The organism is Neobacillus niacini NBRC 15566 (assembly GCF_001591505.1).
GTDB lineage: Bacteria > Bacillota > Bacilli > Bacillales > Cytobacillaceae > Neobacillus > Neobacillus niacini.
This window is the reverse complement of record NZ_BCVA01000005.1, coordinates 115,343-173,013: the sequence shown is the minus strand read 5'-3', so window position 1 is coordinate 173,013 and position 57,671 is coordinate 115,343. Positions and strand designations below refer to the sequence as shown.

Sequence of the window (57,671 nt, the reverse complement as noted above, 5' to 3'; positions counted from 1 at the left end):
CAGGTTAGAAACCCGCTCACTATATGTTTGGTTGATTATTTTTTTGCTAATGCGACAGGTACGTATAATACTTGACCCTCATAAACATCCTGGTTGAGCTCAAGATTATTGTAACGCAGCAGATTAGGAACGGATACGTCATAACGGTCGGCAAGACTATCCAGTGTATCACCCTTTTGAACGATACAAACTTTTAATCTAGCTTGGTCGGAGCTGTCTTCCTTACGGGCAAAGAACTCCGTTAAGGTCATTGTTTTCTTTTTTTGTGCCTTCTTTTTTGCTTGTTTCGGTGGCGCTTCTGGGGATGAAGAACTCTCCTCCATCACTGGTTCTTTTGCTTCTGCTGGTTCTTTTGCCTTTTCTTCTGCAATTGGCTGTACTGGTGCTTTCTCGACGATTTCTTCTATCTCTTGCACCGGCTCAACTGCTTCACTTCTTGCATGTTCAAAAACAACAGGCTGTTGTGGCTGTTGTAGTTCTTCCTCTTCTTCAGGCTCTTCATAGGTAAAGGTTGGGAATTTCGGAAAAGCTTCCACTTTCTCTTCTTCTGGCTGTTTCCTTGCTTCTGCCTCAAATAAGAAAGTATCCGCAAAGTGATTCTCTTCTTCAGCTTCTTCTTGTTCTTCCATTTTAGGAACTTCTACCTGATAGCGATGGAGAACTTCAAACTCTTCTTCTTCTACAACTTCTTCCTCTTCTTGTGTTGAATCGTACAGGCCGCTGATGGTTAATTCTGCGGACAATTTAAGACAGCTGCGTTCCGGTATGGAATAATCAAATGACTCCACAATGACATCAATATCATAAATGCTTTGAATCCGATTGTTGGGGATGGTAATATCGACAGGAAAACGGTGTGAGAACTCACAAATGCCTTCCTCCTGTGGATCCACTCTTTCTACATATTTTTGGCTAGGTACATTTTCTTCCTCTTCCCCTGTACTATCTTGGTCATTTCTATATTCGCCTGTTAATTCCAGCGAACCACGTATGGTTACGTATTGATCATTTTCCTGGATGGTAATATCCGGGTCTAGAGAAATCGACACAAGTTCAGCTACTTCCTGTCCTTTTCTAAACCACAAAGACTCCTCCAAGGAAAATCGCAGGCACGATTGATTCTCCTGAGACAAAGCGACTCCTCCTTTCGTTTCCTTTTAAGCAAAATCACTATGTCACTTACACTTTATGAACAAGTGATTTTAAATATGATAAAAAAGGCTTTTTATGTAAAAAAGATTAGTGGGAGTACTCTATTTGACCGAAATCGTTATCTTCTTTTATTTGGGGCAAGTGGGAGCACTCCACTTGACCGAATTCGTAATCTTCGTTCATTTGGGGCAAGTGGGAGCACTCCACTTGACCGAATTCGTAATCCTCTTTTATTTGGGGCAAGTGGGAGCACTCCACTTGACCGAATTCGTAATCCTCGTTCATTTGGGGCGAGTAGGAGTACCCCACTTGACCGAATTCGTAATCCTCGTTCATTTGGGGCAAGTAGGAGCACCCCACTTGACCGAAACACGAATCCTCGTTCATTTAGGGAAGTGGGAGAAAAGGATTTCCCCAAAACAAAAGACACTCATCAAGTTGATAAGTGTCTAAAAGGTATTATTTTAGTTTTGAAAATGCAACTTCAACTGCTTTAATTGTCTTCTCAATATCTTCTTCGGTATGTGCAGTAGACAAGAACAATCCTTCAAATTGAGATGGCGGCAGGAATACTCCTTGTTCAGCCATTTCACGATAGTAGGCAGCAAAATAATCTAGGTTAGAAGTTTTTGCTGTTTCATAGTTGATGACAGGTTCTTTTGTAAAGAAGAATCCAATCATTGAACCTGCACGGTTAAACGTAACAGGAATATCATATTTTTCAGCCGCAGCGGTAATTCCTTTTTCAAGTAAATCCCCTAAGCGCTTGAACTCTTCGTAATGCTCTGGTGTTAATTGTGTTAATGTCTCGTAACCAGCAGTCATGGCAAGCGGATTTCCGGAGAGGGTTCCTGCTTGATAGATTGGTCCCGCAGGAGCAATTTGCTGCATGATTTCAGCCTTACCGCCGTAAGCACCAACTGGCAGACCGCCGCCAATTACTTTACCAAGACATGTGATATCAGGCGTGATATTGAAATAGCCTTGCGCACAATTATAGCCCACACGGAAGCCGGTCATAACTTCATCAAAAATCAACAATGCCCCGTTTTCGGAAGTGATTTCACGAAGACCTTCTAAGAATCCTGGAAGCGGCGGTACTAGACCCATATTTCCAGCAACCGGTTCAACGATAATACAAGCAATATCATCACCGAATTGTTCGAACGCATATTTAACGCCTTCAAGGTCATTGTATGCAACAGTAATCGTGTTCTTAGCCACTCCTTCAGGTACACCAGGGCTGTCTGGTAAACCGAGTGTAGCAACCCCAGAACCAGCTTTAATTAAGAGGGAATCACCATGGCCATGGTAGCAGCCTTCAAATTTTAAAATCTTGTTACGGCCTGTATAGCCGCGTGCTAAGCGAAGCGCACTCATAGTCGCTTCTGTTCCAGATGAAACCATCCTTACTACTTCAATTGATGGTACACGTTCAATAACAAGTTTAGCCAGTTCATTTTCCATTAAAGTCGGTGCGCCATAGCTTGTACCAAGCTCAGCAACCTTTTTAATTCCTTCAACCACTCTGTCATTTGTATGACCAAGGATTAGCGGTCCCCATGATAATACGTAATCGATATATTCATTGCCATCGATATCATAGATTTTTGAACCTTTTCCTCTTTCCATGAAAATCGGATCCATATTTACAGATTTAAAAGCACGTACCGGGCTGTTAACACCGCCAGGCATCAAGTTTTTAGCTTCTTTAAAGGCTTCTTGCGATTTTGTATATGAGCGCATTATCTGTTCCTCTTTTCAGAATAAAATTATTAATCTTCTTTCAACCAGCGGCACGCGTCTTTGGCAGCATATGTAATAATAAGGTCTGCGCCTGCACGTTTAAAGGCAATTAGCATTTCCATCACCGTTTGTTTCTCGTCAACCCAGCCGTTTGCAGCAGCAGCTTTGATCATCGAATATTCACCACTGACGTTATACGCTACAACAGGAAGATTAAAGTTATTTTTAACATCACGAACGATGTCAAGATACGGCATACCTGGCTTCACGATTAAGAAATCGGCACCTTCGGCCACATCGGATTCTGCTTCCCTGAAGGCCTCCATTCGGTTTGCTGGATCCATTTGATACGTTTTACGGTCACCGAACTGCGGTGCGCCCTCTGCTGCCTCACGGAAAGGTCCATAAAAGGCTGAAGCATATTTAACGGCATAAGACATGATGGGAATATCTTTAAATCCGGCTTCGTCTAAACCAGCACGAATCGCTGCAACAAAACCATCCATCATGTTTGAAGGGGCAATAATATCTGCACCTGCTTCGGCTTGAGCGATAGCTGTTTTTACAAGTAAATCAAGAGATTCGTCATTTAAGATTTTATCGCCTTCGACCATTCCACAGTGTCCGTGGCTGGTATATTCGCACAAGCATGTATCCGCAACAATGATGATTTCTGGATAATGTTTTTTAATCCATCGGGTTGCCACTTGGATAATGCCATGGTCATGGAAGGCTTGTGTTCCGCACTCGTCTTTTGTAGTCGGAATGCCAAATAATAGAACGGACTTAATTCCATGTGCAACGATATCATCCATTTCCGCTTTAAGGTTATCCATCGATACTTGGAAAACCCCAGGCATGGAAGATACTTCTCTGCGGATGTTTTCACCTTCATAGATGAATAACGGATAGATGAAGTCGTCTGGTGTTAAGTGATTTTCTCTAACGAGTGCACGCATATTAGCACTTGTACGTAATCGGCGATGACGTGAAAATTGAAGTTCCATTTAATATTTACCCCCAAATTCTATTTTCAAATATCATTTTTCTAAAAATTGGATCGTGCTTTTAATCATATCGTTTACGGTATACTCCTCTGGGGAGACGTGAACCGGCAACCCATAGGCAAGTAATCTTTTTTCAGTAACGGGTCCGATGCAGCTAATCACACATCTTTCGATATGCTTCTCTAGTTTATACTTCTTTACCACACTCATAAAGTGATTAACTGTTGAAGGACTTGTGAACATTAAGATATCCAGTTCATCATTAGAAAGCATTTTAGCTAATTTATTGGTACTGTCTTCGGGCATATATGTCTCATAGATCACGATTTCATCTACAAGCACACCTCGGTTACTAAGAGATGTAGAAATATATTCCCTTGCCAGATTTCCTTTTGGAATCAACACTTTCGAACCACTCGGCACTATTGGCAAGAACTCGTCGGTAAATACCTCCGTTACATAGGCAGAAGGTACAAACTCTGCTTTCAATCCTCTTTCCAGCAATACCTCTTCTGTTTTCTTACCGATCACAGCAATTTTAGGAAATGAGTTATGATTTTTATTTTTATAAAAAGAAAAGAACGTTTCGACTGTGACATTGCTTGTAAAAACAATCCAGTCATATGTATCAATCTTATTCATAGCATGTTGCAGCTGAGCTGTGAGCTCAATTGGCCGAAATGCAATAAGAGGGATTTCGATTGAAATCCCTCCATACTTTTCGACAAGTTGTGAAAAGGATTTTGCCTGACCCGCTCCACGAGGCACCAGGACCTTTTTGTCTTTCAAACCTAATGGTTTTAGCATTGACCTTCAAGCTCCCGTTTAACCTTCTCAATCAGGTCTTTAGCTCCTTTTTCAATTAATAGGTCCGCAGCTTGAATGCCAAGCTCTTCTGGGTTCGTTCCTCGTAGTTCCTCTTTAAAGATTTCTTGGCCTTCAGGAGAAGCGACTAATACAGTCAAAACGATTTCATCATTATCCGCTATATAGGCAAAGCCTGCAATTGGCACTTGGCAGCCGCCTTCCATTTTTTGAAGGAAAGCACGTTCCGCACGAACTGCTCTTTCTGTTTTCTTGCAAGTGAATTTCTCAAAAAGTTCAAGAAGTTCCTTATCATCTTCACGGCACTCGATGGATAACGCACCTTGACCAACGGCAGGTACGCACACATCGGCATCAATAAACTCGGTGATGGTTTCTTTTGCCCATCCAAGGCGGGAAAGACCTGCTGCTGCTAGGATAATAGCGTCATATTCTTCATCTTTAAGCTTTTGTAATCGTGTATCAACATTTCCACGGATCCATTTAATTTCTAAATCTGGACGCTGTGCTAAAATTTGGGCGCTGCGGCGAAGGCTGCTTGTGCCAATAATCGCTCCTGGCTTTAAATCTTTTAGCTTAATATGATCTCTTGAAATTAATGCATCACGGTGATCCTCACGGAAAGGAATGCAGCCGATTGTCAGCCCCTCAGGCAGAACAGCTGGCATGTCCTTCATACTATGAACAGCCATGTCAATTTCTTTATCCATCATAGCCTGTTCGATTTCCTTAACAAATAATCCTTTACCGCCTACTTTTGAAAGTGTAACGTCAAGGATTTTATCCCCTTTTGTGACAATTTCCTTTACTTCAAATTCAAAGTTGCCGCCAAGCTTTTTAAGCTGTTCTATCACCCAGTTTGTTTGAGTAAGAGCCAATTTACTGCGTCTAGAACCTACGATAATTTTTCTCATGACTGCCTCCTATGTTATGAATACCAAAAATGAAATGATGATAATTGACCAAATAAGAAAAAGTTGATTAATACAATTAAAAAAGAACCGACATTCCAAAGAGCTAGTTGTCTGCCTGACATATTTTTTACGATACGCAGGTACAAATAGATACTGTATCCGGTTAATAGAATAAATGATCCAATAATTTTCATATCGTACCACGGCATTCCAGGAACCTTTAAGAAGGCCCATTGTAAACCTAAGATGAGACTTAATAACAGCATTGGAACCGCAATTACAACTAATATGTAAGAGGATCGTTCCAGCTTACTTAAATCTGCAATTCTCAATAGTCTAGTCCCCCATTTTTTCCTTTTCAATAAATCATATTGAATCAGATAGAGAAGAGAAAGAACAAAAGATAAAGAGAAGGCTCCATAAGATAGAATCGCCATTGTAATATGTATAAGCAAGAGCTCAGACATTAGCTGATTGCCGATGACATGGGAATCATATGTAATCGGAGCAAACGTGTGAATAGCCATGACAATAAAACCAAGAATATTGGTAAAAAATACGATGAAATCGACCTTTAGAAGACGGTTGATTCCAAGCGATAGCGTTATCAAAATCCAAGCATAAAAATATAAACCTTCAAAGATTGTTAAGACTGGAAATCGTCCTGTTTTAATCATATAAGAAGTAAGAAAGACTGTTTGTAATACCCATACAAACGCAAGTAACCAGAAGGCGATACGGTTTGCCCTCCGGTTATGATGTAGAAAGTCGAAAAAATATAACAACACACTGAAGGCATATAGGACAACTGTCAATTCGTGCAGCCGCGTCATATGGAAGTCAAACATATTCAGTACCTCTTATGACTGAAAGGAAGCCTGCGGTACTTTAACCACTGCATTATTCGTTTCGGCTGCTTTCGTTTGTTTTTCTACAAGCTCTTCAATATTAAATATTTTCATGAATAAATCCAATGCCTGATCAGCGTCTGGACGAGCAGCCAATTCTTTTGCTTGTAAGATAGGGTCTTTTAATAGCTGGTTGATAATACTCTTTGTATGTTTATTTAAAACCTTTCTATCTCTGTCCGATAAATGAGGCAGCTTGCGTTCAATGCTGACCATGGTTTCGGTTTGAATAGCAAGAGCCTTATCCCTTAAAGCCGAGATAACCGGAACCACCCCTAACAATCCGAGCCATTGTTTGAACTCAACAATTTCCTTTTCAATCATCAACATGATCACTTGAGCTGCTTTCTTCCGCTCCTGAAGGTTCGCCTCTACAATTCCTTCTAAATCATCGATATCATATAAGAATACACTTTCAAGCTCCGCAATTTTTGGATCCAAGTCGCGAGGAACAGCGATATCAACCATAAATAATGGCTTGCCCTTACGCTTTTTCTCCACTTTTTCCATCATTGACTTTGTAATAACAAAATCCTTTGCTCCAGTAGAGCTAATCAAAATATCTGCGTCAACCAAAGAACTTTGGAGTTCATTAACTGTTTTAGCCTCACCGGCGAATCGGTTAGCAAGAACTTCAGCCTTTTCAAATGTACGATTGATTACCGTAACCTTTCTTACACCATTGCCATGCAGATTTTGCGCGGCCAGCTCACCCATTTTACCCGCACCAAAAATAAGAACATGCTTATTCTCAAGTGAACCGAAGATTTTCTTCGCTAGTTCAACAGCAGCATAGCTGACCGAAACCGCATTGGCGCCAATTTCTGTTTCAGCATGTCCACGCTTCGCAAGGGTAATGGCCTGCTTAAATAGTTGGTTAAAAACTGTGCCTGTTGTTCCCAGTTCTTGAGCTAGTATAAAGCTGGTACGAACCTGCCCTAGTATTTGCGTTTCCCCTAAAACCATTGAGTGAAGCCCGCATGCCACCTGGAATAAATGCTCCATCGCACCGTCTTCCTCGTAAACAAATAGAAAAGGTGAAAACTCAGATTGTTCAATTCCGAACCATTCAGATAAAAACTCTTTAATATAATAGCGTCCAGTGTGCAGCTGATCGACAACCGCATAAATCTCTGTACGATTACATGTAGATACAATGATATTTTCTAGGATGCTTTTTTTCGTATTTAATTTTTTTATTGCATCCCCAAGCTCGGCTTCATTGAATGTCAACCGCTCACGGATTTCCACAGGGGCAGTTTTATAGTTTAGACCGATCACTACAATATGCATTTTTTAAGAACACCCCCAATAAGTAATACAAAACTACTAGTACATTATTAACTAGTCTGATTATAACACGGGCTTTTTCAACTTTTACCCGGTAAATGTGAACAGAATACGAAAGAATATGGTACTATATAAATCGGAAGCGCCTCTAGGCGCCGAAGCTAGCCTAATATAGTAAAAAAGTAAGTAGTAAATAAATATATCATCCTTATGTACAGTACCAAAAAAATAGACTAGATTCAAGTAAACCTTTCTGGAAGTGGTGTTAAAATGAAGAATCAGCGCATTTTCCCTGGAATTATACTCGTAGGCTTTGGAGCCTTTCTATTCCTGCAGCAATCTGGATTTACCGTTCTACAGACATTGTATTCGTGGCCGACACTCCTTATTATTATTGGGCTCGCTTTTCTAGGACAGGGATATTCTGCAAACGATCATGAATCCATTTTACCAGGAGTCATCATCGCAGGATTTGGTCTGCACTACCATTTAGCCGGCAAGATTTTAATCTGGCCAAACAACACCATTGGCATGCTTGTATTGTTTATATCCATCGGCTACTTTCTACGTTTTCAAAAAACAAACAATGGACTGTTTCAGGCGTTTCTCTTTTTAGTATTGGCATTACTGCTATTATTTTACGATAAAGTTGCAGAATATCTTGGATTTCTTCAGAATGGGCTAAGTATTGTTTGGAAGTTCTGGCCTGCAATTATCATTCTGATCGGCCTCTTCTTACTTTTTAAGAGAAAAAAATAAACGTCAGGCAAATTGCCTGACGTTTTTCTTACATATAGACTGTTCTACTAATGATAGGTGTTAAAATCCTAAGGCCGATTTTAACGCGAAAAAAACTATTTTGTGCTCGAAATTAAGTTTGCAGGCTCTTTTCTTAAGGAAAAGAGCTCACATATAACTCTGTAAAATCGACCACGCTTTATCTTTTCCTTCACCCGTTTCGGACGAGAAAAGAACGATTTGATCATTTTCTTCCAAATCGAGCGTTTCTTTCGTTACTTTTAAATATTTTTGCCATTTCCCTCTTGGGATTTTATCCGCCTTTGTCGCGATAATGACACACGGAATACCATAATGCTTTAAGAAATCATACATCATGATATCATCCTGTGTAGGCGGATGGCGCAGGTCAACAATCAAAACTGCCGCTCTTAATTGCTCACGGGAGGTAAAATACGTTTCAATCATTCTTCCCCATGCAGCACGCTCAGACTTCGATACTTTTGCGTATCCATAACCCGGTACATCGACAAAGTGAAGGATTTCATTTATTAAATAAAAGTTCAACGTTTGTGTTTTCCCGGGCTTTGACGAAATTCTCGCGAGTCCTTTTCGGTTTAGCATTTTATTGATAAAAGATGACTTACCAACATTCGAACGGCCTGCTAATGCAAACTCAGGCAAATCTGTTTCTGGGTACTGCTCTGGCCTTACGGCACTGATGACGATATCGGAACTAACTACTTTCATTGCAATCCACCTTCTACTAGTGCATGCCGAAGAACTTCATCGACATGTGAAACAAGCACAAACTCTATTTCATTTCTTACACTTTCTGGAATATCTTCAATATCCATTTCATTATCCTTAGGGAGAATGACTTTTGTTAATCCTGCTCGATGAGCACTCAAAGTTTTTTCTTTTAATCCGCCAATCGGAAGTACACGGCCTCTTAGTGTAATCTCCCCTGTCATTCCTACTTCACGGCGAATGGCTCTGCCGGTGAGTGCGGAAACAAGAGCAGTGGCCATTGTAATACCTGCAGACGGACCATCTTTTGGAACAGCGCCTTCTGGAACATGGATGTGAACATCATATTTTTCATGAAAGTTCTCTTCTATTCCCAGTTCACCTGCTTTAGAACGAATATAGCTAAAGGCAGCCTGCGCTGATTCTTTCATAACGTCTCCTAGTTTTCCAGTTAACACGAGTCTTCCTTTACCAGGCGATAGAGAAACTTCAATTTGTAATGTATCCCCGCCAACAGTGGTGTAAGCTAGACCAGTCGCAACTCCGACTTGATCCTCTGTTTCAGCTTGCCCGTAGCGGAATCTTGGCTTGCCTAGGAACTCTTCTACGTTCTTTTCCGTAACGACGACTCTCTTTTTCTCACCTGAAACAACGATTTTTGCTGTCTTACGGCAGATGGTTGCCATTTGTCGTTCGAGACTCCGCACTCCTGCTTCACGGGTATAATAGCGAACAACCTTAAGAATCGCGTCATCACGTACCTGGAGGATCCCTTTTGTAAGACCATTTTCTTTAATCTGTTTCGGCAGAAGATGGTCTCTAGTGATATGAACTTTTTCAATTTCTGTATAACCGGCAATCGTAATAATTTCCATTCTATCTAAAAGTGGACCTGGAATGGTTGACAAGTTATTGGCAGTCGCAATGAACATGACTTTTGATAGGTCATAAGTCTCTTCGATATAATGATCACTAAAATTATGGTTTTGTTCCGGATCTAATACCTCTAACATCGCAGAAGAAGGATCACCACGGAAGTCACTGGACATTTTATCAATTTCATCTAGTAAGAACACTGGATTAATTGTTCCTGCCTTTTTCATTCCTTGGATAATACGTCCTGGCATTGCACCAACATAGGTTCTGCGATGACCGCGAATTTCAGATTCGTCACGTACACCGCCAAGTGAAATACGGACAAAGTTCCGATTTAATGAATTAGCAATGGAACGTGCTAAGCTTGTTTTACCTACCCCTGGAGGTCCAGCAAGACATAAAATAGGGCCTTTTAAGGAATTGGTTAGTTTTTGAACGGATAAAAACTCTAAGACACGCTCTTTTACTTTTTCAAGTCCAAAATGATCCTGATTTAAAGTCTTTTCCGCACGAAGAATATCAATGTCATCATTTGTTTTCTTTGACCATGGAATTGTAATCAGCCATTCAATATAGTTACGAATAACCGCACTTTCTGCTGAGCTTGATGGCACTTTTTCATAGCGGTCAAGTTCTTTTAATGCGGTTTGCTGGACATGATCAGGCATACCTGCGTTCTTAATTTTCTCAGTTAAATCTGCAATTTCACCAGTTTTGCCTTCTTTATCGCCTAATTCCTTTTGGATGGCCTTCATTTGTTCACGAAGGTAATATTCCTTTTGTGTTCTTTCCATAGAACGCTTAACACGCTGGCCAATCTTCTTCTCAAGATTTAGCACTTCTTTTTCATTTTGAATCGTAGAAATAACCGTATTCATTCGTTGTTTGATATCCAGTGTCTCAAGAATTTCTTGTTTTTCCTTCAGTTTGATTGGCAAATGAGAAGCAATAATATCTGCCATTCGTCCTGGTTCCTCAATATCAACAACAGAAGCATAGGTTTCCGCAGAGATTTTTTTAGATAACTTTATGTATTGCTCGAAATACTCAAGCATTGTTCTCATTAATGCCTGATCCTCTACATCCTTTGTTGTAGATTCTTCATATGTCACAATACTGACAGAATAATATTCGTCCTCATCATGAAATGATTGTATCTTTGCTCTATTTAGTCCCTCTACCAATACTCTAATGGTTCCATTCGGAAGCTTAAGCATTTGTTTAACCTTCGTTAATGTACCAATCTGGTATAAATCATCTTCTGATGGATCGTCTATCGCAATATCCTTTTGTGTCGTTAAAAAAATTAAATGGTCATCTACCATCGCTTTTTCAAGGGCTTCAACCGATCTTTCGCGGCCAACATCTAAATGCAGGACCATTGTCGGATATACAAGCAACCCTCGAAGCGGCAGGAGGGGGACGATCAATTCTCTCTCTTTCGCCATTAAATTGCACCTCCACATGCATGAATCATTATTTCTAGCTGTTAAAAGCAGAAATCGTCTTTGTACAATTCTATCTCATTTGCAAATATGTGTCTAATAATACGAAAGGCACACTATCTGCTTGTCAATATATATTTTAATTTTCCCCAACTAGCACGATTTCTTTCATAAAAAACACTTCGGTCAAACAACCGAAGTGTTTTCGTTAAATGGATTCTTTTTTAGATAGCTCGATAGATGCAGGAATGACTAGATCTTGGGCAAGTTTATTGACGAGAGCGATGTCAAAAACTTCACTCAAATGGGTAACCGGAACAATCCGGATTCCCTTGATCTCATTTAATATCGATTGCATATTTTCTTCAGGGATGATAACCGTTGTAGCACCTGCTTTTTGTGCAGCCTTTACCTTAGGATATACACCGCCAATTGGCTTCACATTTCCATGAATGCTGATTTCTCCCGTCATGGCCACCTTGTTATCAATTGGTACTTTGTAAATGGCTGAATAAATTCCCGTTGCCATTGCAATTCCTGCGGACGGACCATCAATCGGAACCCCGCCAGGGAAATTAACATGAATATCGAAATCACCAGCTGGGACACCCATTGACCGAAGGACGGTAATCACATTTTCAATTGAACCCCGTGCCATACTTTTTCTGCGAATGGATTTTCCTTGTCCGCCAATACTCTCTTCATCGACAATTCCTGTAATGTTAATGGTTCCCTTATCCTCGGCAGGGATAACAGTTACTTCAATTTCTAGCAGTGCCCCCGTATTCGGACCATACACCGCTAGTCCATTTACAAGACCAACCCGGGAGTCATCATTAATCTTTCTTTCCATTCTTGGTGACAGTTGACTAGAGTGTGCAACCCATTCTAAATCTTCGTCTTTTATAAACTTGCGGTCATCGGTTATGGCAAGCCCTGCAGAAATTTGAATCATGTTAACGGCTTCGCGCCCATTTCTCGCATATGTAGATAAAATATCTAATCCAGCTTCACTAATGTCTAATTTCACTTTTTCAGCTGCTTTTTGCCCTACTTGAATGATTTCTTCTTGCGTTAAGTCTCTGAAAAAAACTTCCATACAGCGCGAACGAATGGCAGGCGGTATTTCACTCGGAGTTCTAGTTGTGGCACCAATTAAGCGAAAATCTGCCGGCAGTCCATTTTTAAAAATATCATGAATATGCGTCGGAATTTGTGTGTTTTCTTCATGGTAGTAGGCACTCTCAAGAAAAACTTTACGGTCCTCAAGAACCTTTAAAAGTTTATTCATTTGAATCGGATGCAGCTCGCCGATTTCATCAATAAATAATACACCGCCATGAGCATTGGTAACCGCACCTTGCTTAGGCTGTGGTATTCCCGCTTGTCCCATTGCTCCCGCACCTTGATAAATTGGATCATGAACAGATCCAATTAGTGGATCTGCAATGCCTCTTTCATCAAATCGGGCAGTTGTTGCGTCTAATTCAATGAATACAGAGTTTTGTTTAAATGGAGATTTTTGGTTTTTTTTGGCTTCTTCCAAAACTAATCGAGCAGCAGCTGTTTTCCCAACCCCTGGCGGTCCATAAATAATGACATGTTGAGGATTTGGTCCGCATAATGCTGCTTTTAATGACTTTATTCCATCTTCTTGTCCAACAATATCTTGAAAGCTTGTTGGGCGTACTTTTTCCGCTAATGGTTCGGTTAATGATATGGATCTCATCTTTCGAAGCTGTTCCATTTCCTTACGGGATTCCCGATCAATGGAAACCTTTTGTGTCCGTTGGTTTCTTAGCAAATTCCAAAAATACAGCCCGATAATAATTCCAAAAAATAGCTGTATAAATAAGGCAATCCCCGTCCAACTCATAATTTTCCCTCCTGCTACAGTAAACTTAAGTAGTTATCTATAAGTATTTCCTGCATATAGAGGGAATAAACCACAAATTGTAAGAAACTGTTTTTGTTGGTATGAATAATCCGCAGAAAAAAGAACCCAGTGATTAACTGGGTTCTTTAGGATAGCAAATATTAGGCAGATTTTTCTTCTGCTACAACGGTTCCATCTTCTAAAACAAGTTTCGGAACACTATTGTCGATGACCGTTTCTTTCGTAATGATACACTTCTGAATATCATCACGAGAAGGAAGATCAAACATGACATCGAGCATGATTCCTTCAATAATAGAACGTAATCCACGTGCACCAGTTTTACGTTCAATCGCTTTCTTCGCAATTTCACTAAGTGCGCCTTCTTCGAATTCCAATTCTACTTCGTCGATTTCCAGCATTTTTTGATATTGCTTTACTAAAGCATTTTTTGGCTTCGTAAGAATTTCAATTAATGCTGCCTCATCTAACTGCTCAAGACTCGCTATAACAGGTAGACGACCGATAAATTCAGGAATTAATCCGAAGCGGAGTAAGTCCTCAGGCAATACTTTAGAAAGAAGTTCTTTCTGTGTAATTTCCTGTTGCTGCTTAACATCAGAACCAAATCCAATAACCTTTTGACCTAAGCGGCGCTTAATGATTGGTTCAATGCCATCAAACGCACCACCGCAAATAAATAGAATATTCGTTGTATCGATTTGAATGAATTCTTGATGTGGGTGTTTACGTCCGCCTTGAGGTGGAACGCTCGCAACCGTACCTTCTAGAATTTTTAATAATGCTTGCTGTACACCTTCACCAGATACATCTCTTGTGATCGAAGGATTTTCTGATTTACGGGCAATTTTATCAATTTCATCGATATAAATAATACCCTTCTCAGCTTTTTCCACATCGTAATCAGCAGCCTGAATCAATTTTAAAAGAATATTTTCTACGTCTTCCCCAACATAACCTGCTTCAGTTAAAGACGTTGCATCAGCGATCGCAAATGGAACATTTAGAATTCTCGCTAATGTTTGAGCTAATAACGTTTTTCCACTTCCAGTTGGCCCAATCATAGCGATGTTGCTCTTAGAAAGTTCAACGTCATCAATCTTACTGTTAGAATTGATGCGCTTGTAATGATTGTAAACTGCAACTGACAGCGATTTTTTAGCTTGATCTTGACCAATGACGTACTCATCAAGAATTTCACAGATTTCTCTCGGCTTTGGAACGTCTTTGAATTCTACTTCCTCTTCTGTTCCAAGCTCTTCTTCAACGATTTCTGTGCAAAGTTCGATACACTCGTCACATATATATACACCTGGTCCGGCAACCAATTTACGTACTTGGTCTTGTGTCTTTCCACAGAAGGAACACTTTAATTGGCCTTTTTCATCATTAAATTTAAACAATTCTTTCACCCCTTGAAAACGTGTTATAACACTATTTAAAGTTGCGTAACACAAACAAAAATCCGTTTCTTTTTCGATACGATTCAGTGGTATGTATTGCATTGTATCACATGGACCCAGCGGACTGGTAATAAAAAGTCTTCTTCCATTATGTTTTTCTTGCGTCGGATTTTTGTTTGGAGCACCTTTAAATGATTCCTATGTACTCATTAAGCATAACCACTTTTCATCAAATTAAATCTTTGATAAGGCCGGTTTTACTTAATTCGCTATGTAATTGTCTTTTTCCTGCTATAGAAACCTTGCTTGTTAAAAGAAAAGCGGAAGCGCCTTGACCAGGAGCGACAGGCATAAGACGAGCCGGCAGAAAGGTTGCTTTTTAACCTTTTTGACGGATTGGCTTATGACCCCGAGCTCCTAGGCGCTGTAGCTGGATATTAAAAAGGTTTCCCTGTACTTATTATAATATGTAATTGAAAAAATGTATAAAAACAGGCACGATAAAATCGTGCCATGTTTTAACATTTCGTTATTATTTTTTATTTTCGATTAAGAATTCAACCGCTTTTTGCTTTTGAAGGTCACCCTTGATCCCATCAACGCCGCCAAGTGCTGCTTTAATGTTATCAACAGTCATGTTGTACATGCCAGCCATTTTTTCAAGTTCAGCATTAACATCTTCGTCAGTTACTTCAATGTTTTCAGCTTTAACAATTGCTTCAAGTGTTAAAGCAACGCGAACACGGTTTACAGCTTCTTCTTTCATTTGCTCACGTAAAGCATTTTCATCTTGACCTGAGAATTGGAAGTAAAGCTCAAGGTTCATACCTTGCATTTGCAGGCGTTGTTCGAATTCTTGAAGCATACGGTTTACTTCGTTTGTTACCATTACTTCTGGAATTTCAACTTGTGCATTTTCAGCAGCTTTTTCAACTAAAGAATCACGTAGGTGGTGCTCAGCTTCGTGCTTCTTGTTGTCTTCTAAACGAGTTTTGATTTTTTCTTTTAAAGCGTCTAATGTTTCAACTTCGTCATCAACATCTTTCGCAAACTCATCATCTAATGCAGGTAGTTCTTTTCCTTTGATTTCATGAACAGTTACTTTAAATACCGCTGGCTTACCAGCAAGTTCAGCTGCATGGTATTCTTCAGGGAAAGACACTTCAACGTCTTTAGATTCGCCAGTAGCTACTCCTACTAACTGCTCTTCAAATCCTGGGATGAATGAACCAGAACCTAATTCAAGTGAATGATTTTCAGCTTTTCCGCCTTCAAATGCTTCACCATCAACGAAACCTTCAAAATCAAGAACAACAGTATCGCCAAGTTCAGCAGTACCTTCTTCTTTTACAACAAGCTCAGCTTGACGGTTTTGAAGAGTTTCTAATTCTTTAGCTACATCTTCATCCGTTACAGTAGTATCGAACTCTTCTACTTCTAATCCTTTGTACTCGCCTAATGTTACTTCAGGCTTAACTTGTACAGTCGCTTTGAAGATAAGTTCTTTACCTTTTTCCATTTGCTCGATGTCGATATCAGGACGATCGATTGGTTCAATTCCAGCTTCGTCAATTGCATTTCCGTATGCTTCTGGAAGAAGAATATCTAACGCATCTTGATAAAGAGATTCTACGCCAAAACGCTTTTCGAACATTTGACGTGGCATTTTTCCTTTACGGAAACCAGGTACATTTACTGTCTTAACAACTTTATTAAAAGCTGCAGTTAAGCCTTCATTTACTTTTTCAGCACTTACTTCAACAGTAAGGACACCAGTGTTTCCTTCTTGCTTTTCCCATTTTACTGACATACTATTTCCCTCCAACAATCTATTATCATTTCATTCGTAACGAATTTGTCAGGATAATGAATTACCCTCTTTTTTTATGTAAAAGATAGTTTTTACACAATGCAACCCTTACATTATAACACAGGATTTTTTACTTTCAACAGAGTTACCTATATATTGGGATAAGAAATTTCTTCTAATTCTCTGATTTTTGTGAGTGCCTGTTCTATTTTTTTAGTAGAAATCTCGTAGTCATCTGAAATCTCCTCGACATTTGGATCTCCACCAAGATAATTAAGAACCAGCAGGTGAAAAGCAGCAGCCCATGCTGATACCTCTTCAGGATCTAAATCAAAAGGATAAGTGATGAAGAACGTTCTTTCTACCATCCCTTTAATATTTTCAAATAAAACAGGGTCACTATTTTCTAATTTTTCTTCTAAGATTTTTTCTATTTCCTTCAACCTCTGCTGCGTTTTGATGTCTGGCAGTTCTGTCGGCACAATACTTACACCCTCATTAAACTTTTTCACCACTATTCTCTTATCGTATTCCTGCTCTTTTAATAGGGTCAGGAGCATAGTTTTTAAGAAAGGGTGGCCCGACTCTGAGTCGAGATATTCTTTGATTTCATCCATATAGGGACGGATATTCTTTTCTGCCAAACTTGAAATTACTAGCAATTGCTCATTTATATTATTTAGTGAAGATAGTTTAAGTTCTTTGAAAGGAGTCTCTACTTTTACTTCTTCAATTGGTTCCTGCTGACTATTGTCAGCCATCCGTTTACTAAATTGCAGGATGGTAAGGAAATGGTCATGTCTGTCTGGCGGAATCTCTTTTTCATCAAATAGAGCTTCAATCGTTGAGACGATTTCTTGATATTCATGGAGTTGAATTAAGATGGTTAGATACAGATCTACCATATGAAAATAATCACCGATGCCTTTTAACAACATCTCATTAGCCAGTTCTCGCGCCTTTGTATAGGCTCCTGCTTCAAAGTAAGCCAGGACGAGACCTATTAATATGTCACTATTTTCTGAGTCATGGTCCCTCGCTTCCTCAAGCAGGGTAATGGCCTCTTGGTATCTTTTGTTATGAAGGCTCTCAAGGCCCTTATCCGTCAATCTTTTTTCGAGTCCGGGAAGGAATATAATATTATCTTTCCGTTTCGCTCGTTCCCGTTTATTCATACTTGGTACCGTCCTCTGCTACTTTATGGAAAATAGTGTAGCATGAATTTTAAGAAAATCAAAAAAACTTACCTTATCAATGGAGATGTTGGTTTGTTACCGTAATTTTGTTAGTTCCGATTTATCGGCACAATTACTTCGGATTGTTACCGTAATTTTGTTGGTTCCAATTTATCAGCACAATTGAGCTCCGATTGTTACCGTAATTCTGCTGCCTCCAATTTATCGGTACAATTCACTCTGGATGTCGTAGAAATCCTATAAAAACAAAAAAACTCACCTTCTAAGGTGAGTAATATCTATTGGTATGTAGTTAAATGGCGTCCCAGGAGAGATTCGAACTCCCGACCGTACGCTTAGAAGGCGTATGCTCTATCCGGCTGAGCTACTGGGACATTATAGTACTTTCAACGACAAGATTTATTATATAAAGGATATAGATAAAAGTCAACACTCTTTTAAAACTTTTTTAAAAAATAAAATCGGGGGGAAGAAAAACTCTTCCCTCACCTTTTTGGCAATTCAAATTCACAGGCTAAATCTTTGAGTTCACGTCCACTGCTATCATAGACAAAAAACTTTATTTTTTCATCTACTAACTCTAGAATCACGTAGGTTTTTTCATTGCGTGCCCTTGGCATTCGTATGCTGCCAGGGTTCAAGAACAATGTATTCCCAATAATTTCGGCCCCCAGTACATGGGAGTGTCCGAAACAGACAATATCTGCCCCCATCTCTGCTGCCTTATATTGTAAGTTCATTAACGACGTCTTTACTGAATACCTGTGACCATGAGTTACAAAGAACTTACGTCCAGCAATTTCCGTTGTGGTTTCCAGTGGATAGCCGCCAAAGTCGCAATTTCCCTTCACCGTCAAATAACCATTCATCACTTTATCGTCCGGCATCATTTCAGAATCACCGCAATGAATCATCAAATCAACTTCATTCATGTGCCGCTCTCTTAAAATTTCGAGCTCATTCGTTAAACCATGACTATCACTAACAACTAAAACTTTGCTCATGATTATTCCGCACTTTCCACAATAGAATCTAACATACCTTCAAGCTTTTTCAAAGCATTGGCTCGATGACTTATTTTATTCTTTTCTTCTGAAGATAGTTCTGCCATCGCTCGGCCTTTCTCAGGCACATAAAAAACTGGATCATACCCAAACCCATTGTTACCCTTTGGTTGTTCGAGAATACGTCCTTCACACGTCCCAGCTACGGTGATGGTTGCTTTACCAGGCAAAGCAACCGCAAGGGCACAATAAAATCGAGCGGTACGATTTTCTTCAGGCACACCTTTCAGTTCCTCCAGTACCTTTTCTAGATTCTTCTGATCATTTTTAGATTCACCGGCATACCGTGCGGAATAAATTCCTGGCCTTCCCTCTAGCGCGTCTACAATTAAACCAGAATCATCACCAATCACCATCTTATTCAACTGCTGTGCAACTGCTTCCGCTTTTAAAGCGGCATTTTCCTCAAACGTTGTACCGGTCTCTTCTACATCTTTAATTTCAGGGTAATCAAGCAGCGTCCGGACGGCCATCCCTCTCGGTGCAAAAATATGTTCAAATTCCCTTGCCTTACCAGGATTTTTGGTTGCAATGATAACTTCTTTCATCTCCGTATCTCCTTATTTCTTTCGTCTTGCTTCAATTTTTGTTGTAATTTCTTCTCCTAACGCATTTTTTTGATGTTCAAACAACTCCATAAGCCCCTCCTGAGCCGCACCTAAAAGGTCCTGTAGCTGTTGATAAGAGAAAGTTGATTCTTCGCCAGTTCCCTGTAATTCAACGAATTCACCAGTTCCCGTCATCACGATATTCATATCAACAAGTGCTTTAGAATCTTCAGCATAATTTAAATCTAGAACTGTTTCATTATTTTTTAAAATACCAACACTGGTAGCAGCCAAATAATCTGTAATAGGAAACTTTGTCCCCTTTTTTTCACCAAGTCGATGAAGGGCAATCGCCATCGCAACAAAGGCTCCTGTAATGGAAGCAGTTCTGGTTCCGCCATCCGCTTGAATGACATCACAGTCAATCCATACGGTTCTTTCTCCTAGTGAAGATAAGTCGACAACAGCTCTTAATGCTCGTCCAATTAAACGCTGAATCTCCATCGTTCTTCCGGTAACCTTACCCTTTGAAGATTCACGAATGTTTCTTGTTTCCGTTGCCCGTGGCAGCATCGAATATTCTGCTGTTATCCATCCTTTGCCTTCACCTCTCATAAAAGGAGGTACTCTCTCCTCGATACTCGCGGTACAAATTACTTTTGTATTCCCCACTGAAATAAGGACAGATCCTTCAGGGTGCATTAAATAGCCTGTTTCAATATGTATTGGTCTTAATTGTAGTCTTTCTCTACCATCAACACGCACTAGCATTTCCTCCTTAATGATGAGAATCCTCATCATAAAAAAATCAAATAAAGAAGAGGAAGCCTAAAGGCAACCTCTTGATTGTCACTATATAGTATATCAAAAATACATTTTTAGAAACTACCTGTATTGACTTTTTCTGGACGAGTGACTGGCTCAGATAATTTTTCACCCTTATCGTTGACCAATTCCGCCTTGCCATCTACTGTAACGGCAACACTTTCAATTCCCTTTTGTTCCGTTAATGAAAGTACCAGGGCGTTTAATAAATGTTCAGAAACAATTTTTTCTTCAAAGCTTCCATAGATGGATTCATTAAAATTTAATGTGACCTTTCCATTTTCAATTTTCGGAGCCTCTAGAAGTTCTACGTCAGGCATAAACTCTGAAGCCAAATTAGATTTTACATTTGGTCCTTTTACCAGCTCATTCACAACTGCGACGACATTATTCTTTTCACTAGTGCTAACCCGTTTGGTAACAGGTACATAATAATAAGCACCTTCTTCACCGCCGATGTAGTAAACGGTCACTGGCTTTGTGTTTGTAATATCGGTAACACCGGCTGTATCATGATTGATACCGGTAGCTCGGGATAGGTTCTCACTGATTGGTGTACCGTTTACAGGCATTTCAGTTAAATCATGTCCGTTCATCTGAAGCTTTACCTTATTTACTGTATCAAATTGAGTGAGTGTCCAGGTTACCGCTTCTAGGATTTTTCTTTCATCTTCAGGCTGGTAGTTCTTAAACTCCTTCGAGAAGTCCACCACTGCTACACCGTCTTTAATGTTAACGGAAATTTGAGTTTCTTCTGGCAGCACTGCACGGAAATCATTTGGCAGCATATCGGTAACTGGGCCGTTTGCAACTAAGTATTCTAAAGCTTGCTTTGCTACTGAAGTTGTCTTTGGCAGTGTTAGTGTTTGCGGCACCACTAACCCATCTTTATTAATTAAGTATAACTCTGTTTTTACTGTTCCTTCGACTTCTTCACTCTTGCCGGTGGTTTCCTTAGTCGGGTTAGTATCTTTTACAGTAACCTGCTTTGGCGGATCCACTCTCTTCTGCTCTTCACTTCCGAACAAACCGCACCCCGATAAAAGTAGTGTTGAAGCAAAAACGGCTGTAACAAGTGGTTTTACTTTATTTTTGGACATATTTTTTCCCTCCTAAGACAGTTTGTACTATCATGTATACGAGCCTATGAAACTAATTAGACCGCCTTTAGTAAGAAAAATAGGACATTCTTTCATTTTTTTCAAAAAAAAATAAGCTCCTTTAATAGGAACTTAATTATAATTTAATCTTTTTAACATTATTTATAGGTACTCCGAGCCATTGAGAAGCAATTTTTGAAAAGAGATACCTTGAACCCGTCGTATAAAATTCGTGCTCCGGTTCATTTTCATCAGCCTCTAGTATATTATTATACTGAAGAATAGCACTTATTTCCCTTGCGGTTTCATCGCCTGAGGAGATAACATTCACACCTTCACCCATCACTTTTTGAATTACTGGTTCAAGCAATGGATAATGGGTACAGCCAAGGATAAGCGTATCTAAATTTTGATTTTGCAAGGGTTTTAATGCTTCAATAACAATTCTTTCTGCAATCTCCCCGTTGTACTCACCACTTTCAACAAGTGGCACGAATTTCGGACAGGCTTGTCCCGTAACATATAACCGGCTGTTTAATGCTTTTAATGCTTTTTCATAGGCGCCGCTTTTGATTGTACCTACTGTACCAATAATCCCTACCCGGTAGTTCTTTGTCCGCTTGATAGCAGTTCGTGCTCCTGGGTAGATAACCCCAATCACGGGTATGCTCAGCTCATTTCTAATTTCATCCAAGACAGCTGCCGTTGCTGTATTACAGGCTATGACAAGCATCTTTATATTTTTTTCTAATAAAAATTTAGTTAGTTCCCAGGTGAATCTTTTTACTTCCTTAAGAGGTCTAGGTCCGTATGGGCACCTTGCAGTATCTCCTAAGTAAATAATTTTTTCATTCGGAAGCTGTCTCATAATCTCTTTTGCTACCGTTAATCCACCCACACCTGAATCTATGACACCAATTGGTTGTTTCAAAATTTTCGCCTCTTTTTTAAGGCTCTTTTCTTAAACTTTATTGCTTTTAAGTTTAAAAGCGCATATATAAGCTATAACTTGTGCCAAACTAGCCATCTATTGTAAGAAAAGAGCTTGCAAACTTAATTTCAAGCACAAAATAGTTGTTCCACGTTAAAATCGGCTTTAGGATTTTAACAACAATTATTAGAAAACAGCACTTTTTAACGCATATCTTGATGCAGTTTCATCAAATTGGTTTGAAGTTGTTGAATTTCTTCTAAAGAAAAGTTGGTTAAAACTTCCTCTAAGTAAACTTGACGTTTCTTTATAACTTCATCTATTATTCTTTCGCCTTCTTCAAGTAAGTGAATTCTGACGACACGGCGATCCTTAGGATCCTTTACCCTAACAACCAGTTGGTTTTTTTCCATCCGGTCTACAAGGTCGGTTGTCGTACTAAATGCCAAATACATTTTAGTAGACAGTTCTCCAATGGTCATATCCCCATCTTCAAAAAGCCACTGCAGGGCCACAAACTGCGGCGGAGTAATTTTATAATGGCTAAGCATTTCTCTGCCTTTTTGCTTAATAATACCTGAAATATAACGCATATCTTTTTCTATACTAGCAACAATTTCCGCGCTGACCTTTTTTGTTTTTTCAACAGTCATCTCTATAACACTCCTATAATGGCATCCCTTTGCCTTGTTTTCGTAAACTTTAACCGTTCTTTCGTCTTGCTCTATTTTCTACTTTTTTCGATAAAATTTCAAGTTGAAACATAACCCTCTGCAAACTCATATGTATAGAGCCAAATTTTTTAGCAAAAAACCCCTTATAAAAACATGAACCGGCCTCCCGCAGGAAGCCGGTCATGATTAAAGTTCTAGCTCTCCCATACGAAGGAGCTCTACAACTGCTTGTGAACGCCCCTTAACACCAAGCTTTTGCATAGCATTGGAAATATGATTTCGAACCGTCTTTTCGCTTATAAATAATTCACCAGCGATTTCCTTAGTAGTTTTATCCTGTACTAAGAGTTCGAATACTTCTCTTTCACGTTTGGTGAGTAACGGCTTGTGAGTATATTCATTCTCCTTCAAGTATTGTGACCCTCCTTGCCTTCGCCAGTTATGAACCGTGGGGTGGGTATATATTTAGTCACGATATCTTATGTAAATGCCCTATCTAGAGTGACTAGAAATGCTTTAAGGAGAATAATTTTATGAAAAAAATTTTAATAAAAAAAGTCCCTGCTCGAAGGACTATATTGGTTTTGCATAAATAATGTATCGTTGAGGTGCGTTTCCAACATATCGGAATGGATAACAGGTGATAACGATTAATTCTTCCTTTGTGTTTTGCAGGGTAATGATTGTCCGATCGTCTGCATCTACAATTTTGGTATTCGTTAATTCATATTTGAATTTCCCGTTTGCCATTTGCATTTCAAAAATATCTCCAGGCTTAAGTTCCCCTAGACGCCGAAAGACGGTATCTCGATGACCGGATAAAATAATCTGTCCATTTTCACGTGGAAAGTAAGATCCTTTATAATGCCCGACCCCTTTTTTTAAATCATTTGGATCCGTACCTTCCACAATCGCTAATTCAGATTTAATCTTCGGTATCGACAGCAAACCTATCGTATCTCCGAATTTAGGAGGATCGACTTTTTTAGGGTTCTTGAACGGTTCTTCTTCATCATAGTTAGACTCTGCCTTAGCAACTATCCTTTTAGCTTCTTTTAGTGAAGCATCGCTCATAAAATTAGTCTCAACAATTTGCCAAATTCCGATTCCTATTACAACCAGTCCTGCCAAAATTATAAGTACCGATAGCTTCTTCACCCTTATTTACCATCCTTTATCCAACTTTGAAAAGATCTTACTATTAGTATACCAAAGGGAGTTTAAAAGTCCTACCCATTAAATAAGAAAACCTTCTTTCCGTAATAGAAAAGAAGGTTTAAAGAATCTTGCATTATACCTGATCGCTTCCGAAGAAGTTTCTAAATGCTTGGAATGTTGTATCACGGTTTAATGCTGCAATTGATGTAGTTAATGGAATTCCTTTCGGACATGACTGTACACAGTTCTGTGAGTTACCACAGTTAGCTAGCCCGCCATCTCCCATAATTGCTTCTAAACGTTCAGCTTTATTCATCGCACCAGTTGGATGAGCGTTGAATAAACGCACCTGTGAAAGCGGCTGAGGTCCAATAAAGTTTGAATTGCTGTTTACGTTCGGACAAGCCTCAAGACAAACACCACAAGTCATACATTTTGAAAGCTCATAAGCCCATTGACGCTTCTTCTCTGGCATACGCGGACCAGGTCCTAAGTCGTATGTTCCATCGATTGGAATCCAAGCTTTTACTTTCTTTAAAGCATCAAACATTCTGCTGCGGTCAACCTGAAGGTCACGCACAACCGGGAATGTTCTCATCGGCTCTAGGCGGATTGGCTGCTCCAGTTGATCAACAAGTGCCGAACATGATTGGCGCGGCTTCCCGTTAATCACCATTGAACATGCTCCACAAACTTCTTCGAGGCAGTTACTATCCCAAGTAATAGGTGTAGTAGCTTGACCTTTTGTATTGACAGGGTTTCTGCGAATTTCCATTAATGCAGAAATTACGTTCATATTTGGACGATACGCTAGCTCAAACTCCTCTTCATAAGGAGCAGAATCAGGGCTATCTTGACGGGTAACAATAAATTTTACTGTTTTATTTTCAGACATGTGTTCCTACTCCCCTTTCTTTTTTGCGTAGTTGCGTTCACGAGGCTTGATCAAGGAAACATCAATATCCTCGTAATGGAAAGCTGGTGCAGATGTGCCATCAACAAATTTTGCCATTGTTGTTTTTAAGAAGTTTTCATCATCACGGTTCGGGAATTCAGGCTTATAATGCGCGCCTCGGCTTTCATTACGGTTGTAAGCACCGATTGTGATTACGCGTGCCAATTGAAGCATGTTTTGTAACTGACGCGTAAAGGTTGCACCTTGATTGCTCCATTTGCTTGTATCTTGAATGTTAATTTTTTTGTAACGTTCTAATAACTCTTGAATCTTTTCATCAGTCTTTAATAGTCTGTCATTGTGACGTACAACTGTCACATTATCCGTCATCCATTCACCAAGCTCTTTATGAAGAACGTACGCATTTTCCGTGCCATTTAAAGACATAATGGAAGACCATTTTTCTTCTTGTTCCTTTACGTGACGATCAAATACAGTAGATGATACGGCATCTGAACTCTTCTCAAGACCCTTGATATATCTAACCGCATTCGGTCCAACGACCATACCGCCATAAATAGCTGAAAGTAATGAATTCGCACCTAAACGATTGGCACCATGCTGTGAATAATCACACTCACCGGCAGCAAAAAGTCCTGGAATATTGGTCATTTGGTCATAATCAACCCATAGCCCGCCCATTGAATAGTGCACGGCAGGGAAAATTTTCATCGGAACTTTACGAGGATCGTCACCCATGAATTTTTCATAGATTTCAATGATTCCGCCAAGTTTAATGTCTAATTCTTTTGGATCCTTATGTGAAAGATCTAGGTAGACCATGTTTTCGCCATTAATACCCAACTTCTGATCTACACAGACAGAGAAAATTTCACGTGTTGCAATATCACGTGGTACTAAGTTTCCGTACGCTGGATATTTTTCTTCTAGGAAGTACCAAGGTTTTCCATCTTTATATGTCCAAACTCGTCCACCTTCACCACGTGCTGATTCACTCATTAAGCGGAGCTTATCATCACCAGGAATCGCAGTTGGATGAATTTGAATCATTTCACCATTCGCATAATATGCACCTTGTTGATATACGATAGATGCAGCAGAACCTGTATTAATAACAGAGTTCGTTGTTTTTCCGAAGATGATCCCAGGGCCGCCTGTTGCCATAATAACTGCATCACCAGAAAAGGATTTAATCTCCATTGATGTGAGGTTTTGAGCAACAATTCCTCGGCAAACGCCATCATCATCTACAACTGCGCCTAAAAATTCCCAGCCTTCGTACTTTGTTACTAATCCAGCTACTTCATGACGACGAACCTGCTCGTCCAATGCATAAAGCAGCTGCTGACCTGTAGTCGCACCAGCAAATGCAGTTCTTGAATGCTGTGTACCTCCGAAACGGCGGAAGTCCAAAAGTCCTTCTGGAGTCCGGTTAAACATAACACCCATCCGGTCCATTAAGTGAATGATTCCAGGTGCTGCTTCACACATCGCCTTAACTGGCGGCTGGTTAGCCAAGAAGTCCCCGCCATATACGGTATCATCAAAGTGAATCCATGGTGAATCTCCTTCACCTTTTGTATTTACTGCTCCATTCATACCGCCTTGGGCACAAACAGAGTGGGAACGTTTAACTGGAACAAGTGAAAATAATTCTACTGGTGTTCCTTCTTCTGCAACTTTGATGGTTGCCATTAAGCCGGCTAAGCCGCCACCAACTATGATCACCTTACCCTTACTCATTGTGACTCACTCCCTTAATCCAAAAATCCGATATTTTTCAACACAGAGTATGAAGTTAATTTTTTATACAAATGCTAGTAGTGTGCTAATTCCCACGATTGATAGAATAATGAAAACACCAATGGTGAAATATGTAGAAATTACTTGTGAACGTGGGGAAACAGTAATACCCCAGCTAACCAAGAATGACCACAAACCATTTGCAAAGTGAAAAATAGTTGAAATGATACCAACCACATAGAAACCAAACATGAATGGTGAAGAAAGGATATCCGCCATCATGTCATAGTTAACATGCGCACCGAATGCTGCTGCAACACGAGTTTCCCATACATGCCATGTAATAAAGATTAACGTGATGACACCAGAAACACGCTGTAATAGGAACATCCAGTTTCTGAAGTATCCATACTTTCCGGCATTATTTTTTGCAGTAAAAGCAATATAAAGGCCATAGATTGCATGAAATAAAATTGGTAAATAAATAATTACTGTTTCAAGGACAATTCTAAAAGGAAGGTTCCCCATAAAATTCGCCGCATTGTTAAAGGCCTCTGGTCCTCTTGTAGCAAAATTGTTGACTACTAGATGCTGCACAAGGAATAAACCTATTGGAATTACTCCTAGTAATGAATGCAATCTTCGATTCAAAAACTCACGATTCCCTGCCATAATTAACCCCCCTTAAATTTTTCCTGGATGATAAGCCTTCAACTATTTTTCTTGTAAATAAGAATTCTCAAACTTAGCACCACTGTGACAATTATGTGACATGTCCATTTTACTCCCAACAGGAAGGAGCGTCAAGAAAACGGATACACAAAAGTTATATAAAAATTTAATTTTTAAAATATATTGATATTATAATAAATTATTAGTTTTCTTCTTGCAAATGGAATTATCTTGTATTAAATCCAGTAGAATTACAATAAATAATTAAATTACATCCATAGACTGTTGCCATAAATGGGAAAGATAATTATGATGAAAGACACGCTATTATATTGCAAAATAACAATCCTTTACCACTCTAACGCTGTACACTATATTTCCTAAAAAGTGTTCTTAACTTAAAGCCGTAATTGTATATAATAGAATGGTAGAAAGAGGGGAAGCAAAATGAATGAAAGTACTGCCGTCGAACTTACTTTACAATCGAATGAACCAAGAAATATTTCACTGTTTGGTTATGAATTGATTCGTGAATTCATACTGCCAGAAATCTTAGGTAAAGACACACCAGAAATCCTTTACTGGGCTGGAAAACGATTAGCCCGCAGTCACCCTTTAAATAGCTTTGACGAAATCATCGATTTTTTCTCAAAAGCTTCTTGGGGACAGCTCGAATTAAAAAAAGAGCGTAAAGATGAAATAGAATTTGAACTTGTCAGCCCGCTGTTCGTTTCGAGAGTTAAATCAAAAGCAGAACACTACTTCCAAATTGAAGCTGGCTTTCTAGCTCAACAAATCGAACTCCAAAAACAAGCCATCGCCGAAACCTTCGAACACCCAGTAAAAAAAGCAAACAAAGTCCTATTCACCGTCAAATGGGATCGTAAAGACACACTTTAGCATACAGAAAAGCTTTCATCAGGATCTCCCGATGAAAGCTTTTTCTTGTTGCAACTGGTGCTATTTTGGTCCTTCAGTCGGTGCTTCAGTCGGTGCCTGTCACCACTCGTGGACACTGTCCACCTCAGGCGGACAGATTGGCAAAAAGTTTTCCTTGGAGTTATCTCCAAGGAAGGCTTTTTTAATCTTCTCTATTTAGTCCGAATGCATGGTGAAGTACTTCCACGGCTTTTAGCATGTGTTTTTCTTCGACTACTGCTGAGACTTTGATTTCTGAGGTGCTGACCATTTTTATTTGAATTTGGTTCTTGGCTAGAACTTCAAACATTTTTGCTGCTACACCAGGATTAGAAATCATCCCTGAGCCGACGATTGATACTTTTGCCAGTTGATTTTCTGCGTCAAGCTGTTCATAGTTTAGTACATCCTTGCTATTTTCAAGAACTTTCAATGTCTCCATCAGGTCTTGGGTTTTAATAGAGAAAGCAAGATTTGCTGTTTCTGCTTCTGTTGTACTTTGAACAATAATATCTACGTTCAAATGGTTCTCAGCCAGGGTTGTAAAAATGGTTGATAAACTTGTTAAAGAATTGGCAAGTCCTAATACACTTACCTTCGTAATTTCATCTTCAAATGCCACTCCACGGACTACAAGATTTTGTTCCATTGACGCTTCCTCCTCAATTACTGTTCCTTTTACTCTTTCCATACTTGAGCGAACCTCTAATTTGACTTGATAGTTTTTCGCAAATTCTACTGCCCTGGGATGGAGCACTCCAGCACCTAAATTGGCAAGCTCAAGCATTTCATCATAAGACACGGACTGTAATTTCCGAGCACTCTTCACATACCTAGGGTCAGTTGTGAATACACCCGTTACATCGGTATAAATATCACATTTATCAGCGTTTAGTGCAGCAGCAAGTGCCACGGCCGTCGTATCTGAACCTCCACGGCCAAGAGTAGTAATTTGACCATTTTCCGTAATCCCTTGGAAGCCTGCAACTATTACCACTTTACCGTCATCAAGCTGATTTTTTACCGCTTCTGTATTAATCGTTGTAATACGGGCATTTCCATGAACAGGCTCCGTGACAATTCCAGCCTGCCAGCCGGTAAACGAAATGGCAGGAAGATTCTGTTCATTTAGAGCCATTGACAATAAAGCGATTGTTACCTGTTCTCCCGTACTTAGGAGCATGTCCATGTCTCGTTTGTTAGGAGCCGCGGAAATTTCTTTTGCTAGATCCACCAACTGGTCAGTTGATTTCCCCATTGCCGAAACAACCACTACAACCTGATTCCCTTGATCGGTTTCATCTTTTACTCGTTGTGCTACATTTAGGATTTTTTCTACACTTCCAACCGAAGTACCGCCAAACTTTTGTACAATTAAACCCATCTTTTCCCCTGCTTTCAGTTATAGGTTAAGAATCACTATATGTTTCCCCGCAAAAAAAATAAAAAAGCAATGAGAGGGCATCTCATTGCTTGAATACACAAAAAAATTCTGCGTCTACAATGTAAGATAGCTCTCCAAGGCATTAAACCTTGACAATCCGGCATTTATTCAATACAGGACCAGCAAAGAAAGAAATGAGACTTTCTTCACTTCGGCGACCATCCCCTTTCATGATTCATCACAGAAGCCCATCCTTCTCCGAATCATTACTATTGAAGCTCGCACCTCTACCTTCACTTCATTATTAAAAAGTGATAGTAATATAATTTTCAATCATTATAGCATAGCAAGATTTTTCTGACAATCACTATGATTGAAGTTTTTTAATTAATTCCTCTGCTACGGGAGCTGGAATCCCGATGGCTCTAAACTCATCAAATGTAGCTTCCTTCATTTTCTTAACGGAACCAAATTCCTTTAGCAGCTGCTTTTTACGTTTTTCACCAACACCTGGAATGTCGTCCAGTAGCGATTGAAACGCACTTTTTCCTCGTGTTTGACGATGAAAGGTAATCGCAAAACGGTGAACCTCATCTTGGATTCTTTGCAATAAATAAAATTCTTGGCTGTTTCTGCCGAGCGGAATAATTTCAAGTGGATTCCCATATAAAAGCTGAGAAGTTTTGTGCTTATCATCCTTGACTAGCCCAGCTAGGGGGATATCTAAACCCAGTTCGTTTTCTAAGACGTCTCTGACAGCCTCCACATGTCCTTTTCCGCCATCAATAATAATGAGGTCCGGAAGCGGAAGTCCTTCTTTCAACGCCCTAGAATATCTTCTTCTGGTTACTTCACGCATCGATTCATAATCATCAGGTCCCTTAACCGATTTAATCTTATACTTTCGGTATTCACGCTTATTCGGCTTCCCATCAATGAAGACCACCATCGCAGATACAGGATCCGTCCCTTGAATATTAGAATTATCGAAAGACTCAATGCGATGCGGGGTATAAATACCCATAAGCTCCCCAAGGTTTTCAACAGCCTTTATCGTCCTTACCTCGTCTTTTTCGATAAGAGAGAATTTCTCATTCAATGCAATTTTTGCGTTTTTGATTGCCATTTTAATCAGATCTTTTTTCTGACCGCGCTGAGGTTTTAGGACTTTAACCTGAAGTAGCTGTTCGGCAAGATTTAAATCAATTTCATCCTGAATCAAAATTTCCTTCGGCTTAATATGATTCGATTTTTCGTAAAATCGACCTAGGAAAGTAAGAATTTCTTCTTCTGGCTCATTGTAGATCGGAAACATGGAAACGTCACGTTCAATTAGTTTTCCTTGGCGTACAAAGAAAACTTGAACACACATCCACCCTTTATCGACAGCATAGCCAAACACATCGCGATCAGTAAAATCAGTCATCGTGATTTTTTGCTTTTCCATAATAGTTTCAATGTGGATAATCTTATCTCTGAATTCCTTTGCACGCTCGAAATCTAATTCTTCAGATGCACTGGTCATTTTCTCCGTTAGTTCTTTTTTTATCTCTTTAAATCCGCCATTAAGAAAACGGGTAATTTCGTCGGTCATTTGCTTGTATTGCTCTTCATGTACTTCATTTACACATGGTGCCAGGCACTGACCTAAATGGTAGTACAAACACACCCGGTCTGGAAGGGTTGAGCATTTTCGCAATGGGTAGATTCGGTCTAGCAGCTTTTTCGTTTCATTCGCTGCCATGACGTTCGGATAAGGACCAAAGTACTTGCCTTTATCCTTTTTTACTTTTCTTGTAATGATGAGTTTTGGATGTCTCTCCGCTGTCAATTTAATAAACGGATAGGTTTTATCATCCTTCAGCATGACATTATATTTAGGATCGTATTTTTTGATTAGATTTAATTCGAGTAACAGTGCTTCGATATTAGATGAGGTGACGATATATTCAAAGTCCTCAATCTCATTGACGAGTCTAAATGTTTTACCATCATGTGAACCGGTAAAATAAGACCGTACACGATTTTTTAGTATTTTAGCTTTTCCTACATATATGATCGTTCCCTGACGGTCCTTCATCAAGTAGCAGCCAGGCTGATCAGGCAGCAGTGTTAATTTTTGTTTTATTATCTCATTCATACTAGCTGCTCCTCCCCGTCTTTATCTATCATAAAAATTTTAAAGCAAACTCCGCATAAAGAAAAGCCTGATTCTATTTCCAAAAATAAAAACCTTAGCCAGAGGAATCCAGCTAAGGTTATCAATTCTTAAACGTGCTTTTCTAATACACCAGCTAAAGCGTCTTTTGGCTGGAAGCCGACTACTTTGTCAACCACTTCGCCATTTTTGAAAACAAGTAATGTAGGGATACTCATAACGCCGTATTTAGCAGCAGTTTCTTGGTTATCGTCTACATCTAATTTAACGATTTTTACTTTCTCGCCCATTTCGGAATCAAGTTCCTCAAGAACTGGAGCGATCATTTTACAAGGTCCACACCATGGAGCCCAGAAATCCGCTAGAACAAGACCAGAGCCTGTTTCAGCAGAGAAATTTGCGTCAGTTACGTTTGAAATAGCCATTTGTTTATTCCTCCTAAATAATTACTAATTTCTATCGAAAGTATAGCATTGTTTAAACCATCATGCTAATAATCTGTCTCGGATGTAATTTCCCCTAAAAAACGGTTCATATTCTGGCTTATTATATGTAATAAGGCGAACAGTTTCCACTGCTCGCCTTATTTATTATGAGTGAACCTTTAACTTTTTAAACTCTTCTGTTAAAAGTGGTACTACTTCAAATAGATCCCCAACAATACCATAATCTGCTACTTTAAAGATATTGGCTTCCGGGTCTTTATTGATCGCAACGATTACCTTGGAGTTTGACATCCCTGCTAAATGCTGGATAGCTCCAGAAATTCCACAAGCAATGTAAAGGTCAGGTGTTACAACTTTACCAGTTTGACCGATTTGCAAAGAGTAATCACAATAGTCAGCGTCACATGCACCACGGGATGCCCCAACTGCGCCGCCTAAAACATTGGCTAATTCTTTAAGCGGTTCAAAGCCTTCTGCACTCTTGACACCACGTCCGCCAGAGATTACAACTTTTGCTTCACTTAAATCTACACCTTCACTTGCTTTTCTAACCACTTCTTTGATAATCGCACGAAGGTCTTTAATCTCAACAGATAAAGAGGCAACCTCACCAGATCGGCTTTCATCCTTGGCAAGTGGTGCGATATTATTTGGTCTTACTGTTGCAAAAATTAATCCGTCCGTTACAATTTTCTTTTCAAATGCTTTACCAGAATAGATAGGTCTTGTAAAGACAACATTCCCGCCAGCAACTTCAACTGCAGTTGTGTCTGAAATTAAGCCGGATGACAGCTTAGCGGCAATTCGCGGGGAAAGATCCTTTCCTTGTGAAGTATGTCCTAAAACTAGACCTTCTGGGCTTTCTTTTTCGATTACAGCAAGTAATGCTTGAGCATAGCCGTCAGATGTATATTGTTTTAATTTTTCACCTTCAACTACTACAACTCGGTCCGCACCATATTGCACTAATTCTGTGCCTAAAGCGCTAACATTTTCACCGATTAAAACACCAATCACTTCTCCGCCGTCAGCTACTGTCTTAGCTGCAGCAATTGCTTCGAATGAAACATTACGTAAAGAACCGTCACGAGTTTCCCCTAATACTAATACTTTTCTAGTCATTCTTTTACCCTCCTGCGAATCTTTTTTGGCTAATCAGAATCATCATTCTGAACGTATAAGTATCGTTACGATTAAACTACTTTTGCTTCTGTATGAAGAAGGTGAACGAGTTCTTTTACCTGATCATTTAATTCTCCAGATAACACTTTTCCAGCTTCCTTCTTTGGCGGCAAGTAAATTTCGATTGTTTTTGTTTTTGCTTCAACATCATCTTCTTCTAAATCAAGATCATCTAATTCTAGTTCATCAAGCGGTTTTTTCTTTGCCTTCATAATCCCTGGTAAAGATGGATAACGAGGCTCGTTTAAACCCTGTTGAGCTGTAACTAATAATGGCAGACTCGTTTCAATTACCTCAGAATCTCCTTCAACATCACGGGTAACGGTTACATTTGTTCCATCAATTTCAAGCTTAGTAATGGTTGTAACATAAGGAATGTTTAACAATTCAGCAACACGTGGACCTACTTGTCCAGATCCGCCATCAATCGCTACATTTCCACCGATAATAAGATCCGCTTCTTTATCCTTTAGATATTCAGCAATGATTTTTGATGTTGTGAACTGATCCCCATTTTCCACATCATCTTCTGTATTAATTAAAACGGCTTTGTCTGCGCCCATAGCGAGTGCGGTACGTAATTGCTTTTCAGCTTCTTCCGTGCCTACGGAAATAACCGTTACTTCTCCACCATTTGAATCGCGGACTTGGATTGCTTCTTCCACAGCATATTCATCATAAGGATTGATGATAAACTCAGCGCCGTCCTCATTGATTTTTCCGCCGGAAATAGTAATCTTTTCTTCTGTATCAAAGGTTCTTTTCAATAGTACATAAATGTTCATGATTTCCCTCCTATAATGCAAACATTATTTCTGTTCCAAAGATTAAGAAAATTTACAGCAAAAAAAATTATTAGCAACTTCTATCGGAGTGATAAAAGTTATTCACCCTTTAAAATGCGGCTCTCGTTTTTCAATAAAAGCCTGAATTCCTTCTTTTGCATCATCGGAAACAAATATTTCTCCAAACAACTCCGCTTCCTTTTTAGAGCCTTCATAAAACTCTTCATTTTTAGCAAAGTTTAATAATTGAATCGTTGCTTCTAATGAACCTGTACTTTTCTTAGCGATTTTACCCGCCAATTTAAGAGCATGTTCAAAGACTTCCTGTTCCGGATAAGCATGGTTCGCCAGACCGAATTGAACCGCTTCCAATCCTGTGATTGGCTCAGACGTGAACAGCATTTCTGCTGCACGTGCAACCCCAACATATTTTGGAAGACGCTGTGTTCCAGCAAAACCAGGGATTAGTCCAAGCTGTAGTTCTGGAAGACCAAGCTTAGTATTTTCTCCAACTAAACGGATATGACATGCCATGGCCAGCTCCAAGCCGCCGCCAAGTGCTGCGCCATGAATAGCAGCAATGATTGGTTTGGGAAACTTTTCCATCCGATCAAATAAATCCTGACCATACTTTCCAAGCTTGGCAAATCCTTCGGAAGATGATACGGTAGTGAATTCTTTAATATCAGCTCCCGCAGAGAAGAATCGCCCTTCCCCATGGATGACAATCACCTTAATGTCACGATTAGGTTCAATTTCGTCTAGAACAGCCGACAGTTCTCTTAATAATCCTTGTGAGAGGGCATTTGCCGGTGGACGACTGATGGTGATTGTCGCGATCGAATCTTGATTAGACCATTTTAAGTATTCCAATAGAACCCCTCCTCCTTTACACTCGAAAATTAATGACTTCCGCAGCCCCTAATCAACAGCTGGTGAACCGGTTTAGCGAGTGCCACTAAATCGTATTTCTCCTCATTTAAAACCCAGGTTGTCACGGTTTCATCCATTGTGCCAAATATCATTTGTCTGGCAAGGCGGACATCGAGGTCGCTTGAAAACTCTCCCGTTTCTTTTCCTTCTATGATGATTTTATCAATCACTTTTAGATAGCCTTTTAGAACATTGTTTATACGTAAACGCAATTCTTTATTGGATTGTCGTAATTCAAGCTGGGTTACGATTGCCATGTGATGATCATCAGAAAGGTTTTTAAAATGAGCTTCTATCATCATTAATAACTTCTCCGCGGCGCTCTGTTTTCCTGCCAGCATTTCATCTATTTTTTCAATAAAGCTTCCCATTTTTTCTTCAAAGAGTGAGATGAGAATGTCTTCTTTGTTTTTAAAATAGAGATAAATGGTGCCATCTGCTACACCAGCCTGCTTTGCAATTTTAGAAACCTGTGCTTGATGATAACCCACTTCGGCAATCGCAATTACTGCTGCGTCGATGATTTGCATGTATTTTGGCTTGTTTTTTTTCATAGTAATTCTCCCTCCTCCCGAAGAAAGTATAATAGTAATAGGCTGTTGTGTCGTGTCTGTTGATTTGCGCTCCACTAAGGAAAGCTTCTTTGAATAATCACCGCAGGGACAGGCGGTCTTTGCCTGTCACGAGGCACTTCGCTTTCCGCGGGCGGTCCGGGGAGCCTCCTCAGCGCTTAAGCGCCTGCGGGGTCTCTCCCTGCCCCGTCCTCCCGCAGGAGTCTACGTGCCTTCCGCGCAAATCAACAGAGTGCAAAATCAAATTTTTGCTTTATCACAGCCAAGTAATTAAAAAAGAAAAAATATGAATGAATAATCATTCATATTTTTATAATAGGTTTTAGATGTATTTCTGTCAAGAAATACTGGACATTTTTATATTACTTCACTGCCTTCATAAGGACAAGCTTTATTGTACAAAAAAAATTAGTGCAGTATGTGTTCTAATTAGGCATGTTTTTTGTTCTCTTCTTCTATCTTTTTCATTTCTTCTTCGACAAGTGTTCTTCTTAAAATCTTTCCTACGGCTGTTTTCGGCAATTCTTTTCTAAATTCATATAATCTTGGCGCCTTATAGGCGGCTAGATATTTCCTGGCGTACTGGTTTAAGTCATCAGAGGTAATCTGCGAGCCTTCTTTTAAAACAACGTACGCTTTAACGGTTTCACCCCTATAAGGGTCTGGAATTCCTGCAGCTACAGCCTCCAACACATCTGGGTGTTCATATAATACCTCTTCTATTTCTCTTGGATATATATTATACCCTCCGGCAATAATCATATCCTTCTTTCTATCTACTACATAAAAATAACCTTTATCATCCATGTAGCCAAGGTCACCTGTAAACAGCCAGCCGTCTTTAATCGTTTCCTCGGTTGCTTCTGGACGGTTCCAATAGCCTTTCATGATTTGAGGACCTTTAATGATAATTTCTCCTATTTCTCCAACCGGCATGTCTTCTCCATCTTCCATTGAAACAATCCTCACTTCGGTATTTGGCCAAGGAACACCAATACTTCCTTTTATCCGTTCACGATCCCATAAGAAATTTGCATGGGTAACAGGAGAAGATTCTGTTAATCCATATCCTTCAACAAGTTTCCCTCCTGTAATGGCCTCAAACTCCTCTTGAACTTCAACCGGGAGCGGGGCGGAACCACTTAGACAGGAATCAATCGATGATAAATCGTATTTTTTTAAATCAGGATGATTTAATAGTCCGATATAAATCGTTGGCGCACCTGGAAACAAAGTAGGTCGCTGCTTTTGGATTGTCTTTAAGGTGGTTAATGGATCGAACTTAGGTAATATAATCATTTTATATGCCTGCATAACGGATAAAATCATAACAATCGTCATGCCATATACATGGAAAAACGGAACGATTCCTAAAACTGATTCCTCACCTGGTTTTGCTTTGTATAGCCATGCCGTACACATGGAAGAGTTTGCTACTAAATTTCGATGTGTCAGCATAACCCCTTTCGGAGATCCTGTTGTACCGCCTGTATATTGAAGAAGCGCAACATCCTCTTCAAAATCAAAGTCATATTCGACGAGTTTATTAGGTTTTAGTTTGACAATTTCTTTAAATAAATGGGTATTGCCTTCATGTTTAACGTTAACAACAATTCCATATTGCTTTTTCTGGATAAAAGGATAAACTAAATTTTTGGGAAATGGCAGGTAGTCTTTGATAGCGGTTACAATAATGTGCTGCAAATTAGTCTTAGGCATCACCTTAGAAGCACGAGGATAGAGGATGTCGAGTGTGATGATCGCTTTTGCTCCGGAGTCCTTCATTTGGTATTCAAGTTCTCGTTCGGTATATAACGGATTGGTTTGAACGACTATTCCCCCAGCCATCAATATACCAAAATAACTTATGACCGCTTGTGGTGTATTGGCAAGCATAATGGCAACACGGTCACCTCTTGAAATACCAATCTGCTGAAGATAGCTGGCAAAAGTTAATGCTTCATCGTAAAGCTCTTGATACGTCATTTCCTTTCCCATAAAATGAATCGCCGTTTTTTCTGGAAAACTTTTAGCTGCATTTACTAAATACTGCTGAACAGGTTCTTTTCGAAATTCCAGTTCTGCAGGAATTTCCTCGGGATAATGCTGCAACCATGGTTTAGAATCATACATAATAACCCTCCTTTTTATTCTATTGTAAAATTTCCCACTTCCCTTTCATTATAATATAGTCAGACTGTTTAAACAATTACAATAACAATATATGCTCACTATATCACGAAAATTTCAAGTAATAAAAAATCACCGCTGAAATGATCAGCGATGATTTGCCAATTAAAAGAACATGTACCCCAAACCGATTAGCAAAAACAAGGCGCATAAACCAAGAAGCACTTTCGCTAATGTCTCCACTCTAATCTCCCCTTACGAAATTCCTGCACCTATAACAAAAGATAATCCGATTGACAATATCATGGCAATAAATCCGACTGCACGATTACCATTTTTAATTTCTTGATCGATGTTAAATTTAGGTGTTAAGAATTCAAAGATAAAATATCCTGCCAGTAACAGCACAAAGCCAAATACTCCCCAGCTTATCATTGTAACCAATGAATCATTTTGTTCAATGGAATAACGGAAAATATTAGCAATTCCAAAGATCTTCCCTCCGGTTGCCATTGCCACGGCTACATTGCCCTTTTGGATTTCTTCCCAATTTTTATATTTCGTTACCAGCTCAAAAATGGCCAAGAAGACAATCACACATAAGATCACCACACTATAATTGGCAGCACTTTGAATATATACGTTATCCCAAAACTGGTTCATTTCCTATTCTCCCCAGATATTATTTAAATTCAACCACAGTTACGCCAGAACCGCCCTCACCCGCTTCTCCAAACCGAATTTTCTTGACTGAACGGTGATTTCGTAAATATTCCTGGACTCCCTGTCTTAATGCTCCTGTGCCTTTTCCGTGTATAATGGACACACGAGAATAGTTTGATAATAACGCATCATCTATATATTTTTCCACTCTCATAAGTGCAGCCTCGTATCTTTCTCCGCGTAAATCCAACTCTAACTTTACATCAGCGTCCCTGCCCTGGACGATTGCCATTGGTCTCGTTTCCACAGGTTTAGGCGTACTGACAAATTCTAAATCCTTTTCTTTCACCTTCATTTTTAGGAAGCCGATTTGTACCTGCCATTCGTTATCCGTAACTTTTTCAAGAAGTATACCCTTTTGTCCAAATGTAAGAACTTTCACTTCATCACCTGCAGTGAAGGTGTGCTTCTTCGTTTTCTTATTGACTTGATTCGCTGATTTCTTTATTTCTGGAGTCGCTGCTTCAAGACGGCGCTTTGCATCAATTAATTCGTGTTCCTTTATATCGGCATGCTTTTCAATTCTCATTTTGCGAAGGTCACGAATAACCTTTTCCGCCTCACTCTTTGCTTCATCGAGAATTTCACCAGCTTGCTCAGCCGCTTTTTCAAGCATAGCGTCTTTGTTTTGGTAAAATTCTATCATTTGATTTTGCATATCCTGATGAAGCTTTTCTGCCTGCCTTAAATAATCCCGCGCTTCCTCATGCTCGATTTCAGCTTGGCGCTTGCTTGCCTCAAGAGACGCAATCATCTTATCGATTTGATTTGTATCTTCACTAACATGGGATCTTGCTGCTTCAATAACGCGTTCATTTAACCCTAAGCGTTTTGAGATTTCAAACGCATTGCTTCGTCCGGGTACGCCAAGAAGGAGCTTGTAGGTTGGACTTAGTGTTTCAACATCAAATTCAACACTTGCATTTAGGACACCTTCCCGATTATATCCATAGGCTTTTAATTCTGGATAATGCGTTGTGGCAATCACTCTTGCCCCCCGATGATGGACCTCATCTAAAATGGAAATAGCAAGCGCAGCACCTTCCTGAGGGTCAGTTCCTGCACCAAGCTCATCAAATAGGACCAGTGAATTAAAGTCGACCTTTTTCAAAATGTCCACAATATTTACCATATGTGACGAAAAGGTACTTAAGCTTTGTTCAATGGACTGCTCATCACCAATATCTGCATAAATCGCGTCAAAAACAGCAAGTTCTGAGCCATCATAGGCAGGAACCTGTAAGCCTGCCTGCGCCATTAATGAACATAAGCCAAGCGTTTTTAAGGTCACGGTTTTACCGCCAGTGTTTGGTCCGGTAATGACAATTGTCGTATAATCCTTGCCAAGCAAAATATCATTTGCTACCACTTCGTCAATCGGAATTAATGGATGTCTAGCTTTATATAAAGCAATTCGGCCTTCATTATTCATTCGAGGCATACTCGCTTTCATCTTCCGGCCATATCTTGCCTTTGCAAAAATAAAATCGAGATTGCCCAGAATCTCAACGATGACCTGCAGCTCCGACTCATATTCAGCAGTCTTTGCAGAAAGCTCGGTCAAAATTCTATCAATTTCAAGCTGCTCTTTTACTCTAATGTCCTGTAATTGATTGTTTAATTGGACAATCACTTGCGGCTCAATAAATAGAGTTTGCCCTGATGAGCTTTGGTCATGAATAATACCGCCATAATGTCCTCGGTACTCCTGTTTAACAGGAATAACAAAGCGATCATTTCGAATTGTAATAATCGAATCTGACAGCATTTTTGCTGCATTGGATGAACGAATCATACTTTCTAATTTTTCACGGACCCGTGATTCATTCGAGCGCAATTGATTTCTTAATGAACGTAACAAATCACTGGCACTATCAAGAACCTCACCACTCTCATCAATGGCATGTCTAATCGATTCCTCTAAATTGACTAAAGGAATAATACGATCGACCTGTTCCAATAATAGTGGGATTTCGGTTCTTTCTTCTGCGATATCTTCAATAAACCGTTTCATTTGCCTGCTGGCATGGATGGTGCTCGCAACCTGAATCAACTCATGCGAGCTAAGTACTCCCCCAATGACCGAGCGCTTAATATGTGCTCGTATATCGTGAATACCTGATAACGGGACATTTCCTTTAATTCGCAACACAGTCGTTGCCTCATCTGTTTCTGCCTGCAGCTTAACGACCTCATCATAATCTATTGATGGTACTAACCTTTTTAATTTATCTATACCCAGTGATGAAGCAGCATGTTCAATAAGCTGTTCTCTCACTTTGGTAAATTCCAATACTTTTAACGTTCTTTCTTGCATGGAGATGAACCCCCTATTTTCGATTATGCAAAAATTCTAGTAAGTCATTCGTTTCTAGTGCATTGATGACCGATGATTTTTTTATCCAGCCTTTTTTCGCTGTTGAAACCCCTACACCCATATGTGATAACGTTTCTTTCTTATGGGCATCAGTATTAATAAATATTTTAACTCCTGCTTCCTGTGCTTTTCGTAAGTATTCAGCTTTTAGGTCCAATCTGTTAGGATTGGCATTCAGTTCTAAAGCGGTATTCGTTTCTTTGGCCAATTCTATCAGCATATCGATATCGACATCATAACCTTCACGTCTGCCAATTTTCCGGCCAGTCGGGTGCGCAATTAAATCAACATGTGCGTTTTCTAATGCTGTGCGTAACCGCTCCATGATTTTTTCTCTTGGCTGTGAAAAAGCAGAGTGAATCGACGCGATTACGAAATCCATCTCACCAAGCAAATCATCCTCATAGTCCAATGTTCCATCTGGCAGGATATCCATTTCTACACCTGATAAAATTAGTATATCATCGTATTTTTCATTTAATTTTTTAATTTCTTCTTTTTGCTGTAATAACCGCTCACGTGAAAGCCCATTCGCCACCTTTAAGTATTGGGAGTGGTCCGTTATAGCCATGTACTTATAGCCCTTTGCACGACAAGCTTCCACCATTTCCTCGATGGAATGTGCCCCATCACTCCAGGTTGAGTGCATGTGAAGATCGCCCTTGATATCACTTAGTTCGATTAATTCACCTTCATATGCAGGAAAATCCTCGACTTCTTTTCCATCTTCACGTATTTCTGGTGGAATAAATGGCAGATCAAAATGCTTGAAAAACTCTTCCTCTGATGAAAAAGTAAGTATTTCACCACTCTCAACATTCTCAACGCCGTATTCACTTATTTTTTCTCCACGTTCTTTAGCCAATTGTCTCATCCGGACATTATGGTCCTTTGAACCAGTAAAATGGTGAAGAGTCGTGATGAATTCCTCTGGTTTAACGAGACGAAAATCAACCGATACATCATACTCAAATCCAAAAACCAGTGATACCTTTGTATCTCCAGCGCCAATAATTTCTTTTATATTCGGTAATTCCAGCAGAAATTGTTTTACTTTTTCCGGCTGTTTACTTGAAATGATAAAATCAAGGTCTTTTACGGTTTCCCGTACTCTACGCAAGCTTCCGGCACGAGAATATTGATGAATCTCAGGAAGTTCAGCAAGTTTTGCCTCTATTAAATCAGCAATTGGCAGCATATAAGCAAGAGGCAGTCGGTCAGGTCTAGAGCCAACATTGGCAATGGCGCTTAAAATTTTTTCCTCTGTTTTTTTTCCAAAGCCTGCTAGCGCTTGTACTTTTCCAGCTTTACATGCTTCTTCTAAGGTTGTAACATCTTCAATTCCTAGTTCTTTGTGAAGCTTGGCAATCTTTTTTCCGCCAAGGCCAGGCAATTGTAATAACGGGATCAACCCTTTCGGAACCTCTTCCTTTAGCTCTTTTAATACTGTAGAAGTGCCTTCATTTATGTATTCTTCAATTACCGCTGCGGTCCCTTTGCCGATTCCTGATAACGATGTAAAGTCTTCAATATCAGATAAGCTGCGATCATCAAATTCCAGTGCAGAGCCAGCTTTGCGGAAGGCAGATACCTTGAAAGGATTTTCACCCTTTAGCTCCATGTATATCGCGATTGTTTCTAATAGTCGAATTAAATCTTTTTTATTTACCTCCATTACTTCCACCCACCTTACCATTATTTTAACCTTTTAATAGAAAAACTTCTCTCCTAGAGAGAGAAGTAAGGCATTCTCTCATCAGAGAGAATTCATTGCAGCTGTATATTCCAGCCAAATATTCTTAATTTGTTCTGTAAGAAATGGCGTATGATTAACGATAAGATTCGCCATAATGGAATCCTCCAATGGTTTTTGTAAAGTTTCCATTGGAATTAGCGCAGCAATATATAATAAAATAAAGAGAATTAAATAGACTTCAGCAAAACCAAGTAACCCGCCTGCCCACACATTTAATTGCTTAAGAATAGGCAAATGGGCAATAAAATCAAGCATCGATCCGATAATTTGCAGTAAAATCTTTACCGCAAAAAATATTATAACAAAAGCAATCGCACGATAAAAAGCTTCCTCCATATTACCATTCTCACTTAATAGTTTTAGAGGAGAAGTCGTACCTAGATTCGGATACGGCACCCACAGCGTTAGTCTAGGTGCCAAATCGTCATAGTATAAATTTGCCACTATGTATGCAATAATAAAACCTGTTAAATGGACCAACTGCAATATGAATCCTCTTTTTAACCCGATAAAAAAACCAAAAATTAATAAAATAATAATTGCTAAATCCAGCATGACTTATTCAGTCCTTTTCCTTTTGTAGTTCAGATTGCAGCCGCTCTAATTGTTCCTTCATTTTAATATAATCATTGACCGCATTTACTGCTGTAAGTACAGCGAGCTTATTTACATCTAGCAGCGGATTTCTGGAACCAATTTCGCGCATTTTTTTGTCAACTAAGGAAGCGACATGTCGAACATGACTCTGGTTTTCGGTTCCTAAGATAACGTATTGCTGTCCGTATATATCAACGGTTGTTCTAGTTTTTTCAATATTTGACAAATTACTGCCTCCATTCGATTCGAAGAAATCCCTAATTTATAATATAACACGAACGGATGTGTGTCGAAAAGTAAACAGTTTAATTTGGTGAATTTTTACTTTTTTTAAATAATGCCGAGGAGTGTTTTTGAAGTGGGAAATGTCGTACTAAATCTAAGTATGTCTGAAATTAATAAAATGAAAAGCTACTATGAAGGGAAATTGCTAGATAAAACTCCTCCAGGAAGTGTGTTTGCAGCCAAGACTTCTGGCTCGATGATTACGGCCTATAAGTCTGGAAAAGTTTTATTTCAAGGGAGTGGCTCTGAAGCAGAAGCAGGCAGATGGGGCGTGGCAGATGCAAAAGCTCCCTCCAAGTCAAAAGCAGCTAAAGGTCATCTTCCAGAAGGTTTTAGCAGCTGGTCCGTGATTGGCTCCGATGAAGTTGGTACCGGCGATTTTTTTGGACCCATCACCGTTGTCGCTGCTTATGTTCGAAAGGAAGATATCCCTTTATTAAAAGAATTAGGGGTCAGAGATTCAAAGGATTTAAATGATGACAAAATTATTGCTATCGCAAAGGTTATTAAAGATGTTGTCCCTTTTAGTTTAATGACGTTGAAAAATGAAAAGTACAATCAGCTGCAAAAGGCTGGGATGTCACAGGGGAAAATGAAGGCCCTTCTTCATAACCAAGCCATCCTCAATGTACTGGAGAAGATTGCACCGGTTAAACCGGATGGTATTCTGATTGATCAATTCGTTCAGGAGAGTACTTATTTTCAGCATGTGAAAAATCAAAAGGCTGTTGCGAAGGAAAATGTGTATTTTAGTACGAAGGCTGAGGGAATTCATCTTGCCGTTGCTGCTGCTTCAATCCTCGCACGGTACGCTTTTGTACAGTATTTTGATAAATTAAGTGAAGCGGCAGGCTTTAAGATTCCAAAAGGAGCGGGATCGTTGGTCGATGAAGCTGCAGCAAAACTGATTTTGAAAAAAGGACGAGAGGTATTGCCTCAATTTGTCAAGCTTCATTTTGCTAATACGGAAAAAGCAATGAATCTGATAAAGAAAAAGAGGAGCTAATGCAGTATGCTTTAGTCTGTCTCGGTTTCAGTCACTCCAGCCCTATGTTGGATTGACTTAAATGTTTTTTATGAATAGTCTTCGGTCACTCCAGACGTCCTGCATTGACCCAAATGCTTTTCATAAATGCTCTTCGGTCACTCCAGAGGTCCTGCATTGACCCAAATGCTTTTCATAAATGCTCTTCGGTCACTCAAAGATATCTGCATTGACCCAAATGCTTTTCATGAATGCTCTTCGGTCACTCCAGACGTTCTGCATTGATCCAAATGCTTTTTATGAATGCTCTTCGGTCACTCCAGACGTTCTGCATTGACCCAAATGCTTTTTTATGAATACTCTTCGGTCACTCAAAGATATCTACATTGACCCGAATTTCAATTTTTCAACTTCACCAACCGCCTGCATAAAAAATGACCTAGTTGAATGTTCACTAGGTCATTTTTCACTCTATAGTTATCCTCTCAATACTGCTCCTGCCTGGGTCTTTAAGGCTTCAAGTACTTGAGTATGAACTTTTGTTACTTCTTCATCTGTTAATGTACGTTCTGGATCCATGTATTTCAGTGAATAGGCAATAGATTTTTTGCCTTCTTCCATACGATCACCTTCATATAAATCAAAAACGCTGACTTCTTTAAGAAGCTTTCCGCCTGCTGATTGAATAACGTCTTTTAACACGCCTGATACTGTTTCTTTATCAACGACAAGAGCAATATCTCTTGTAATGGATGGGAAACGCGGAATGGCTTCGTATCTTAATGCCGTTGTCGCTTCTTCTAGAACTGCCTTCAATGAAAGTTCAAAAACATAAGTATCTTTCAAATCAAGCTCTTTTTGCATAGTTGGGTGTACTTGGCCGACAAAACCGATTCTTTCACCATTTAAGTGAATTTCAGCCGTTCTTCCTGGGTGCATGTTATCAACTTTCGCTTGAACATATGTCACACTTTCAGTAAGGCCAAGTTTTGCAAACAATCCTTCTAAAATGCCTTTTAACACATAGAAGTCAACAGCCTTTTTCTCACCCTGCCAAGAATGACTGTGCCAAAGACCTGTGACAGCACCTGCTAAATGCTCTTGTTCTTCAGGTAATACTTCGTTTCCATTTGCTAAGAATACCGCACCCGTTTCATAAACAGCAAGACTGTCGTTTTGGCGGGCACTGTTGTATTTTAAAACTTCCAAAAGCTGCGGCATTATGCTTAAACGCAAGATACTGCGGTCCTCACTCATCGGCATTGCCAGGCGAATAAAGTCACGTTTCTCTAGTGCGAATTGTGCTGCTTTTTCCTCACTTGTTAAGGAATACGTCACTGCTTGGTATAATCCTGCACCTTCTAAATATTGGCGGACAATTCGGCGCTTTTCTTGGTAATCTGATAACTTACCTGGTGTAGCGGAACCGATTGGCAATGTTTTAGGAATGTTATCATATCCGTAGAGGCGGGCTACTTCTTCAATTAAGTCTTCCTCGATTTTAATGTCACCACGTCGTGTAGGAGCTGTAACAGTGATAACATTCTCCTCAACATTTACAGTAAATTGAAGACGTTCAAAAATAGCTTCAACATCCTGAACAGTCAAGTTTGTGCCGATAACACTATTTATTTTTTCTAGAGTTATCGAAACCACTGCTGGTTCTACTGTAAGTGTATTAACTTCGGAAGCGCCCTCTAGTACTTCGCCGCCAGCGTATCTAGCCATTAAGTATGCAGCACGCTCACCGGCAGCTCGTACGCGGTTAGGATCAACACCCTTTTCAAAACGAGCACTTGCTTCACTTCTTAAACCATGGTCTTTAGACGCTTTTCTTACCGTTCCACCTGTAAAATAAGCTGCCTCCAACAATACGGTTGTAGTATCTGAAGTAACCTCAGAATTGGCTCCACCCATTACTCCTGCCAATGCAACAGGCTCTTTTCCGTTTGTAATCACTAAATGGTCAGAAGTTAATGTACGTTCTACATCATCAAGCGTTAAGAACTTTTCACCATCATGAGCACGACGAACGAGAATTTCCTTTGAACCTAAACGATCATAGTCAAATGCATGCAGCGGCTGACCGTATTCCAAGAGAATGTAGTTGGTAATATCGACTACATTATTGTGCGGACGAATGCCAGCTGATATTAATCTGGTTTGCATCCATAGCGGCGCAGGACCGATTTTTACATTTTTAATGACTTTAGCAGCATATAAAGGATTATCTTCATTTGCTTCTACTTTTACCGTAATATAATCTGAGGCTTTTTCATTTACTGGCTGAACATCAATTTCTGGAAGCTTTACTTCTCTTCCTAGAATCGCTCCTACTTCGTAAGCCACCCCAAGCATGCTCAAGCAATCTGCGCGATTTGGTGTTAAACCAAGCTCAAGAACTTCATCATTACGGTTTAATAATGCAATTGCGTCAGTGCCAACTTCTGCATCCTGAGGAAAAACAAAGATTCCTTCTGAATATTCCTTTGGTACAACCTTTGCTTCCACACCAAGTTCTGTTAAGGAGCAGATCATACCATTTGATTCTTCGCCGCGAAGCTTTGCTCGTTTGATTTTAAAGTTTCCTGGTAATACTGCGCCAACTGTTGCAACAGCTACTTTTTGACCTTGCGCGACATTCGGTGCGCCGCAAATAATTTGAACAGGTTCACCTTGACCGATGTCAACTTGGCATTTGCTAAGTTTATCAGCATTTGGATGTTGCACACGCTCAACAACATGACCAACTACTACTCCTGTAATTCCTTCGTTAAGGACATCTACACCCTCAACCTCAATCCCGCTTTTTGTGATTTTCTCAGCTAATTCAGAAGCTGATACTCCGGATAAGTCTACATAATCCTGGAGCCATTTATATGAAACGAACATTTTTAATCTCCTCCCTTATTCATGCTTAGAAAACTGTTTTAAAAAACGTACATCATTTGTATAGAAATGACGAATGTCATCGACACCGTATTTCAACATGGCGATTCGCTCTGGTCCCATACCGAACGCGAATCCAGTGTATTTTTTAGAATCATAGCCAGCCATTTCAAGAACGTTTGGATGCACCATTCCTGCACCAAGAATTTCAATCCAGCCTGTTTTCTTACAAACATTACAGCCGTGTCCGCCACAAATCATACAGGAAATGTCCATTTCAACAGATGGTTCTGTGAATGGGAAGAAACTTGGGCGCAATCTGATTTCACGGTCTTCACCAAACATTTTTTTCGCAAAGATTTCTAATGTTCCATGAAGGTCACTCATGCGGATATTTTCACCAACAACAAGGCCCTCGATTTGCATGAACTGGTGAGAGTGTGTCGCATCATCATTATCACGGCGGTACACTTTACCTGGGCAAATAATTTTGATTGGCCCTTTCCCTTGGTTCTTTTCCATAGTTCGAGCTTGAACGGGTGAAGTGTGGGTACGCAGTAAAATCTCATCAGTAATATAGAATGAATCCTGCATATCGCGAGCAGGGTGACCCTTTGGTAAATTTAAAGCCTCAAAGTTATAATAATCCTGCTCTACTTCAGGCCCTTCAGCTACCTGATAACCCATACCAATGAATAAATCTTCAATTTCTTCAATGATTCGTGTTAATGGGTGGTGATTACCAACCTTAACGGGTCTTCCTGGCAATGTAACATCAATGGACTCAGAGGCAAGTTTTTCTAAAACCGCAGCTTCCTCTAAATCCTTTTGTTTTGCTTCTAATGTCGTTGCAATCGCTTCACGAACTTCATTTGCAAGTGCTCCCATAATCGGACGCTCTTCCGCTGAAAGTTTACCCATTCCACGCAGTACTTCCGTAATTGGACCTTTTTTTCCTAAGTAGGCAACGCGAATGTCATTCAATTCTTTTAAGCTTGAAGACTGTTCAATTTTTTGAATAGCTTCTTGCTGCAATTCCTTTAATCGTTCTTGCATCGTATTTCCTCCTTTTAATCGTTAAATATAGAGCGGTTATTTTTCAACAAACAAAAAAACCCCATCCCTGGAAAGGGACGAGGTTTATAGTCGCGGTACCACCCTTGTAAACACGGTATGTATAAAACACATGTGTTCGCTTCATTGAGATAACGGCTTAGGCCGGTGCATCTTTACATTTCGATTTGAAATGGTCCCGATGCCAACTCAGGAGGTGAACTTCTCTTAGCCTTGCCATAAAAGTGCTTTCAGTCAAGGCACTTTCTCCCTAAAATGGTCTTTGATAAGATACTTTTCTCCGTCATCGTTTTTGCTATTTTTCAATAATGTAGATAATTATATAATACTTTACTCCATGATTCAAACTAGTATCGTCTATTTTTTCAAAAAATATAACAGGATGCCTGTTGCGACTGCAACATTCAGTGATTCGCTCTTGCCATAAATCGGAATATAAAGATTTGCAGTCGTCTTCGCCAGCAGTTCTTTATTAACACCATTTCCCTCATTGCCAACTAATAATCCATAAGACTCACTTGTTGAAATATCAGTATATGCTGAAGCACCTTCAAGTGCAGTACCGTAAACAGAAATATTTTTTTCATGGAGTCTTTCAATCCAATCATGTAGATCCCCTCTTATGATTGGCAAATGAAAATGACTTCCCTGTGCCGAGCGGAGTACTTTTGAGTTGTAAACATCGACACTTCCCTTTCCTACCACAACTGCGTCAATGCCTGCAGCATCGGCCGTACGAATCATCGTTCCTAGATTCCCTGGATCCTGTACTGCATCGATTAGCAAATACGTTTTTCCGTTTGGTACGTCTACTTGAACCTGCCGACAAACAGCATAGATTCCTTGTGGTGCCTCCGTTTCAGATAATGAATTGGAAATCTCCTCGGTTACAATCGTTACTGGTATTTCCCCAGAATCCCATCGCGGAGGAAGACCTGTCTTATCAGAGACTATAATCTCGATAACACTTTCACTTTGTTTTAATGCTTCTTCTACTAAATGAAAGCCTTCTACTAAAAATGTCCCGGATTTATCTCGTTCCTTTTTCGTTAAAAGTTTTTTCCATTGTTTTACTTTTGGATTTTGAATGGATTCAATATGCTTCAAGTTTGTACTCCTTCAGTGTTTTTTCTCATTATATCCCAAAAAAAATACATAATAAAACTAAAATTAGAAATCATATTAGAGTAATACAGGATAAAAAGGAGTGAATTCATATGAACTTAAATTTACGGAATGCCATTATTCACAATGTTTCTGGTAACTCACAAGCAGAATTAGAGGATACAATCGTTGATGCTATTCAAAATGGAGAAGAAAAAATGCTCCCAGGATTAGGTGTATTATTTGAAGTCATTTGGAAAAATTCTTCTGAGGAAGAAAAGAAAGAAATGCTTGCAGCACTTGAAAGCGGATTAAAATAATTCTCTGGCTGCCGAATAATTTCGGCAGCTTTTCTAATGGAACCTATGGGCCCGAAAAAGGAAATATATGGGTCAGGTGTGAAGGTCACACTTTACCCAAATTACAAAAATGGATCCGTTCGGGCACGTGGAGAGGGCCCACTTTACCCAAAATACAAAAATAGATCCGTTCGGGCACGTGTAAAGGTCCCACTTTACCCAAAATTGCAAAAATGGATCCGTTCGGGCACGTGGCGAGGTCCCACTTTACCCAAATTACAAAATTGGATCCGTTCGGGCATGTGGAGAGGTCCCACTTTACCCAAATTACAAAAATGTTTCTGTTCGGGCACGTGGTAGTATTAAAAAAATCCTCGACTTCACTGTCGAGGATTTAAACCATTATTCATACGTAATCTTATCAACTGTCTCCCGGTCTAATCGCTTTATGACTTCAACAATCAATTTAACCGCATTCTCATAGTCATCACGGTGAAGCATTGCCGCGTGAGTATGAATATATCGTGTTGCGATGGTAATAGGAATGGAAGGAACACCATGGTGCGCTGTATGAATAGGACCTGCATCCGTTCCGCCGCCAGGAATAACATCGAATTGATACGGAATATTTAACTCATCAGCAACATTGATAATAAGATCACGCAAGCCTTTATGGGCTACAAGAGTAGCGTCGTAGAGGATAATTTGCGGACCTTTCCCCATTTTACTCATTGCCTCTTTTTCAGAAATTCCTGGAGTATCCCCAGCAATCCCAACATCCACTGCAAAGCCAATATCCGGATTAATTTTTTCAGCTGAAGTACGGGCACCTCGAGAGCCGATTTCTTCTTGGGTTGTTCCTAGACCATAAACCTCATTCGGATGTTCCGTCCCTTTTAATTGCTTCATTACATCAATGGCGATCGCGCAGCCAATTCGGTTATCCCATGCCTTTGCCAAGAGCAATTTTTCATTATTCATAACCGTAAATTCAAAATATGGTACGACCATATCACCAGGCAGGACGCCCCATTCCATAGCCTCCTCACGACTAGAGGCACCAATATCAATAAACATATCTTTGATTTCTACAGGTTTCTTACGGGCTTCCGCCGGCAAAATGTGCGGTGGCTTGGATCCGATGACACCAACGATATCACCTTTATTGGTAACAACAGTGACGCGCTGTGCCAGCATAACTTGTGACCACCAGCCGCCTACGGTTTGAAAACGCAGGAAACCTTTGTCATCAATTTGCGTGACCATAAAACCTACCTCGTCCAAGTGCCCGGCTACGACGATTCTCGGCCCGCCCTCTTTTCCTACCTTCTTGGCAATTAAACTGCCAAGTCCATCAGTTGTGACTTCATCTGCATATGGCGCTATGTACTTTTTCATTACTTCGCGAACTTCCCTCTCGTTGCCGGGAATCCCATTGGCGTCGGTTAACTCCTTAAACATTGTTAGCGTCTCATCTAATTTAGCCATTGCTTCGCCCCCTTTTATGTCTGTTCAAACTTATTATACAGAAAATAATATTCAGCTAATAATTATTCTGCTGTCTTTGATAATTTACTTCATTTTTTGCAAAATATGCTTTTTCCATTTCCTCATAAGATATTCCAAGCAGGGTACCTAGTTGTAAATAGCATTGCAGTAAAATTTGGAAATCACAATCCTTCTTGCTGTCTTTAAATTCATTTACTTTTTCATAAATCAAAAGGAATTGCTCTGTAGTGCTCAGTGTTGAAGGTTCCAATTCAAGTTTGTAATCTAGGTTCTGAAAACCACATTCAATTCCTAAAGATAATATAAAGTGTATTCCATCAACAAACTCCTCTAATACAACACTTTTTTCCGACGATGGCTTGATACTCCAAAACTTGAAACAGCGTGTTTCATTTGCCAATTCTCCTAGCTCCACCAGCAAAGCAAGAACCTTTCTATTAAATAAATCTTCGTTCTGTAATTCATGCTTCTCCACAATATGCTGATCTAACGCTTGCTGCATTCTAAATAATTTTTCTAACTGCATTTTATCACTCCCTCTGCAAAATTATATCAAACTGCGCGGAGAATGAAACTTTTCTCCTTCCAGTTCGTATAGTAGGAAAAAGGTCTAGGAGGCAATGTCATGGTTTGGCTGCTGCGCTTAGCGCTTGTTTTCTTGTTTTTCTTCTTTGTTTTTGTAACAATGAAGTTCCTCCTCAAACCAACTCGTAAATTAGAAGCAGCACGAAAGCACAAACGCTTTTTACTGCTAGATAATGAGGAGGTCATTAAGAATTTTCAGGTTACCTACAATGGTGCAGTGTTTACAGGAGAAAAATACTTAGGGGCCACGAAAAACAATATAGATGTTGTTTCTATTTCACTTTCACCGAACCATCCCACTGCGGTTCAAGGAATGGCTAAGGAAGACTTTTATTTTATTGAAAAAAAGATACTTGAAAAATATCCTGCTGCCCAAATCCATTGGAAAAGCCCAATACATGAGTTTTTGCAACAAAAATAGCCGCTTAACCAGCGGCTTTTTCCTTTGTTCTTTTAAAGAACTCCCTCCATTTAATTACATTTTGTTTCTCTCTTAAAAGATAAACAAGTATAGTTAAACCTGGAAGAATCAAAATGATTAGAGAAGGTGTAAAGGTAGATATATACTCTCCGAATATTGTAAAGAAAAGAGCAATTGGAATATTGGTAAGGAATGAAGCCTTCATGTACTCTTTAAATTTAGGTTTTCTTTGTTTTAAACAAAAGCTTAATAGATGGTAATGTACAAAGGGAACAAGTCTTAAAATGGCTATTTGACCAACCGTAAGATTTCGATATTCTCCGAACCACCGATTTTTAATTTTTATAATGCGCTCCTGTGTTTTCGGCATTCTATCAATAAATACATAAAAGAAAACGCTAACCCCCATTAAACCGATAACGGAATAAATAGTTCCCCATAAAGTTCCAAACAGAACACCGCCAGCAATGATGACAACTGATACAGGAATAAATAAGAACGATCTGAGCAGATGAAATAACACGAAAGCAAGTGGAGCAAAAACGCCGCCAGCTTCCATCATGATTAACAGCAAAGACAAGTCCTCATTCATTTACATGCCCCCTGGGTGCTGCTCTTTTCTTGTTAATTAAAGATATAAAAAGGGGCAGGCTGTTATGTCTGCAACGTAAAAAAATAACCCAAAAGTATGATTTCAGCAGCTGCTAGAAAGGGAAAACCCACCTTAAAAGATAAATGCTTTGTTTTATGACGGAATAGTTGCATTCCTAATGTCGTGCCAACGGCTCCCCCAAATAACGCTATGAGCCATAATGTCTTTTCACTAATACGGTATTGATGTTTTTTTGCCCGTTCTTTGTCTACTTTCATCACAATCATACCAATAAGATTCATGATGATGTATCCAACTAAAATGGTAGTCACTTCCCCATCTCCCCTATATAAAAAGCCATCCTCATATTGAGAATGGCTTAATGAATTATTTCTGCTGTTGTTTTGCAACGTTTGCTAATTCAGTAAATGCTGCTGCATCGCTTACTGCTAATTCAGCAAGCATTTTGCGGTTTACTTCGATACCAGCAAGCTTTAAGCCATGCATTAAACGGCTGTAAGAAAGACCGTTCATACGAGCTGCTGCGTTGATACGAGTAATCCAAAGTTTGCGGAAGTCGCGCTTCTTCTGGCGACGATCGCGGAATGCATACATTAAAGATTTCATAACCTGTTGGTTAGCTACTTTATATAATGTATGTTTTGAACCATAATAACCTTTTGCTAATTTAATAACTTTTTTACGACGCTGACGCGTTACAGTACCGCCTTTTACACGTGGCATGAATTTTTCCTCCTATATCAATCGTTAACGATTATTTAAGATTTGTTAATAAGAAACGGATGCGTTTGAAATCGCCTTTAGAAACAAGTGAAGCTTTGCGAAGCTTACGCTTAGCTTTTGTAGATTTGTTTGCAAATAAGTGGCTAGTATAAGCGTGTGAACGCTTCAGTTTACCAGAACCAGTTTTCTTGAAACGCTTTGCAGCGCCACGGTGAGTTTTCATTTTTGGCATTGGGATAGTCCTCCTTATTACTTTTCAGTTTTAGGTGCTAGAACGAGGAACATGCTTCGTCCATCCATTTTTGGATGAGATTCAATTGTTGCAACTTCCTTGCACTCTGTAGCAAAACGGTCTAATACACGTTGACCGATTTCTTTATGGGTAATCGCCCGGCCCTTGAAGCGGATTGAAGCTTTTACCTTGTCGCCTTTTTCCAAAAACTTAATCGCATTGCGAAGTTTTGTATTAAAGTCATGCTCATCAATTGTTGGGCTGAGACGAACTTCTTTTGTAACAATAATCTTTTGATTCTTTCGAGCTTCTTTTTCTTTCTTTTGATTCTCGAATTTAAATTTGCCATAGTCCATAATTCGGGCTACCGGAGGCTTCGCATTTGGTGCAACTAGTACCAAATCAAGATTCACTCGTCCGGCAATCTCCAGCGCTTCAAATTTGGTTTTAATACCTAATTGTTCGCCGTTCTGATCAATTAGACGAACTTCGCGAGCGCGAATACCCTCATTTAACAACATGTCTTTGCTAATAATTAGCCACCTCCAAGGTTTTCACGAATACAACTTTCGGGTCAAGATAGTCAGCTGACTGACTTTGACGCTATGCTGTTTCGGCAAGAAATGAACAACTTTTTTTAAATGCTTTGTTTTTACAAATAAAAAAGTGCGGATGTATACACCCACACTTTACGAAACAAAAGTAATAAACCAAAGAGTTCACGTAAAACCTGCCAACTGCCAATTGCGTCAATCAGGTGAGAAGCGGGTGCTTCTTCTTTTCCCAAAACTAGTATTCAATTTTCCTTAGTTACTATAACATAAGCAAAGACGTGATGTCAAACATGCATTTCATATGACAACGAAATTCATTTTATCAAGAAACGAAAAATTATTCAATAGAAATTTTTTCTTTTCTTTTTGCTATGTTAATTAGGCCTGTTGATTTCCGCTCCACTAAGGAAAGCTTCTTTGAATAATCAACACAGGGACAGGCGGTCTTTGCCTGTCACGAGGCACTTCGCTTTCCGCGGGCGTGCCGGGGATCCCTCGACGCTAAAGCGTCTGCGGCGTCTCCCCTGTCCCGTCCTCCTGCAGGAGTCTTCGTGCCTTACGCTCCAATCAACTGAGTGCTAAAACGACGTTTGCTTTTCTTGAATTATCCTCTTTTTACTTCTGCAAGTAATGACTCAAGGAATTCTGCAAATGGTACTGTTTCTGATTTTTGTTCTCCGTATTTGCGGACGTTTACGGCATTTTCTTCTACTTCTTTGTCACCGACAACGAGCATGTATGGAATTTTTTGCATTTGGGCTTCTCTGATTTTGTAGCCGATTTTTTCATTACGGCCATCTAATTCAACACGGAAGCCTTGATTTTGAAGCTGTTCCTGAACCTGCTTTGCAAAGTCAAAATGCACATCAGGTGAAACTGGAATGACTTGTACCTGTACGGGAGCAAGCCAAGTTGGGAATGCCCCTTTGTATTCTTCAATTAAGAAGGCTACAAAGCGTTCCATTGTTGACACGACTCCACGGTGGATAACCACTGGACGGTGCTGCTTGCCGTCTTCTCCAACATAAGTTAAATCAAAGCGTTCAGGAAGTAAGAAGTCCAACTGAACAGTAGAGAGGGTTTCTTCTTTTCCTAAAGCTGTTTTCACTTGAACATCAAGTTTAGGACCGTAGAAAGCTGCTTCTCCTTCTGCTTCATAATAATCAAGGCCAAGGTCATCCATTGCTTCCTTCAGCATACTTTGGGCTTTTTCCCACATTGCATCATCATCGAAGTACTTTTCAGTATCTTGTGGATCACGGTAGGATAGACGGAAGGAATAGTCCTTGATGTTGAAATCTTTGTATACTTCTAGTACAAGATTAACAACTCGCTTAAATTCATCTTTAATTTGGTCTGGTCGAACAAAGATATGCGCATCATTTAAGGTCATTCCACGAACACGCTGTAAACCTGATAAAGCACCAGACATTTCATAACGATGCATCGTTCCAAGCTCAGCAATCCGGATTGGAAGTTCACGATAGCTGTGAATCGCATTTTTGTACACCATCATGTGGTGCGGACAGTTCATTGGGCGAAGAACCAATTGCTCGTTATCCATATCCATTACAGGGAACATATCTTCCTGGTAATGATCCCAGTGACCTGAAGTTTTGTATAAATCGACACTTCCCATGATCGGAGTATAAACATGGTCATACCCAAGACGCTGCTCTTTATCAACAATATATCTTTCAACCACTCGACGGATTGTTGCGCCTTTTGGAAGCCATAATGGCAGCCCTTGTCCAACTAATTGAGAGCTAGTAAACAGGTTTAACTCTTTACCAATCTTACGATGATCACGTTCTTTCGCTTCTTCAAGTAAACGAAGGTGCTCTTTCAAATCCTCTTTCTTGAAGAAAGCAGTACCGTAAATACGCTGAAGCATTTTGTTTTTGCTGTCACCGCGCCAGTACGCTCCCGCGATGCTCAACAATTTGAATTCTTTAATTTTACCGGTTGAAGGAACGTGGACACCTCGGCAAAGGTCAGCGAAGTCACCCTGTTCATAAATTGTAACTTGCTCATCATCAGGAATCGCTTCAATTAGCTCAAGCTTGTAAGGGTCGCCTTCTGCTTTGAAGAACTGAACCGCTTCTGCCCGGCTTACTTCTTTACGAACGATCTCGATATTTTCATTGACGATTTTCGCCATTTCCTTTTCAATTTTCGGTAAATCCTCTGGAGTAATGGATTCCTCGAGGTCGATATCATAATAGAACCCACCTTCGATTACTGGACCTACACCAAGGTTTACCTCTTTGCCGTACAGCCTTTTAATCGCTTGAGCCATTAAGTGAGCTGTACTATGACGTAAAATCTCCAAAGCCTCTTTTGATTCTGGGACAACGATTTCTATTGAACCGTCTTCTTCGATTGGACGGCGAAGATCAAATAAATGACCATTCCATTTCCCAGCGATTGCCTTTTTCTTAAGTCCCGGGCTGATGGAAGCGGCAATATCTTCGGTTGTTGTTCCACGAGGAAACTCCTTTACTGCCCCATCTGGAAACGAAATCTTAACAACGTCTGACATGGTAATTCCTCCTTTGATTTGAGCGCTCGAGACAAATTTGTCTGTAAAACGCTGTTTAAAATGGCTCTGTTATTATTCATTGTTGATTTTCGTATAGAGTTGAAAATTCATAGGCGGAGAATTTCCGGCTATTGTATATTGAAGAAGCTTAAGAAGCAGATAAAAGCGGTGATATTCCGGATAACTGCTGTAAATAAGACAAATTCCAAGAATTTGGATACAATAAGCGGAAAAACTCCGTTATTTTTAAGGATAATATAGATGTTTCCTGATTTAAACGGAAATTCTCCGATTATTTTCCAAACAC

54 protein-coding genes, 1 tRNA gene, 1 riboswitch and 2 other annotated features are annotated in these 57,671 nt (G+C 39.7%); of the genes, 6 read left to right on the top strand and 49 right to left on the bottom strand.

Annotation, left to right across the window (positions count from 1 at the left end):
• Positions 1-35: 35 nt before the first annotated feature.
• Positions 36-1,133: a stage VI sporulation protein D gene (spoVID, locus tag BANA01_RS06945; protein WP_063252253.1), complete on the bottom strand. Its 1,098-nt coding sequence runs from the start codon at positions 1,131-1,133 to the stop codon at positions 36-38.
• A 39-nt stretch (positions 1,134-1,172) separates the two neighbouring features.
• On the opposite strand from spoVID, the gene BANA01_RS06940 reads away from it, so the two are divergent.
• Positions 1,173-1,649 (top strand): hypothetical protein, encoded by a 477-nt coding sequence (locus tag BANA01_RS06940; protein WP_169803655.1) that lies wholly within the window; start codon positions 1,173-1,175, stop codon positions 1,647-1,649.
• Here BANA01_RS06940 and hemL read toward each other — a convergent pair.
• The 6 genes from hemL to hemA are packed head-to-tail and all read right to left on the bottom strand — an operon-like array spanning position 1,612 to position 7,845.
• Positions 1,612-2,898: a glutamate-1-semialdehyde 2,1-aminomutase gene (gene hemL, locus BANA01_RS06935; RefSeq protein ID WP_063252250.1), complete on the bottom strand. Its 1,287-nt coding sequence runs from the start codon at positions 2,896-2,898 to the stop codon at positions 1,612-1,614. The two genes, BANA01_RS06940 and hemL, sit on opposite strands and share 38 nt — an antisense overlap.
• Before the next feature lie 29 nt (positions 2,899-2,927).
• On the bottom strand, positions 2,928-3,905 hold the full coding sequence (hemB, locus tag BANA01_RS06930) for a porphobilinogen synthase (RefSeq protein WP_063252249.1): 978 nt from the start codon (positions 3,903-3,905) through the stop codon (positions 2,928-2,930).
• A gap of 33 nt (positions 3,906-3,938) precedes the next feature.
• Entirely contained in the window at positions 3,939-4,712 is a 774-nt protein-coding gene (locus BANA01_RS06925; RefSeq protein WP_063252247.1) for a uroporphyrinogen-III synthase, read from the bottom strand.
• Positions 4,706-5,644 (bottom strand): hydroxymethylbilane synthase, encoded by a 939-nt coding sequence (hemC, locus tag BANA01_RS06920; RefSeq protein WP_034675629.1) that lies wholly within the window; start codon positions 5,642-5,644, stop codon positions 4,706-4,708. The genes BANA01_RS06925 and hemC overlap by 7 nt, the downstream gene beginning before the upstream one ends.
• 14 nt (positions 5,645-5,658) lie before the next feature.
• Positions 5,659-6,492: a cytochrome C assembly family protein gene (locus BANA01_RS06915; RefSeq protein ID WP_034675632.1), complete on the bottom strand. Its 834-nt coding sequence runs from the start codon at positions 6,490-6,492 to the stop codon at positions 5,659-5,661.
• Between the two features lie 12 nt (positions 6,493-6,504).
• Entirely contained in the window at positions 6,505-7,845 is a 1,341-nt protein-coding gene (hemA, locus tag BANA01_RS06910) for a glutamyl-tRNA reductase (RefSeq protein WP_034675634.1), read from the bottom strand.
• A gap of 267 nt (positions 7,846-8,112) precedes the next feature.
• Between hemA and BANA01_RS06905 the strand changes: the two genes are divergently transcribed.
• A complete protein-coding gene (locus BANA01_RS06905; RefSeq protein ID WP_034675639.1) occupies positions 8,113-8,601 on the top strand; it encodes a LiaF transmembrane domain-containing protein in 489 nt (162 codons plus the stop codon).
• 147 nt (positions 8,602-8,748) lie between these two features.
• On the opposite strand, the gene yihA is transcribed toward BANA01_RS06905, so the two are convergent.
• The 18 genes from yihA to BANA01_RS06815 form a co-directional block, all read right to left on the bottom strand.
• Positions 8,749-9,330: a ribosome biogenesis GTP-binding protein YihA/YsxC gene (gene yihA / locus BANA01_RS06900; protein WP_034675641.1), complete on the bottom strand. Its 582-nt coding sequence runs from the start codon at positions 9,328-9,330 to the stop codon at positions 8,749-8,751.
• On the bottom strand, positions 9,327-11,654 hold the full coding sequence (gene lon, locus BANA01_RS06895) for an endopeptidase La (protein WP_034675643.1): 2,328 nt from the start codon (positions 11,652-11,654) through the stop codon (positions 9,327-9,329). Before lon ends, yihA begins: the two co-directional genes overlap by 4 nt.
• Before the next feature lie 205 nt (positions 11,655-11,859).
• Positions 11,860-13,527: an ATP-dependent protease LonB gene (gene lonB / locus BANA01_RS06890; protein WP_034675645.1), complete on the bottom strand. Its 1,668-nt coding sequence runs from the start codon at positions 13,525-13,527 to the stop codon at positions 11,860-11,862.
• 161 nt (positions 13,528-13,688) lie between these two features.
• On the bottom strand, positions 13,689-14,951 hold the full coding sequence (gene clpX, locus BANA01_RS06885) for an ATP-dependent protease ATP-binding subunit ClpX (RefSeq protein WP_034675647.1): 1,263 nt from the start codon (positions 14,949-14,951) through the stop codon (positions 13,689-13,691).
• A gap of 532 nt (positions 14,952-15,483) precedes the next feature.
• Positions 15,484-16,761, bottom strand: coding sequence for a trigger factor (tig, locus tag BANA01_RS06880; protein ID WP_034675649.1), 1,278 nt, complete (start codon positions 16,759-16,761; stop codon positions 15,484-15,486).
• A gap of 149 nt (positions 16,762-16,910) precedes the next feature.
• On the bottom strand, positions 16,911-17,936 hold the full coding sequence (locus BANA01_RS06875) for a tetratricopeptide repeat protein (protein WP_034675652.1): 1,026 nt from the start codon (positions 17,934-17,936) through the stop codon (positions 16,911-16,913).
• A 318-nt stretch (positions 17,937-18,254) separates the two neighbouring features.
• Positions 18,255-18,331 (bottom strand) — tRNA-Arg (locus BANA01_RS06870).
• Between the two features lie 111 nt (positions 18,332-18,442).
• Positions 18,443-18,961, bottom strand: coding sequence for a metallophosphoesterase (locus BANA01_RS06865; RefSeq protein WP_034675653.1), 519 nt, complete (start codon positions 18,959-18,961; stop codon positions 18,443-18,445).
• Positions 18,962-18,963: 2 nt separating this feature from the next.
• Positions 18,964-19,569 (bottom strand): XTP/dITP diphosphatase, encoded by a 606-nt coding sequence (locus BANA01_RS06860; RefSeq protein WP_034675656.1) that lies wholly within the window; start codon positions 19,567-19,569, stop codon positions 18,964-18,966.
• A gap of 12 nt (positions 19,570-19,581) precedes the next feature.
• Complete coding sequence (gene rph / locus BANA01_RS06855; protein ID WP_034675669.1) at positions 19,582-20,334, bottom strand: ribonuclease PH; 753 nt, start codon at positions 20,332-20,334, stop codon at positions 19,582-19,584.
• Positions 20,335-20,447: 113 nt separating this feature from the next.
• Positions 20,448-21,494, bottom strand: coding sequence for a GerMN domain-containing protein (locus tag BANA01_RS06850; protein ID WP_034675672.1), 1,047 nt, complete (start codon positions 21,492-21,494; stop codon positions 20,448-20,450).
• A 136-nt stretch (positions 21,495-21,630) separates the two neighbouring features.
• Entirely contained in the window at positions 21,631-22,425 is a 795-nt protein-coding gene (gene racE, locus BANA01_RS06845; protein ID WP_063252246.1) for a glutamate racemase, read from the bottom strand.
• 203 nt (positions 22,426-22,628) lie between these two features.
• Complete coding sequence (locus tag BANA01_RS06840) at positions 22,629-23,078, bottom strand: MarR family winged helix-turn-helix transcriptional regulator (RefSeq protein ID WP_174524403.1); 450 nt, start codon at positions 23,076-23,078, stop codon at positions 22,629-22,631.
• 207 nt (positions 23,079-23,285) lie between these two features.
• Entirely contained in the window at positions 23,286-23,510 is a 225-nt protein-coding gene (gerE, locus tag BANA01_RS06835) for a spore germination transcription factor GerE (RefSeq protein WP_009796032.1), read from the bottom strand.
• A gap of 162 nt (positions 23,511-23,672) precedes the next feature.
• Complete coding sequence (locus tag BANA01_RS06830) at positions 23,673-24,257, bottom strand: class D sortase (protein ID WP_235847074.1); 585 nt, start codon at positions 24,255-24,257, stop codon at positions 23,673-23,675.
• A 133-nt stretch (positions 24,258-24,390) separates the two neighbouring features.
• Positions 24,391-25,152 (bottom strand): succinate dehydrogenase iron-sulfur subunit, encoded by a 762-nt coding sequence (gene sdhB / locus BANA01_RS06825; RefSeq protein ID WP_063252241.1) that lies wholly within the window; start codon positions 25,150-25,152, stop codon positions 24,391-24,393.
• 6 nt (positions 25,153-25,158) lie between these two features.
• A complete protein-coding gene (gene sdhA / locus BANA01_RS06820; RefSeq protein WP_063252240.1) occupies positions 25,159-26,916 on the bottom strand; it encodes a succinate dehydrogenase flavoprotein subunit in 1,758 nt (585 codons plus the stop codon).
• A 63-nt stretch (positions 26,917-26,979) separates the two neighbouring features.
• Positions 26,980-27,588 (bottom strand): succinate dehydrogenase cytochrome b558 subunit, encoded by a 609-nt coding sequence (locus BANA01_RS06815; RefSeq protein WP_063252238.1) that lies wholly within the window; start codon positions 27,586-27,588, stop codon positions 26,980-26,982.
• 447 nt (positions 27,589-28,035) lie between these two features.
• Between BANA01_RS06815 and BANA01_RS06810 the strand changes: the two genes are divergently transcribed.
• The gene (locus BANA01_RS06810; RefSeq protein WP_034676927.1) at positions 28,036-28,488 is read left to right on the top strand and encodes a YslB family protein; all 453 of its coding nucleotides are present in this window, start codon (positions 28,036-28,038) and stop codon (positions 28,486-28,488) included.
• 181 nt (positions 28,489-28,669) lie between these two features.
• On the opposite strand, the gene BANA01_RS06805 is transcribed toward BANA01_RS06810, so the two are convergent.
• The 13 genes from BANA01_RS06805 to zapA form a co-directional block, all read right to left on the bottom strand.
• Positions 28,670-29,890, bottom strand: a complete 1,221-nt coding sequence (locus BANA01_RS06805; protein ID WP_034676925.1) for an aspartate kinase — start codon at positions 29,888-29,890, stop codon at positions 28,670-28,672.
• Between the two features lie 119 nt (positions 29,891-30,009).
• A riboswitch (Lysine riboswitch) is annotated at positions 30,010-30,188 on the bottom strand.
• 69 nt (positions 30,189-30,257) lie between these two features.
• Positions 30,258-32,030: an excinuclease ABC subunit UvrC gene (gene uvrC / locus BANA01_RS06800; RefSeq protein WP_034676922.1), complete on the bottom strand. Its 1,773-nt coding sequence runs from the start codon at positions 32,028-32,030 to the stop codon at positions 30,258-30,260.
• A gap of 128 nt (positions 32,031-32,158) precedes the next feature.
• On the bottom strand, positions 32,159-32,473 hold the full coding sequence (gene trxA / locus BANA01_RS06795) for a thioredoxin (protein WP_034676920.1): 315 nt from the start codon (positions 32,471-32,473) through the stop codon (positions 32,159-32,161).
• A gap of 165 nt (positions 32,474-32,638) precedes the next feature.
• Positions 32,639-33,616, bottom strand: coding sequence for an electron transfer flavoprotein subunit alpha/FixB family protein (locus BANA01_RS06790; RefSeq protein WP_034676918.1), 978 nt, complete (start codon positions 33,614-33,616; stop codon positions 32,639-32,641).
• 71 nt (positions 33,617-33,687) lie between these two features.
• On the bottom strand, positions 33,688-34,461 hold the full coding sequence (locus BANA01_RS06785; RefSeq protein ID WP_034676916.1) for an electron transfer flavoprotein subunit beta/FixA family protein: 774 nt from the start codon (positions 34,459-34,461) through the stop codon (positions 33,688-33,690).
• Between the two features lie 102 nt (positions 34,462-34,563).
• Entirely contained in the window at positions 34,564-35,334 is a 771-nt protein-coding gene (locus BANA01_RS06780; RefSeq protein ID WP_034676914.1) for an enoyl-CoA hydratase, read from the bottom strand.
• 29 nt (positions 35,335-35,363) lie between these two features.
• A complete protein-coding gene (locus tag BANA01_RS06775; RefSeq protein ID WP_034676912.1) occupies positions 35,364-35,948 on the bottom strand; it encodes a TetR/AcrR family transcriptional regulator in 585 nt (194 codons plus the stop codon).
• Between the two features lie 447 nt (positions 35,949-36,395).
• On the bottom strand, positions 36,396-38,099 hold the full coding sequence (locus tag BANA01_RS06770) for a long-chain-fatty-acid--CoA ligase (protein ID WP_034676910.1): 1,704 nt from the start codon (positions 38,097-38,099) through the stop codon (positions 36,396-36,398).
• A 252-nt stretch (positions 38,100-38,351) separates the two neighbouring features.
• On the bottom strand, positions 38,352-38,759 hold the full coding sequence (locus tag BANA01_RS06765) for a DUF350 domain-containing protein (protein ID WP_034676908.1): 408 nt from the start codon (positions 38,757-38,759) through the stop codon (positions 38,352-38,354).
• A 19-nt stretch (positions 38,760-38,778) separates the two neighbouring features.
• On the bottom strand, positions 38,779-41,136 hold the full coding sequence (locus tag BANA01_RS06760; protein WP_034676906.1) for an endonuclease MutS2: 2,358 nt from the start codon (positions 41,134-41,136) through the stop codon (positions 38,779-38,781).
• Positions 41,137-41,149: 13 nt separating this feature from the next.
• Positions 41,150-42,871: a DNA polymerase/3'-5' exonuclease PolX gene (gene polX / locus BANA01_RS06755; protein WP_034676905.1), complete on the bottom strand. Its 1,722-nt coding sequence runs from the start codon at positions 42,869-42,871 to the stop codon at positions 41,150-41,152.
• Positions 42,872-42,952: 81 nt separating this feature from the next.
• Entirely contained in the window at positions 42,953-43,507 is a 555-nt protein-coding gene (locus BANA01_RS06750) for a CvpA family protein (protein ID WP_034676902.1), read from the bottom strand.
• Between the two features lie 7 nt (positions 43,508-43,514).
• Positions 43,515-43,775, bottom strand: a complete 261-nt coding sequence (gene zapA / locus BANA01_RS06745; RefSeq protein ID WP_034676900.1) for a cell division protein ZapA — start codon at positions 43,773-43,775, stop codon at positions 43,515-43,517.
• 132 nt (positions 43,776-43,907) lie between these two features.
• Between zapA and rnhC the strand changes: the two genes are divergently transcribed.
• Positions 43,908-44,840, top strand: a complete 933-nt coding sequence (gene rnhC / locus BANA01_RS06740) for a ribonuclease HIII (protein WP_305802700.1) — start codon at positions 43,908-43,910, stop codon at positions 44,838-44,840.
• A gap of 456 nt (positions 44,841-45,296) precedes the next feature.
• Here the strand turns inward: rnhC and pheT are convergent, their stop codons facing one another.
• The 3 genes from pheT to BANA01_RS06725 form a co-directional block, all read right to left on the bottom strand.
• Positions 45,297-47,711 carry a phenylalanine--tRNA ligase subunit beta gene (gene pheT / locus BANA01_RS06735; RefSeq protein WP_034676896.1) on the bottom strand — a complete coding sequence of 805 codons (2,415 nt, stop codon included), beginning with the start codon at positions 47,709-47,711 and terminating at the stop codon, positions 45,297-45,299.
• A 15-nt stretch (positions 47,712-47,726) separates the two neighbouring features.
• Positions 47,727-48,764 carry a phenylalanine--tRNA ligase subunit alpha gene (gene pheS, locus BANA01_RS06730; protein WP_034676894.1) on the bottom strand — a complete coding sequence of 346 codons (1,038 nt, stop codon included), beginning with the start codon at positions 48,762-48,764 and terminating at the stop codon, positions 47,727-47,729.
• 70 nt (positions 48,765-48,834) lie between these two features.
• Positions 48,835-49,078: a binding site (T-box leader), on the bottom strand.
• Between the two features lie 61 nt (positions 49,079-49,139).
• On the bottom strand, positions 49,140-49,889 hold the full coding sequence (locus tag BANA01_RS06725; RefSeq protein WP_034676892.1) for a TrmH family RNA methyltransferase: 750 nt from the start codon (positions 49,887-49,889) through the stop codon (positions 49,140-49,142).
• Between the two features lie 110 nt (positions 49,890-49,999).
• Between BANA01_RS06725 and sspI the strand changes: the two genes are divergently transcribed.
• Positions 50,000-50,206, top strand: coding sequence for a small acid-soluble spore protein SspI (gene sspI / locus BANA01_RS06720; protein ID WP_034676891.1), 207 nt, complete (start codon positions 50,000-50,002; stop codon positions 50,204-50,206).
• A 381-nt stretch (positions 50,207-50,587) separates the two neighbouring features.
• Here the strand turns inward: sspI and BANA01_RS06715 are convergent, their stop codons facing one another.
• Positions 50,588-51,673: a M42 family metallopeptidase gene (locus BANA01_RS06715; RefSeq protein ID WP_034676889.1), complete on the bottom strand. Its 1,086-nt coding sequence runs from the start codon at positions 51,671-51,673 to the stop codon at positions 50,588-50,590.
• A 55-nt stretch (positions 51,674-51,728) separates the two neighbouring features.
• Positions 51,729-52,220: a dUTP diphosphatase gene (locus BANA01_RS06710; protein ID WP_034676887.1), complete on the bottom strand. Its 492-nt coding sequence runs from the start codon at positions 52,218-52,220 to the stop codon at positions 51,729-51,731.
• Positions 52,221-52,319: 99 nt separating this feature from the next.
• Between BANA01_RS06710 and BANA01_RS06705 the strand changes: the two genes are divergently transcribed.
• A complete protein-coding gene (locus tag BANA01_RS06705) occupies positions 52,320-52,700 on the top strand; it encodes a hypothetical protein (protein WP_034676885.1) in 381 nt (126 codons plus the stop codon).
• 4 nt (positions 52,701-52,704) lie between these two features.
• Here BANA01_RS06705 and BANA01_RS06700 read toward each other — a convergent pair whose 3' ends face one another.
• The 6 genes from BANA01_RS06700 to thrS all read right to left on the bottom strand — a co-directional run bounded on the left by BANA01_RS06700 (position 52,705) and on the right by thrS (position 57,364).
• Complete coding sequence (locus BANA01_RS06700; RefSeq protein WP_034676884.1) at positions 52,705-53,292, bottom strand: TVP38/TMEM64 family protein; 588 nt, start codon at positions 53,290-53,292, stop codon at positions 52,705-52,707.
• Between the two features lie 62 nt (positions 53,293-53,354).
• On the bottom strand, positions 53,355-53,624 hold the full coding sequence (locus BANA01_RS06695) for a DUF1294 domain-containing protein (protein WP_411833736.1): 270 nt from the start codon (positions 53,622-53,624) through the stop codon (positions 53,355-53,357).
• Positions 53,625-53,679: 55 nt separating this feature from the next.
• The gene (gene rplT / locus BANA01_RS06690; RefSeq protein WP_034676881.1) at positions 53,680-54,036 is read right to left on the bottom strand and encodes a 50S ribosomal protein L20; all 357 of its coding nucleotides are present in this window, start codon (positions 54,034-54,036) and stop codon (positions 53,680-53,682) included.
• Between the two features lie 31 nt (positions 54,037-54,067).
• Positions 54,068-54,268, bottom strand: a complete 201-nt coding sequence (gene rpmI / locus BANA01_RS06685) for a 50S ribosomal protein L35 (protein WP_034676880.1) — start codon at positions 54,266-54,268, stop codon at positions 54,068-54,070.
• A 17-nt stretch (positions 54,269-54,285) separates the two neighbouring features.
• Positions 54,286-54,789, bottom strand: coding sequence for a translation initiation factor IF-3 (gene infC, locus BANA01_RS06680; protein WP_034676878.1), 504 nt, complete (start codon positions 54,787-54,789; stop codon positions 54,286-54,288).
• Between the two features lie 133 nt (positions 54,790-54,922).
• Positions 54,923-55,054, bottom strand: a sequence feature (ribosomal protein L20 leader region).
• 372 nt (positions 55,055-55,426) lie between these two features.
• Positions 55,427-57,364 (bottom strand): threonine--tRNA ligase, encoded by a 1,938-nt coding sequence (gene thrS, locus BANA01_RS06675; RefSeq protein ID WP_034676876.1) that lies wholly within the window; start codon positions 57,362-57,364, stop codon positions 55,427-55,429.
• Positions 57,365-57,671: the final 307 nt, after the last annotated feature.

What these genes read in the sequence shown, in the direction of transcription:
- BANA01_RS06940 (WP_169803655.1), top strand. Translation starts at nt 1,173, where the DNA reads ATGTCACTTACACTTTATGAACAAGTGATTTTAAATATGATAAAAAAG.
- hemL (WP_063252250.1), bottom strand. Translation starts at nt 2,898, where the DNA reads ATGCGCTCATATACAAAATCGCAAGAAGCCTTTAAAGAAGCTAAAAAC.
- hemB (WP_063252249.1), bottom strand. Translation starts at nt 3,905, where the DNA reads ATGGAACTTCAATTTTCACGTCATCGCCGATTACGTACAAGTGCTAAT.
- BANA01_RS06925 (WP_063252247.1), bottom strand. Translation starts at nt 4,712, where the DNA reads ATGCTAAAACCATTAGGTTTGAAAGACAAAAAGGTCCTGGTGCCTCGT.
- hemC (WP_034675629.1), bottom strand. Translation starts at nt 5,644, where the DNA reads ATGAGAAAAATTATCGTAGGTTCTAGACGCAGTAAATTGGCTCTTACT.
- BANA01_RS06915 (WP_034675632.1), bottom strand. Translation starts at nt 6,492, where the DNA reads ATGTTTGACTTCCATATGACGCGGCTGCACGAATTGACAGTTGTCCTA.
- hemA (WP_034675634.1), bottom strand. Translation starts at nt 7,845, where the DNA reads ATGCATATTGTAGTGATCGGTCTAAACTATAAAACTGCCCCTGTGGAA.
- BANA01_RS06905 (WP_034675639.1), top strand. Translation starts at nt 8,113, where the DNA reads ATGAAGAATCAGCGCATTTTCCCTGGAATTATACTCGTAGGCTTTGGA.
- yihA (WP_034675641.1), bottom strand. Translation starts at nt 9,330, where the DNA reads ATGAAAGTAGTTAGTTCCGATATCGTCATCAGTGCCGTAAGGCCAGAG.
- lon (WP_034675643.1), bottom strand. Translation starts at nt 11,654, where the DNA reads ATGGCGAAAGAGAGAGAATTGATCGTCCCCCTCCTGCCGCTTCGAGGG.
- lonB (WP_034675645.1), bottom strand. Translation starts at nt 13,527, where the DNA reads ATGAGTTGGACGGGGATTGCCTTATTTATACAGCTATTTTTTGGAATT.
- tig (WP_034675649.1), bottom strand. Translation starts at nt 16,761, where the DNA reads ATGTCAGTAAAATGGGAAAAGCAAGAAGGAAACACTGGTGTCCTTACT.
- BANA01_RS06875 (WP_034675652.1), bottom strand. Translation starts at nt 17,936, where the DNA reads ATGAATAAACGGGAACGAGCGAAACGGAAAGATAATATTATATTCCTT.
- BANA01_RS06865 (WP_034675653.1), bottom strand. Translation starts at nt 18,961, where the DNA reads ATGAGCAAAGTTTTAGTTGTTAGTGATAGTCATGGTTTAACGAATGAG.
- BANA01_RS06860 (WP_034675656.1), bottom strand. Translation starts at nt 19,569, where the DNA reads ATGAAAGAAGTTATCATTGCAACCAAAAATCCTGGTAAGGCAAGGGAA.
- BANA01_RS06850 (WP_034675672.1), bottom strand. Translation starts at nt 21,494, where the DNA reads ATGTCCAAAAATAAAGTAAAACCACTTGTTACAGCCGTTTTTGCTTCA.
- BANA01_RS06840 (WP_174524403.1), bottom strand. Translation starts at nt 23,078, where the DNA reads ATGACTGTTGAAAAAACAAAAAAGGTCAGCGCGGAAATTGTTGCTAGT.
- sdhB (WP_063252241.1), bottom strand. Translation starts at nt 25,152, where the DNA reads ATGTCTGAAAATAAAACAGTAAAATTTATTGTTACCCGTCAAGATAGC.
- sdhA (WP_063252240.1), bottom strand. Translation starts at nt 26,916, where the DNA reads ATGAGTAAGGGTAAGGTGATCATAGTTGGTGGCGGCTTAGCCGGCTTA.
- BANA01_RS06815 (WP_063252238.1), bottom strand. Translation starts at nt 27,588, where the DNA reads ATGGCAGGGAATCGTGAGTTTTTGAATCGAAGATTGCATTCATTACTA.
- BANA01_RS06810 (WP_034676927.1), top strand. Translation starts at nt 28,036, where the DNA reads ATGAATGAAAGTACTGCCGTCGAACTTACTTTACAATCGAATGAACCA.
- BANA01_RS06805 (WP_034676925.1), bottom strand. Translation starts at nt 29,890, where the DNA reads ATGGGTTTAATTGTACAAAAGTTTGGCGGTACTTCGGTTGGAAGTGTA.
- uvrC (WP_034676922.1), bottom strand. Translation starts at nt 32,030, where the DNA reads ATGAATGAGATAATAAAACAAAAATTAACACTGCTGCCTGATCAGCCT.
- trxA (WP_034676920.1), bottom strand. Translation starts at nt 32,473, where the DNA reads ATGGCTATTTCAAACGTAACTGACGCAAATTTCTCTGCTGAAACAGGC.
- BANA01_RS06790 (WP_034676918.1), bottom strand. Translation starts at nt 33,616, where the DNA reads ATGACTAGAAAAGTATTAGTATTAGGGGAAACTCGTGACGGTTCTTTA.
- BANA01_RS06785 (WP_034676916.1), bottom strand. Translation starts at nt 34,461, where the DNA reads ATGAACATTTATGTACTATTGAAAAGAACCTTTGATACAGAAGAAAAG.
- BANA01_RS06775 (WP_034676912.1), bottom strand. Translation starts at nt 35,948, where the DNA reads ATGAAAAAAAACAAGCCAAAATACATGCAAATCATCGACGCAGCAGTA.
- BANA01_RS06770 (WP_034676910.1), bottom strand. Translation starts at nt 38,099, where the DNA reads ATGTATGATTCTAAACCATGGTTGCAGCATTATCCCGAGGAAATTCCT.
- BANA01_RS06765 (WP_034676908.1), bottom strand. Translation starts at nt 38,759, where the DNA reads ATGAACCAGTTTTGGGATAACGTATATATTCAAAGTGCTGCCAATTAT.
- BANA01_RS06760 (WP_034676906.1), bottom strand. Translation starts at nt 41,136, where the DNA reads ATGCAAGAAAGAACGTTAAAAGTATTGGAATTTACCAAAGTGAGAGAA.
- polX (WP_034676905.1), bottom strand. Translation starts at nt 42,871, where the DNA reads ATGGAGGTAAATAAAAAAGATTTAATTCGACTATTAGAAACAATCGCG.
- BANA01_RS06750 (WP_034676902.1), bottom strand. Translation starts at nt 43,507, where the DNA reads ATGCTGGATTTAGCAATTATTATTTTATTAATTTTTGGTTTTTTTATC.
- pheT (WP_034676896.1), bottom strand. Translation starts at nt 47,711, where the DNA reads ATGTTCGTTTCATATAAATGGCTCCAGGATTATGTAGACTTATCCGGA.
- pheS (WP_034676894.1), bottom strand. Translation starts at nt 48,764, where the DNA reads ATGCAAGAACGATTAAAGGAATTGCAGCAAGAAGCTATTCAAAAAATT.
- sspI (WP_034676891.1), top strand. Translation starts at nt 50,000, where the DNA reads ATGAACTTAAATTTACGGAATGCCATTATTCACAATGTTTCTGGTAAC.
- BANA01_RS06715 (WP_034676889.1), bottom strand. Translation starts at nt 51,673, where the DNA reads ATGGCTAAATTAGATGAGACGCTAACAATGTTTAAGGAGTTAACCGAC.
- BANA01_RS06710 (WP_034676887.1), bottom strand. Translation starts at nt 52,220, where the DNA reads ATGCAGTTAGAAAAATTATTTAGAATGCAGCAAGCGTTAGATCAGCAT.
- BANA01_RS06705 (WP_034676885.1), top strand. Translation starts at nt 52,320, where the DNA reads ATGGTTTGGCTGCTGCGCTTAGCGCTTGTTTTCTTGTTTTTCTTCTTT.
- BANA01_RS06700 (WP_034676884.1), bottom strand. Translation starts at nt 53,292, where the DNA reads ATGAATGAGGACTTGTCTTTGCTGTTAATCATGATGGAAGCTGGCGGC.
- rplT (WP_034676881.1), bottom strand. Translation starts at nt 54,036, where the DNA reads ATGCCACGTGTAAAAGGCGGTACTGTAACGCGTCAGCGTCGTAAAAAA.
- rpmI (WP_034676880.1), bottom strand. Translation starts at nt 54,268, where the DNA reads ATGCCAAAAATGAAAACTCACCGTGGCGCTGCAAAGCGTTTCAAGAAA.
- infC (WP_034676878.1), bottom strand. Translation starts at nt 54,789, where the DNA reads ATGTTGTTAAATGAGGGTATTCGCGCTCGCGAAGTTCGTCTAATTGAT.
- thrS (WP_034676876.1), bottom strand. Translation starts at nt 57,364, where the DNA reads ATGTCAGACGTTGTTAAGATTTCGTTTCCAGATGGGGCAGTAAAGGAG.